Here is a 55714-nt window from a genome sequence, read left to right as displayed (position 1 = left end):
ACCTCAGGTCCGCAGCAAGGTCCACCAAGTCAGCATTGAGCTGCGCCAACTGGCCGGCGACGACACCGGCGCGCGCGGTCATCGCGTCCCACTGCTCGATGTCCACGCTCATGGGTTAATAGTACAGGTGTGCGATACCGTGGCACAAGGGTTTTGGCCACGTGGGTTATGGCCTGGGGTTTTGGCCATGTGGATCGTAACGTGGGCGGACCAGTGCCTCCGGCGGTCGAATCGCTCGTCGAACGGCAGAACTCGGCAGGGCGGGAGTGAACTCGCCATGGGCCCGAGGGGGCCGGCAAGGCAAGCTTCCTCGGGGACAAATCCGGTATGTCCAGTGCGCGCCCAGGAAGAAGATTCGCGGACACATGCAACAGTCCGATAAGCAGCATTATGTCACCTCACGGTCTGGGTCCCACGGTCTCCACATGTAGGCCCTTAAGTGTGGAGGGATGGACGAATGACCGACCTTGGGGCCACACCCAAGGCGTCGACGATCGCGCATGACGCCCATGTGACCAGGCCTCGCGTTACTCTCATGAGATCCGACTTAGGAGAGCACGAAGATGGGATCACTTCGCTACTCGATCAACGTCACACTCGATGGCTGCTGCCACCACGAGGCAGGGCTGCCCCCGGACGAGGAGTCGATGCGGTACTGGACCGATCAGATGCGACGCGACGACGCCCTGCTGTTGGGCCGGGTCACCTACGAGATGATGCAGGCAGCGTGGCGGAAGCCGACCACGGGACCGTGGCCCGAGTGGATGGAGACCTGGGACATTCCCTTCGCCGAGGCCATCGACCAGGCGAAGAAGTACGTCGTGTCGAGCACACTGGACAGTGTCGACTGGAACGCAGAACTGGTGCGGGGAGACCTCGGGTCAGCCGTCGAACGGCTCAAGACTGAGACGAGCGGGAGCCTGTCGGTTGGTGGTGTGACACTCCCCCTCGCGCTGGCGGATCTCGGTCTGATCGATGAGTACGAGTTCGTCGTGCATCCTGTTCTTGCCGGGCACGGCCCGACCTTGCTGTCAGGACTCCGTGAGCGCATCCAGCTGGAGCTTCTGGACCGCCGCGAGTTTCGCTCAGGGGCCGTGGCCATGCGGTACCGGCCCAAGCGCTGACAGGGATTGTGGCAAGATCTCGCCCCGCTGCTGCGAGCAGGTGGTAGAAAGTCCTCATGGATCATTTGTTGCACCGCAAGACCAATGCGTGCCTGCTCCTCCGCTCCGCCTCCGGGGATCCGCTCGCCGACGCACGCGTCACCGTCGAGCAGATAGACCACGCCTTCGGCTTCGGCAACATCGGATTCGAGTTCGTTGACTGGATCGCCGGCCCCCCGGCAGGCGTCGAGCGCTCCAACCATCAGCCAGCCCCGGACATGGACACGCTGAGCAAGCTCTGGCTCGAGCTGTTCAACCAAGCCACCCTTCCGTTCTACTGGCGCCAGTTCGAACCCACTCCTGGAAGCACTGACACGGAGCGACTGCTGGCTACCGCACTCTGGTTCAGGCAGCGCGGCGTTCGACCGAAGGGGCACCCACTGCTGTGGCACACGCTTGCCCCCAAATGGTTGCTCGACCTCGACGACGTCGGCGTCGAGGCGGCCATCCGTGAGCGGATCACCCGAGACGTGACGGCGTTCGCGGGCCTCGTCGACCACTGGGACGCAATCAACGAGGTGGTGATCCTCCCGGTCTTCACGGCCGAGCAGAACGCGGTCACCCGCCTCGCGCAGAAGCTCGGCCGCGTCGCGATGGTCCGGCTCGCGTTCGAAGCTGCCCGCGACGCGAACCCGAACGCCCGGCTGGTGGTCAACGACTTCGAGCTCACCCAGGACTACGTCGATCTGATCCGCGATTGTCTGCAAGCAGGCATCGAGATCGACGCCATCGGGCTGCAGACCCACATGCATCAGGGCTTCCGGGGCGCAGAAGAGATCCACGAACGCATCGAGCGGTTCGCGCAGTTCGGGATCCCCATCCAGCTCACCGAGACAACACTGGTCTCAGGAGACCTCATGCCCGCCCACATCGTCGACCTCAACGACTTCGAGGTGGACGACTGGCCCACCACGCCCGAGGGCGAGGCCCGCCAGGCCGACGACCTGGTGCAGCACTACACCACCGCGTTCGCGCACCCGGCGGTGGAATCCATCACCTACTGGGGCATCACCGATCACGGCGCCTGGCTGGGTGCCCCCTGTGGATTGCTGCGCAGAGACGGCTCCCCGAAGCCCGGCTACGACGCCCTCCGGAACCTGATCAAGGGCGACTGGTGGTACGGCTCCAGGGAACTCATCACGGACTTCGACGGCCGCGTCCGCGTCGACTCGTTCGCAGGCCGGTACCGCATCACCGCCGCCGACGGCATGGCTGAGGTGGAACTGCCGGCCGGGTTCCAGGGCGAGGTCGTCGTGCCAATCGGGACCGGACAGGTGCTGAGTCGTCGGTGAACCCCGCCTACTCGCCGGATTGACTGGGGCCGGGTTTCCCCTCGTCCTCCTCAGCCCCCGACTCGGTACCCTGGCTCGACTCACGCAGCGCCCGACCGTCGGCCTCGAACTTGTCGCGGGCCTTCTTCATCTTCTCGACCTTGGTGGTGCCCCGGGGCGGCAGCTGGATGCTCGCCTCCGCCTCGATGCCGCCCTGGAGCTCACGCGCCCGCTCGACCTCAGCGTCGACCTCCGCGCCCAGCAGCAGCACGATGTTGAACACCCACAGGGCGAACAGGAGCGCCATGACGGTGCCGATGGCCCCGTAGGAGCTGTAGCCCGCCAGGAACGTGAAGTACAGGGCGAGCAGGCCCCCTGCGATGGCGATGCCGACGATGGCGACGATCGCACCCAGGCTGATCCAGCGGAACTTGGGTTGCTTCACATTCGGGGTGAAGTAGTAGAGCACCGCGATCATCACGACCATGATCCCCAGGATCACCGGCCACTTCACCCAGGCCCAGATGGGCAGGAACGTGCGCATCATGAAGTCCAGCACCCCGCCCAGTCCCAACGGCTCGGCGATGGGCCCGAACAGCCCGCCCACCAGTTCCTCGTTGAGTGCCAAGGAAACCAGGATGAGCACGACGCCCAGCAGCATCACCAGCGTGGTGCCGAGCATCGTCAGGGTCTGCGTCACCAGTCCCCTCCCCTCCTCGCGACCATAGATGGTGTTGGTGCTGCGCGAGAAGGCCTTGACGTAGGCCGAAGACGACCAGAGCGCGGTTGCGACGCCGATGACGAGTGCGATGACGCCACCGGTGGCCGACGTCGTGGCGGTCTCCACCAGATCGACGACGAGGCCCTGGTAGTCAGGAGGGACGCTCTGGCGAACGAGGTCGTCGACGAGCGTGGTCACCATCTCGGCGTTGTTGGCCAGTACGAGCGCAACGATGGAGAAGATCGCGAGCAACGCCGGGGCCAGCGACAACACGGTGTAGTAGGTGAGCATCGCGGCCAGGTCCGTGCCGCCGTCGGCGGAGAACTCGCGCAGGGCGCGTCTGATTGCGTACTTCCAGCTGGCTCCGGTCAGCTTCGGAGGGGCTTCTGGCTTCTTCGGGCTGTCCGGAGCCGGCGCATCAGCAGCGTCGAGGGTTTCGTCTATGTGTTCCTGCGTCGACATCGGGCTGTCCTTTCATGCGCGTTTCCCGATCGGCTCAAGCTTCATTCGGTCGCGTTGTCCTCCCACTCCTTGAACGACGCGACCTCCTCCTCGGAGACGGGCTGGTCCTGCGGATCGCCGTGCACCTCGGGGTTCTCGTGCTCCGCCTCCTCCTGGGAACGGCGAAGCGGGGCATCCACCACCTGGCGCGACTCGACCTCGTGGGCTGTGCTGTCTCCGGTCTGCTCAGTACTCATCTGCAAAGCCTGTCATGAATGAGCGGCATCCGCGCCCAGTCGGATGTAGCCGCCCGGACCAGGAACGGGACAGGCCCGCGGGTTGATCCCACGGGCCTGCCTCGTCAGAAACAGTTACTCACCTGAACCGGACGATGTTGTTGAACAACCAGTTCTGGTCCCGGAAGAAGATGCGGTTGCCTGCGGAATCGATCCTCGAGGTCACGAATCCCGCCCAAACGTAGCTCCTGCAGCCATTCCTCCCGCTCACGGCGGTGTCGCACTCAGTACGCCACCGGCGACCATCCGTCGCCCTCCACTCCCCCGTGAAACCGAGCGGGTTGCTGGCCCACTGTTCCCTTTTCATCATCGGCAGGTACGTCAGGTTGTTGAAGTGCCAGCCGGTGCTCTGGACGTACTTGCTGCCGTCGAAGGCCACCTGTGTGGACCAGATGCTGGTGCGGCACCTGATCGTCTGCGAGTACGGCTCGCACTGGGTGAACCACTGCCGCCCGTTGACCCAGTGGAAACCAGGGGTGGAGTACAGGTCCCGGTGCGGGTTGTACCAGCCCGGCCTTGACGGCGTGGCGCTGGGGATCCCGGTCGGACGCTGGGTCGGCGTGGCGCTGGGGATCGGCGACGGGCGCCTGTCGACCCCGTCCACCAACAGCGCAGCCGTGCGGGCGGGGATCGTCAACTCGCCGCTGGCGGTGACCCACCTCGTCGCCTTGACGACGTCGTCGTGGCCGTCGGCCTGGACGTCGCTGAGCTCATACCCGCGGCCGGCCAACTCGGGCACCGGCACGGTGATCTGCTCGGGTGTGGCGTTGATCGCCACCAGGACGCCGTCGAGTTCGGAATCGACGTCGACGTCGTACTCGCCAGCCCGGTCATCGACTGCCAGCAGCAACAGACCTGGCACGGACTCATCGCCCGCGCCGGGGAAACTGACCCGTTCGTGGATGAGATCGGCTGTCCCCAGCGTGAGCAGTGGCGTCGACTTGCGCAGGCGCAGCAGGTCGAGCGACTGCGCAAACGCCTCCTCCATGTCGGCCTGCCCCGGCTTCAGGGCCGGGTCTGCCAGCAGCGGCTCCATGATCGGCCACTTCGCCTCGTTGTCGGCCGCCATGGGCAGTCCGGTTCCGAACACGTTGGACTCCAGCGTGAAGTCCAGCGCGTTGAAGTGGTCTCCGGAGTTGTAGGAGTTCCGGTCCAGCGACTTCGAGCGCAGGACCTCGGTGCCGGCGTGCCAGAACGACGGCGACTGTCCCAGCGCCACCGTGGCAAGGGCCACCGTGTTCATGCGGATCCTCTCGGCCATCGGGGTGTCCACGGGCAACTTGAACACGTTCGAGTCGAACAGCGTCTCGTTGTCGTGGGCGTCGACGTAGTTGACCGACTCGGTCGGCTCGGTCGCGTACGCAGCGGGCTGGCCGTTGTAGTCCAGCTGGTCGCCACGCTTGAGCGTGCCGTCGGCTGCCTCGAAGGTGAAGTCCACGAGGTTGCCGGCCATCCCGATGCGGATGAGGTCCTGGCTGTGCCGCAGCCTGGCCAACTGCTCCTCCGGAGTCCCAACGGCAACGGCGTTCGGATCCGTGTACAGACCGGATCCGAAGCCCTGGTTGATGCGGTGGTCCTCGTCGAAGGGTCCCCCGCCCCGGACGGCGTCGCGGAGCCGGTCGTTGAAGGCACCGATGCCGGTGCCGTCGAGCTGGCCCTGCGTGGCCTGGTAGAACTGGGCGTTGTTCGCGACCTCGCCGAAGTTCCAGCCCTCGCCGTAGAGGTAGATGGCCGAGCCATCCACGCCGTCCTCGGCAAGCGTCAGCTCATCGAGGGCGGCCCGCACCGCCTCCATGTTCTCGCGGGAATGGTGACCCATCAGATCGAAGCGGAAGCCGTCGACCTTGTAGTCCCTGGCCCACGTCACCACCGAGTCCACCATCAGCTTCTCGGCCACCTCGTGCTCCGTGGCGACGTTCTGGCAGCAGGTCGAGGTCTCCACCGTCCCGGAGGGTGAAAGCCGGTGGTAGTACCCGGGAACCACCTTGTCCAGCACCGACTTCTCGCCCTGTCCGGAAGCGGCTGTGTGGTTGTAGACCTCGTCGAGGACGACCTGCAGCCCGGTGGCGTGCAGCGCCCCGACCATCTCACGGAACTCGAAGCTCCGGGCACCGCCCACCTGGTTGCCCTCAGTGGCGTAGGAGCCCTCGGGAGTCGTGTAATGGAACGGGTCATAGCCCCAGTTGAAGCCGTCCTCGTCAGCGACGGCGGAGACCGCGGCCTGCTGCTCGGAGGAGGCGGGACCCGCGTCGGGAATCACCGGATCCACCTGCAGGTCATGATCCTCCTCGATCGTGGCGATGTCGAAGGTCGGCAGCAGGTGCACGGTGTCCATGCCCGCGTCGGCGAGCTGTGCCAAGTGCTGCATGCCGTTGGAGTCCGCGCGGGTGAAGGCCTTGTACGTCCCCCGTTCCGCCTCCGGCACTGACTCGTCGGCGATTGAGAAGTCCCGCACATGCAACTCCCAGATGGTGCGAGAGGCATCGTTGCGCACCTCGGGCGAGGGCACCTCGGCCCACTGGTCCGGAGCAAGGTCGGGGTCGGCCAGGTCCACCAGCACCGAACGCTCGGAGTTGAGAGTCAGTCCCAGCGAGTACGGGTCGGTCACCCGGTTGGTGACCACTGCGTCCTCGGAGGCGACGTAGACGTCGATCGCCCAGAGGTACTGCGAGTCCTGCCAGTCGGCCTCCCCGCTCACCGACCACGTGCCGTCGTCGGCCGCCGTGGCAGGCACCTCAACGGGGTCGCCGGACCCATCGGCCGGCCAACGCAACAGCGAGACGTCGTTGGCCGTCGGCGCCCAGACGCGCAGCGTCGGCACGCCCGCATTCCAGACCGGACCCAGTTCGACGTCGGCCAGGTCATCGGCGTACAGCGTGTCGAGGACCCACGGGATCTGAACCCCGGTGGCCGCACGCGGGACGTCACCCTCGCTCGCGCTGACCACGAGCTCGTGGCCGACGACCTGCTCGGCCAGCGCCGCGTCGACGGTGAGGGCCACGTAGTTGGCCAGGTGCGGGTGCTCCTGGACCAGGGCGGCAGGAAGGTCGCCCCCGAAGGTCAGGGTGACGGCCTCTCCCCCGGCGACGCCGTCGGTCACCTCCACGGCGCCGGTCGGGTCATGGTGGAGCCGCCAGGTCAGGGACGCCAGGTCCCCGGTGATGAGCGACTTCGGCCAGGCGATCACCGTGGGCGTCAGCCACTGGGCCCAGGCCTGGCCTACGCCGGCCAGCGGTGGGTTTGCGACCTCGATCGTGAGGACGTGGGTGGTCTCGTCGTAGATGACCGTGACCACCTCGCCCGCGTTGGTGCTGAAGGTGTAGTTGGCGCCGTCCCGCACGCCTCCGACGCCGTAGTTCTCCGCCCACGAACCGCCGACGGCGGCCTTGATCTCGTAGCTGCCGGCCGGGAGGTCGTCGGTGGAGAACACCCAGGTGCCGTCGCCCAAGGGGCGCATGGCGGTGGCGAGGCACTCCGGCTGCCAGTCACCCGGGCAACCCAGGGCCGCCTGCCAGGATCCGGGGAGGGTCACCATGCCGCTGGTGTGGACCACCCAGGAAAGCTTGCTTTCCGGGTCGTGGAAGAAGCGCAGCGTAGTGCCGTCGGAGGTGTAGGTCAGGTTCGGGCCGCCGGGCACGCCGTCGGCGCCGTAGTTCTCGTCCCAGCTGCCGTTGTAGGCCACCTTCCACTCGTAGGTGCCCGCAGGGACGGTGAACACCCCGGTGTAGAGCCCGGAGTTCTCATCAAGGGTCAGTGCAGCCTCCTGGCAGTCGGGCTGCCAGTCGCCGGTGCAGCCCATGGCCGCGTTGTGGCTTCCAGGAATGGTGACCAGCAGCCCGCCCGGGGGCTCCTCGCCGTCGGCGGTGGGGACCAGGGAGAGGTCCTGACCCACCCAGACGAGCGCGGAGTCGCCGCCGGCCACCCCGTCGGCGTCGGTCAGCACGCTGCGGACCTCCAGCGGGGTGCCCAGAGCATGGGCAGAGAAGTCGGCGTAGACCCGAGGGGTGTCATCCTCGGCGATCCCGATGGTGTTGAACTGCGCGCCCGACTCGTAGGTGCGGTACGCGAATGTGGTCTCCGCCCAGCGATCTGCGGGCACCGTGGCGGTGAGCGGAACGAGGTTTCCGGAGACCGGGGAACCATTGGCCAGGTCCAGTTCGACCTCACCGGTCCCGGCCGGCACCGGCGTCCCGGCCTTGAGCACGACAGCCGACAGCGCCGGGACGCCCAGGGTGACCAGGCCGTCGGCGTCGGCGGTGACAGCCGAGCCGCCGCCGTATACCGGGGTGTAGGTGGCTCCAGGCGTGAGCGTGGTGAACTCTGCACTCGCGTCGGAGGTCGCGTTGTTGAGCGCGACGAGGTACTCGGTCTTCTCACCCGCTTCGACTCTCGAGAACGCGTAGATCCCGGCGCCGTCGCTGGCGTGGAGTTCGTACTGCGCGCCGTCGGCGAGGGCAGGGTTGTCCTGGCGCAGCTGGGCGAGGGCGGCGATGGCGTCGTAGAGCACGACGTCGGTCCCGTAATGGTCCTGGGACCCGAGCGTGCTGCCGTCCAAGAGGGGCTGGTTCTGGTAGGACTCCACCTGGCTGGCGAACAGCGACTGACGCGCCGCCTTGTCCCCGCCGGTGCCCGCAAAGCCCTGCTCGTCGCCGTAGTAGACGACCGGTTGCCCGCGCGTGAGGTACATGAGTTCATGCGCAAGCACGGAGCGGTCCTGCGCCTGTCCCGAACCGCTCACGAAGAAGCCGATGCGTCCCATGTCGTGGTTGCCGAGGAACGTGGGCAGGGCTGCGGCCGAGGAGTCGTCGGTCAGGTAGAGGTCATCACCGGAGAAGAGCGCGGACAGGCCCCTGGTGGTGAAACCCTTGGCGAAGTTCGCGGCCGAGGACTGGAACGCGAAGTCCAAGGTGGCGTCCATCTCGGTCCCACGGACGTACGGTGCGAGCAACTCGGGATCGGCGTCGTAGACCTCGCCGAACATGAAGAAGTCGGGATTGGTCGCGTCGGCGTGGTCTGAAATGGCAGCCGTCCACTCCTCCCAGAACTCGAAATTGACGTGCTTGACGGTGTCGATGCGGAAGCCGTCGATGCCAAGGTCCATCCAGGTCTTGTAGATGTCGATCATGGCGGCCACGACGTCGGGGTGCTCTGTCATCAGGTCGTCGAGACCGACGAAGTCGCCGAGCGTGACGGACTCCCCCGTCCAGGTCGAGTCGCCGCGGTTGTGGTAGAGCGTCACGTCGTTCAGCGACGCCGGGGTGATGTCAGCGCCTTCCCTGCGGATCGGCGTGTACGGGAAGGACACCTCCGGGTCGAGCTCAGGCCAGTCGGAGGTGCCGGCCAACGCGGCGATGTCGATGACGTTGCCGGCGGCGTCGCGGTAGGGCGAGGTGGCAGTATCCACGTAGCTGTACTGGTTCTCGGCGTAGGCGATGGCGTCGGCGGTGTGGTTGGTGATGATGTCGAAGTACACCTTCATGCCGCGGGCGTGCGCCGCTTCGATGAGCTGTGCCAATTCCTCGTTTGTGCCAAGGTGCGGGTCGATCGTGGTGAAGTCGGTGATCCAGTAGCCGTGGTAGCCGGCGGAGGCGTTCTCACCGGTGCCCTGCACGGGACGGTTCATGAACGACGGGGTGAGCCAGATCGCCGTGGTGCCGAGCCCCTCGATGTAGTCCAGTTGCTGCATCAGTCCCGCGATGTCGCCACCGTTGTAGAAGCCCTCGTTGGTCGGGTCGAAGCCGTGGGCCAGGGCATCACCGGCGATCCCGGCGGTGTCGTTCCCAGTGTCGCCGTTGGCGAAGCGGTCGGTCATCACGAAGTAGAAGTTCTCCACCTCGGCGTTCCGGACGGCGGGCTGCGCGATCGTGGCGTCCTCGGCGACGTCGGCGCCCGAGGCAAGGGTGGCCGCCGTGACCCCGACCCGGTTGGTGCTGGAGTCGAAGGAGAAGGTGAGGTCCATCTCGACCGGAAGATTGATCACGGCGTCCTGGCCAGGGTCGTTGTTGGCGCCGAACGCCTGGTTCCAGGCCGGATCGAGGACCACCTTGAACTTCTGCTCCCCGGCCGGCACCGTGAACGTCGCGGAGAAGATGCCACTCCCGGCGGCCGTCTCCAGCAGTTCGGTGTCGCGGCAGTCCGCCTGCCAGTCCCCCGAGCAGCCGAGCTCGGACTGGAAGGTGCCCGCGACGATGGGGTCCCCCTCCGCTGCGACGGCGGGGTTGAGCGCTCCGGGCGAGGCCAAGCCCGCCACCACGAGGGGAAGGGCCGCGATCAGCGCAAGCGACCGCCGGGATCGGTTTTTGAGTGGCACTTGAAGACTCCTTCGTCCAGGACGCACGACTGTGCCCAGATAGTAAGCAGAATCTTCGGGCGCATGGGAAGTTTCCAAGAACCCGGAAAATGTTGCGGTAAAATTGCAACATTCTATCCCGGGAATAGAAGGAAGCCGGTTGGCGCTTGGTGGTCAGCTCTTCCGGTAGAGCTTCTTGGTCTGGTACTCGGGCTCGCTCGTGACGTGGACGCCAAGGTTGCGGAAGATCCCCTCGTCGACCGGGCCCAGGATCACGCTCGAGTGGACGTCGCAACCACGCAACTGCTGCAGTTCGTCCAGGGCACGACGTGCGTATTCGTCGGAATTCGCGCTCACGGACAACGCGATCAGCACCTCGTCGGTGTGCAACCGAGGGTTGTGGCTGCCCAGGTGGTCGGTCTTCAGCCGCTGGATGGGCTCGATCAACTCCGGCGCCAGCAGTGTCACGGAGTCGTCGATGCCGGCGAGGACCTTCAGCGCGTTGAGGAGCATGGCCGAGCACGCTCCGAGGAGCGCTGAGGTCTTTCCGGTGACGAGCTGTCCGTCGGGCAGTTCGATGCCGGCTGCGGGTGCCTTGGTCCGGGCCGCGAGGTCAAGGGTGGGCAGCACCACCGGCCGGTCCTCCTTGGTGATGGCCAAGGTGTTCATCAAGAGGCCGATCCGGTCCGAGACGGCTGGATCCAGTTCCTCGCGCTTCTCGTGGACCAGCGCCTTGTAGTAGCGCCGGATCACCTCCTGGGAGGATGCCGCGCGGCACACGTCGTCGTCCGAGATGCAGTGCCCGGCCATGTTGACGCCCATGTCCGTCGGCGATTTGTACGGGGAGTCACCCAGCAGCCGCTCGAACAGCATGTTGAGAACGGGGAAGACCTCGACGTCCCGGTTGTAGTTGACCACCTGCTCGCCGTAGGCCGACAGGTGGAACGGGTCGATCATGTTGACGTCGTCCAGGTCCGCCGTCGCGGCCTCATAGGCGACGTTGACCGGGTGGTCCAGAGGGAGGTTCCAGATCGGGAAAGTCTCGTACTTCGCGTACCCGGACCGGATGCCGCGGAGATGGTCGTGGTAGAGCTGCGAGAGGCAGGTGGCCATCTTGCCGCTGCCCGGGCCGGGAGCGGTGACCACCACGAGGTCGCGGCTGGTCTCGATGTAGTCGTTGCGGCCGTAGCCCTGCTCGCTGATGATGAGCGGGACGTCGTTGGGGTAGCCCTTGATCGGGTAATGCCGGTAGACCTTGATCCCGAGACGTTCAAGTTTGCGCTTGAAGGCCCTGGCGAGGCGATTGTCCTCGGTCACGTGTGAGATCACCACGGAGCCGACGTAGAGCCCGTAGGAGCGGAACACGTCGATGTGGCGCAGCACGTCTGCCTCGTAGGGAATGCCGAGGTCCCCTCGATGCTTGTTCCTGGCCAGGTCGAGCGCACTGATGACTATCAGGATCTCGACCTCGTCGGCCAACTGCTCAAGCATGAGGACCTTGTTGTCCGGGGTGAATCCAGGCAGGACCCGGGAAGCGTGGTTGTCGTCGAAGAGCTTCCCGCCGAACTCGAGGTAGAGCTTGCCACCGAACTGCCTGCGTCGCTGGTCGATGTGCTGGGACTGCAACGCCAGGTACTTGTCTCGGTCGAAGCCGGTTTTCCTCATTCGCTCCCTTTCCGCCGCTGGGATACTACCCGTGCCAGCGACGGATGCCCCGCCAGGGGCCTGGGTGGGTCAGCCGAACGCGACCATGGCCGGCCACATGGCCACGGTCAGCGTGATCAGGGCGAGGACCGGCGCCAGCACCCCGAGGACGATGCCCATGATCCCGAAGCCGCGGCCACGTCGCGTCGCGGTGGCGACGATGCTCATGATCCAACCGACGAGGCCTCCGACCACTGCCAACGACGCGATGAGCCACTGCCCGCTCGCCTGGTTCGCGAACTCCTGGAAGCGCGGGTCCCTGGCGAGTTCCTCGCTGTTGATCGCCGTTGGATCCTGGCCGATGGCTAGGAACAGGTCACTGAGCGCCTGCCCGAGGAGCCAGGAACAGATGAGCAGGGCGACGGCAGCGACGATGACGATGACCAGACCGACCACGCCCAGCGTGCCGGAACGCTCGACAGGGGCCTCGTCGTAGAGGCCGTTGGGTCCGTAGGCGCCGTAGGGCGCCTGTCCTGGGTACTGGGCCGGTTGTCCGTAGGGAGCCTGCTGGGGGTAAGTGGGCTGCTGGCCGTACTGAGTCGGCTGGCCGTAGGGACTCGGCTGCCCGTAGGGGTTCTGCTGCCCGTAGGGGGCGCCCGGCTGGTTGTGCGGGTTGTCGCTCATCTAGAAATCTCCCATTCGAAGCCTGCCAACATGGTGGCACGGCCGCTGGTCACTTGAGCGGACCGGGGTCCGTGTCGCTCTCGCTCGTCCGGTTCGCGGAAGCTTCCAGGGTGCGCCGTTTCAGGTTGCGCCGAACGCGGGCGACCACGAACCACAGCACCAGCAGAGCGATGATCACATAGATGGCATTGGACAGCAGGTCCGTGTATGGCTCGATGACGTGCCAGTTGTCACCCAGGACGTAACCGAACGAGACGAAGATGGTGTTCCAGATGGCGGAGCCGGCGGTGGTGAGGCCGGTGAACTTCCAGATCGGCATCCTGTAGACCCCGGCCGGGATCGAGATCAGCGAGCGGATCCCGGGGACCATCCGGCCGAAGAAGATTCCGGCGGTGCCGTGCTTTGCGAACCAGGCCACCGACTTGTCGAAGTCCTCGACCTCGAGCAGCGGGAGTTTGTCGCACAGCCACCGTACGCGGGCACCACCAAGTCCGTAGCCGAGCCCGTAGAGCAACCACGCCCCGGTGACCGAGCCGACGATGGTCCACGCCAGGATCACCCAGTAGTTGTGGACGCCCTGTCCCGCGGTCACTCCGGCCAGCGGCAGGATGACCTCGGACGGAATCGGCGGGAACACGTTCTCAAGGAACAGCAGCAGCGCGACGCCCGGGCCTCCGAGCAGCGCCATGACCTCCACAGCCCAGTCAACAATGTTCATCAAGTTCCTCCCGAGGGTTCCGCGCCATCCTATGGCGTGGTGCCATCCCCGCCCGCCGGCCCCGGATAGGTGAGGCGCGCGCCCTCGACGACGGCGAACTCCCGCAGGCTGGCGGGCACGAGCCTGCCATCGGGCATGATGTGCGACACGTCGTGTCCTCGGACCAGCATGGCTTCGGCCACCATCGAGCGGTGGCAGCGCCACCAGACCGCCTCCGCACACATGATGGCCACCGTGTGTTCCGACGTGCGGTGCTCCAGTTCGGCAAGCGCCTCACCGAACTCCGCACTGGCCATGTGGTCCGCGTAGCCCTGGAAGGACTTGTTGCGCCAGGCGGTGTTCACCGAGTCGGCCCGGACCTTCCGCAGCCCACCCAGGCCCTTCAGGTACTCGTGTCCGATTCCGTGCTTCGCCAGCGACTCGGGCAGGGCGTCCAGGTTGTACTGGGGATTGGTCCTCGAACGCGGCACGGTGCGGATGTCGACGAGGTGGTCGACACCGTGCATCCTCAGGAGCCCGACGAACTCGTCGAGGGGATGGGTGGAATGCCCGATGGTGAACATGGTCACGTGGCCGCTCCCGGCCAGTAGTCGTCAGGGTTCAATCGGGCCCCGAAGATCGCCTGACCGACCCGGACGCACGTGGCCCCGTGCGCGATCGCCAGCTCGAAGTCCCCCGACATGCCCATGGACAGTTCGCCCCAGCCACCCCCGTCGGCGTCCCGCAGGTTGCGCTGGACCTCGCGCATCACCTGGAAGCAGTGCGCAACCCGCACCGCGTCGTCGCTGAAGACAGCCAGCGTCATCAATCCCCTCACGTCGAGGGCGTCGAAGGCCGACAGTTGCCGCGTGAACGACAGCACTTCCTCCGGCGGCAGCCCGAACTTCTGGTCCTCCCCCGAAGAGTTGACCTGCACCAGGACCTCCAGGCGACGCCCCTCGGCGTGCAGCCGCTTGTCGAGTTCGGCAGCCTGTTTCACTGACGCCAACGCCTGGAACTCGGAGGCGAACCTGGCGACGAAACGGGCCTTGTTCGTCTGGAGATGGCCGATGATGGCCCACTCGATGTCCGCGACGTCGCGGAGTTCCTCCCACTTGGCCTGCGCCTCCTGGACCTTGTTCTCGCCGAAGCGGCGGTAGCCACAGTCATGGGCCTCCAGCACGTCGGCAGGCGACTTGGTCTTGGTGACCGGCAGCAGCCGAATGTCTGCGACGTCCCGCCCCGCAGCTGCCGCGGCCGCTGCGATCCGGGCCTGGACGGCGGCGAGATTGGCGGCGATCTGACTGGTCATGGATCATGACTACACCAATCGGCAACGCAATTCGACAAGGTGAGGAGCCCCCCAGTGCTGATCAGTCGTGTCAGGCTCCTGCCAGAACTCGCCCGGATGACCGGCGTCGACACCTCGGCAGCGCCGGGACTGGCCGACGTCGAGGTGACCCACGCCACCATCTCGGGAGTTCGCCCCAGCCACGGGCCGGGTGGGGACGTCGATGCCGAGGGCGCCACCCTTCTCCCGGGACTGTGGGACCACCACACCCACTTCGGGACCCATTCCCTGATCTCAGGATGTCTGGGCCTGTCGGGCGACGACTCCCCCGAACAGATCGCGGAGCAGTTGCGGCGCCACCTCGTCACCGCTCCTCCTGGTGATCCCGTCCTGGGCTTCGGGTTCCGTTCAGGACACTGGCCGTCGCCGCCCACGGCGGGGATGTTGGATGCGCTCTCCCCTGCCCCGATCGCACTGATCGCGGCCGACATGCACTCGGTGTGGCTGAGCAGTTCCGCCCTCGCGGCCGCGGGGCTCGGTGGGCGCACGACCGCGGGGTTCCTCGTCGAGGACGACGCCTTCACGGCGATCTCGAACCTGATGGATTCCCAATCCCAACTGCTGGACCGTGCCGTCGCGAGGGCTTCCAGGACGGCCGCCTCCCGTGGCGTAGTGGGGATCGTCGACATGGAAATGCGGTGGGCGGTCGGGTCGTGGGCCCGTCGAGCCGCTGCCGGTCCAATCGGCCTGCGCGTGGAGGCGGCGACCTATCCGCAGGATCTGGAGCGACTCATCTCCGAGGGCCTTCGCAGCGGCGACCCGCTCGGTGGCCTGGCCAGCGTTGGGCCGCTGAAGGTCATCTTCGACGGTTCCATGAACTCCCGCACGGCGTTGTCCATGGAGCCCTACGCGCATCCGCTGCCCGAGCTACCCCACGGGACGACGAACTTCACCCCCGAGGAGCTGTGCGAACTGCTCTCCCGGGCCCGCTCGAACGGCATCTCGGCTGCGGTCCACGCCATCGGTGACGAGGCCTGCCGGCTGGTCCTCGACGCGTTCGCGGCCACCGGCGCGACGGGGACGGTGGAGCACGCTCAACTGGTCGCGCCCGCCGACGTCGCACGCTTCCGGGAGCGGGGGGTCGCCGCCAGCGTGCAGCCCTCGCACCTGCTCGACGACCAGCGGCTGGTCTCACAGATCTGGCCCGGAGCAGGATCGAACCTGTTCCCCCTGCGAGCGCTGCTGGACGCGGGTGCCGAACTGCGCTTCGGTTCCGACGCGCCGGTCGCTCCGCTCGACCCCTGGCTCTCGATGGACGCGGCCGTGAACCGGACGCATCATCCCGACCAGGCCATCACCCCGCTGGAGGCGATCACGGCAAGCGTGCGGACGCGGATCGCAAAGGGGCAGCCCGCAGATCTCACTTTGGTGCCCAGCTCACCCGAGGCGCTCCTGGCTGGCGAGTTCACCGTCGCCGAGACACTCGCAACCATGGTCGCCGGGGAGTGGACCCACTCATCGATGTGAAGTCCGCATGAATCCCGGCTGTCGTAGCCAAACCGACGCAGAATGGACCCATGACCAAGCTCTCGCAGCAAGACATCTCCGAGGCGAACCTGCCGGACTGGCGCCACGCCGAGGGCGAGTTGCACGCTCGCTACCAAACCGGTGACTTCGCCAACGGACTCGCCTTCGTCAACGCCGTCGGCGAGGTGGCGGAAGAAGCCAACCACCACCCCGACGTGCTGCTCAGCTACGACCACGTCGAGCTCCACCTGATGAGCCACGACGTCGGTGCCCTCACCGAACGCGACGTCCAGCTCGCCCGGCGCATCAGCGGAATCGCCCAGACGCGTGGCATCGCTGCGGAGCCGGAGGCGGAACAGGGCCATTGAGCCACTCCGATCGTTCCCGCTGATCGCTCGCAACGGAGCGCCAGGTTCGTCGCGCTGTTGCCCATTCGAGGGCCTACGCTGGAGGGGTTGGCCAGGATCGCCTTGCCCCGCGCCCCGCGTAACTGGCACACCAGCACACAAGGAGCAGCAGTGACCGAACACGACAATCCTGGGCACAGTGGCCGCAACGACGACGCATGGGACCCCTACAAGGCCTTCGATGACGCCATGGCGGAGGGCCAGCCGTCCGACGACACCGTCGAGGAGGAGGCGGAGGAGTTGGGATTCATGTCCGACGACCATGACTCCGCCCCCAACCAGCCCTCGCTGGGTGGCGACCCGCATACCGTGGCCGCGGCAAATCCCCAGGGGCACCCTTCGGCCGACCCCTACGCTCCGCCATCAGCCGCCCAGTACGCTCCGCCTCCAGCCGACCCCTACGGCCAGCACGCCTACGGGCAGCAGTCCGGTCAGTACCTCCAGAGTGGGTACGGAGCGCCAGCCGCCTACGGTGCGGGTCAGCTGAACCCGGCCTGGACCCAGGGCCCCACCGAAGCCGGGGCCAGCACGGTGACGCTGAACTACTGGCTGAGCGTGTTCTTCTCCTGGATCCCCGCACTGATCTTCTACCTGAGCGAGAAGGACAAGAACGCGTTGGTGGCGGACCACGTGAAGGAGAACATGAACTTCCAGCTGACCCGGGTCATCGCCGGCCTGGTGGCCACGATCCCCGTCGTGGGGTGGATAGTGGGCGGCATCGCGAGCCTGGTGCTGTTCGTGTTCGCCGTGATGGGTGCCGTCCAGGGCCCGCAGGCCTACCGGTCAGGGCGGGCCTATCGCTTCCCCTTCTCTCTGCGGATCATCAACTGACCTGGTGGACGCTTACTCGAAGGGGGCCGGGTCGCCTGCGCCTACCCGCACGATCTCGGGAACCTCGCCGGTGAAGTCCACCACGGTGGTCGGTTCCACACCGCAGTCCCCGGAGTCGAGGACCGCGTCCACTTCGTGATCCAGCAACTCCTTGACCGTCCAGCCGTCCACCGGCGGATCCTCCTGCCCCGGCAGCAGCAGCGTCGAGGACATCAGCGGCGCCCCCAAGGTCTCCAGCAGTGACAAGGTGGTCCGGTGGTCCGGGATCCGCACTCCCACCGACCTCTTCTTGGGATGCTGCATCATCTTGGGCACCTCCTTGGTGGCGTGCAGGATGAAGGTGTAGCGGCCCGGGGTCGCCGCTTTGACGGCGCGGAAGACCCGGTTGTCCATGTCGACGTAGGGCCCCAGTTTCGCGAACTCGTCCACGACGAGCGTGAAATGGTGCTTGTCGTCCAGCTTGCGGATCCGACGGATTCGCTGAAGTCCCTCTGCGTTTCCGAGCAGGCAGCCCAGCGCGTAGCAGGAGTCCGTCGGATAGGCGACCAGGCCGCCGTCTTCCAGGATGCTGCTCACCTGGGCCAGCGACCTGGGCTGCGGGTTGTCAGGGTGAACGTCGTAGTACTGAGCCATTTCGAAAGCCTACGCGCCCGCGGGGCCGAACGTTGCGGCTCAGCGCTCCTCGCCTCGGATCACGGTGGTAACGCCAGCGGCGGCCTCGCCTCTGACCGGTAGGGAGTCGACGCCCAGCATCCCCAGGAACAGCGTCCGGTAGCTGCCCGTGACGCCGACGCGGATCTCGCCCCCGGCGACGACGGCCGAGCCGTCGAAGTCCGACGCCTCAACGTAGGCCGTGGCGGCGCGTACCGCACGCGGCGTGTCGGCATACGGGCTGATGCCGGGTGTGACCACCAGGTACTGTCCGGCCGCCCTGGCCGCCTCCTGTGCCACCGCCCGAGCATCCTGTTGTGCGCCTGCATGACCGGCCAGGTCCACTCCCAGTCCGACGCACGCCACGAACGCTGGCAGGGCCAGGCTGGCCCATACGGCGATGGCACCGCGCTCCCGGTCCCCGAAGGTAGGCATCATCTGCCCCGGTAGGTGTCCACCGGGGACTGGCGGGTGGCGACGATGGTTCGCGACGACGGAAAGCCCGGGAAGGACAGCTCGCCCGGCACCGTGCAAGTGATCGTCACGGCCACCGTCGATGGTTGCCCGAGCGGCGCCTGAACCCCCGCGGCGTCGACTTGGACCGATTCGTCGCCGCACTGCAGGTCGGCGTCCTCCAGTGCGCCCACGGCCGTGCTGCGGGCCGCCGATCGAGCATCCGTCACGTTGCGCTCAAGCGACGCGGCGCGCGCGGCCTGGACCGCGGCGGCGCTCACCGCCTGGTCGGCCAGCGCCACCCGAGCCATCAGGACCACCAGGCCGACGAACAGCACCAGCGCGGGAACCAGGACGGCTGCCTCCACGGCCACAGCGCCACCGCGCTCGTTCAGGCGTCGACTCATGACTGTGTGATCCTCTCCGTCGGAACCTCGACCGTCCGCGATATGCGGGGCTCCCAGCCGGGCACCACCGAATGCGCGGTGCCCGTCACCGTGACCACCGTCAGGCGCGGACCCCGGTCCACCGTGACGCTCGGTGCCTGCAGGCCGCCGTCCGCGGCTGCCCTCCCAGCCGCATGCCTGCCCTCGCCCCCGCTGCTGCGGTGGGCAGCGGCCACCCGGGCTCCATCCTGTGCGGCGGCCAATGCGGTGGCTTCCGCCCACGAGACGAGTGCCCATTGCAGGGTCAACAGCAGGACACTGATGGCCAAGGGCAGCAGGAGTGTCACCTGGATGCCGCCGCCAAGCCCCCGCTCGTCGTGCATGAACCGAATCCTGCCAGCCGGGGAGGTCAGCCGACGGCGCGCGGCGGTGGCCTGTGGACAACTTTCCACGAGGCCGGTCCTTGGCCCTGCCCAGGTGGGCTGGACGGCTTGCAATAGGCTTGGCACGAAAGACCCTCACTTGCTTTCAAGGAAAGGACCCCCATGGTCAACAAGGTAGCCATTCTCACCGCCGGCGGTTTCGCCCCGTGCCTCTCGTCCGCCATCGGTGGACTCATCGAGCGCTACACCGAAGTTGCTCCCGAGGTGGAGATCATCGCCTACCGGCACGGTTACCAGGGCCTGCTGAAGGGTGACTACCTCGAGGTGACCGATACCGTGCGCCGCAACGCCGGACTGCTGCACAAGTTCGGCGGCTCCCCCGTGGGAAACTCCCGCGTCAAGCTCACCAACGTGAAGGACCTCGTCAAGCGCGGCCTCGTCCAGGAGGGTCAGGATCCGCTGAAGGTGGCAGCTGACAGGCTTGTGGCCGACGGCGTCGACGTCCTCCACACCATTGGCGGCGACGACACCAACACCACCGCCGCGGACCTGGCGGCCTTCCTCGCGGAGAACGACTACCCCCTCACCGTCGTCGGTCTGCCGAAGACGATCGACAACGACGTGATCCCGATCAAGCAGTCGCTCGGGGCCTGGACGGCGGCTGAGCAGGGGGCGATCTTCGCCAAGAACATCGTCGCCGAGCACAACTCCGGCTCCCGCATGCTCATCATCCACGAGGTCATGGGGCGCCACTGCGGTTGGCTCACGGCCGCCACGGCCGCCGAGTACCGCAAGTGGCTCGACACCCAGGAGTGGCTGCCGGAGATCGGCCTCAGCCGCGAGGCCTGGGACGTCCACGCGGTCTACGTACCCGAGGCCGAGATCGACATCGACCGCGAGGCCGAGCGCCTCGGCAAGGTCATGGACGAGGTCGGCAACGTCACCATCTTCCTGTCCGAGGGCGCTGGCCTCGACGCCATCGTCGCGGCCATCGAGGCCTCTGGCGAGTCCGTCCCCCGTGACCCGTTCGGTCACGTCCGGCTCGACGAGGTCAACCCCGGCAAGTGGTTCGGCGACAAGTTCGCCAAGCGACTCGGCGCCGAGAAGGTCATGGTGCAGAAGTCCGGCTACTTCTCCCGCTCCGCCGCGGCCAACGACGCCGACCTTGCCCTCATCCGGCAGTGCACCGACCTGGCCGTGGACTGTGCCCTGCGCGGCGAGCCGGGCGTCATCGGCCAGGACGAGGAGAACGGCGACAAGCTCAGCGCGATCGCCTTCGACCGTATCGCGGGCGGCAAGGCGTTCGACATCACCACGGACTGGTACCTGGAGATGGTCGATGCGATCGGGCAGGACGCGCCGAAGGCTGCAGCCGCGCACTGATCTGAACGAAAAGCGCTACGCCCGCGGTCCACGATGGACCGCGGGCGTCGTGTTTTGTCACAGCCGCCGTCCCGCGCTAGCTTGAGCCCGGACGCACATCGAGGAGGATGTCTGTGACGAACCGTAACGCTCTTGGCCCGGAGTTCGCCCGCTCGTGGCTGCTGGTCAACGGCACCCACACCAACCGCTTCCGCATCGCCGAGAAGTCCCGGGCCGACTCCAACGTCCTGGACATCGAGGACGGCGTCGCCCCCACCCGCAAGGCTGAGGCGCTGGGCAACGTGGTGGAGTGGTTGTCGACCGGGCACGAGGCGTGGGTGCGTATCAACGGTTTCGGCACCGAGTTCTGGGAGCGGGACTGTCGGGAACTCGCGGGCTGTGCGGGGCTCCAGGGCGTGATGCTCGCGATGGTCGAGTCGCCCGAGGCGATCCTGCGGACTTCCGAGTTGCTGCCGGGCACGAGAATCGTGGCCCTGGTCGAGACCGCCCGGGGCGTCCAGCAGCTCCAGGCCATCGCAGAGGCCCGCCCCACCTTCCGGCTGGGATTCGGGCTGGGCGACTACCGTCGCGACACCGGCTTCGACGACGACCCGATGATCCTGGCCTACACGCGGTCCCAGTTCACCATCGCCTCGCGCGGGGCCGGACTGCCCGGTCCCATCGACGGCCCGGCCGTCGGAGCGCTCGGGGTTGCACTGGCCGACGCCGCCGGCGTCACCGCGCAGTTCGGGATGACGGGCAAGATCTGCCTCAACCCGGAGCAGGCCCCGATCGTGAACGAGATCCTGTCCCCCTCGCAGGCGGACATCTCCTGGGCGAACTCTTTCCTGCGCGAGTTCGAAGCAGAGGGCGGGGAGATCCGGGACGGCTCGGACATCCCGCGCCTGGCGAGGGCGCGCAAGATCCTGCATCTGGCAGAGCTGTACGGAATCGAGGCCGCCGAGGGCTACACCGTGTGGAACGACCCGACTGAGGTCCACCACTCCTGAGGCATCACCGGCCGGTGATCTTCGCCACCAAGGCCGCCAGCGCGGCCCCCAGCCCGATGCCGGTCGCGGCGCCGACGCCCCAGCCGACGCCCATGCCGACCTTCACGCTGCGGGCGGCGATGTCTGGTGGCACGTCCGGTGCCGGCTCCTGCTCCGGCGGGGCCTCCGGGTCATAGTTGGCCACCCGCAGTTGCTCCAGCGGCTTGCGCGCCGCCCAGCGTTCCCTGCGCCGCTTGTCCGCCCACGACTTCGGCGTGTCGGGCTCCGGGCTGGGTAGCACTTCCTCGGAGTCGTCCTCGCCCTCCACCTCGACCTCATCCCTCCGCTTTACGCCTGCCACCTTCTCGGCGTCGTGCTTGGCCTGCTCCTGTTGCCAGGTGTCGGCGGTCCCCACCCAAGCGGCCACCATCATGATGATCGTGGCGAGGATGTTGAACATCAGCATCACGACGATGACCGGGCCGAAGATGGACGCGGCGGCGTTTCCGGAGAAGATGCCGATCACCAGACTGGCGACCTGCTGGAGGGCTGTGACCAGAACAGCTCCGGAGAAGGTGCCAACGAGCCAGGTGCGGACCTTGGTGCCCTGCCCTGGCAGGACGATGAACAGGAACGAGAACAGCAGCCAGCTGGCCGCCAGGACCAGCGCGATGGTGACGATGCGGAAGAAGACCCCGATGCCGGGCACCTGCGCTAGTCCCAGCCACTCGATCACGACGTGGGAGAAGGAACTTCCCGCCGAGGTCATACCGAATGCAACGGCCATGATCACGAGCAGCGCGAGGAAGATGAAGAAGTTCTCGATGATCTCCACCAGGAGGTTCTTCCCCACCGACGCGTCGGAGAACCGGTCCCGCCACATCACACGGAAGGCCTTCTTCAGGTTTCCGACCCAGTTGGTGCCGGAGTAGGCGGCCGTGAGCAACGCCACGAGACCGATGCCCTGCCAGTTGGCGAAGGCGTGGTCGATGACCTCCTTGATGGACTTGGCCATCGAGTTGTCGCCGAGTTCGGCGGTGATCGACTCCTGTACCAGTTCCAGCCAGTCGGGTCTCAGCACGGTGAGGGTCATGCCGAGCATCGATACCCCGAACATCAGGATGGGCACCATCGACAGCACGGAGAAGTAGGTGACCGCCGCAGCGAACTGCGGGCCGAGTCGGCGGTTGTAGCGGTCGTTGGCGGCCAAAATGTGGGCGACCGCGGGTTTCCGCAGGATCTTGTCGATGCGCTCCTTCATGCCAGCGACCCTAGCCGTCAGGGTTCCAGTATCTGTCCCACCGGCTCGCGCTTCTCGGCCTGGAACCGGTCCTCGGTGCGCCCGTAGGCCCAGTAGCCGGAGATGGAGACCTGGGAGCGCTCGAGTCCATGGGTGACGAAGAACACGTCCCGCTGCGCCTTGACCGACTCCCGCTCACCGTGGGCGAACACCTGTACGCGGCCCGGCCGCCACGAGAAGTCGGCGACGGCGTCGACGAGGACCGTGGAAGTGCCCGGCTCCGCTGCTCCCCGATGCAGCCAGTGCAGGTTCAGCCCGGGCGGTGCGGTCAGGGCGAGTTCGTCGTCGGCTCCGGTGACCTCGATGAAGGCGTCCCCGACGGCGTCAGCGGGCAGCGCCTCAAGGGCGGCGCTGATGGCAGGCAGCGCGCTCTCGTCTCCGGTGAACAGGTACCAGTCAGCGTCGGGTTCCGGCGCGTAGGCTCCCCCTGGCCCCGTGAAGCAGACGCGTTCGCCCGGTTGGGCCCGCACTGCCCATGGCCCAGCGATGCCCTCGTCACCGTGGACGACGAAGTCCAGGCAGATCCAACCTTGCTCGACGTCGACCTTGCGCACCGTGTAGGTGCGGGTCACCGGCAGTTGTCCGGGCTGAAGTTGCTCGCGCAGTCTCGCCAGGTCATACGGCGGTTCCAGGCCGAGACTCGGATCGGCGAAGAGGATCTTGACGTACTTGTCGGTGAAGTCATTGTTTCGGAACTGCGCGAAACCGCTGCCGCCGAGGTAGACCCGCACCATGTGCGGGCCGAGGCGCTCGGTCCGGAGGACTTCGAGGACCGTCTGTGGTTTGGCTGGACGGGCGTTCGGCTGGCTCACTGCGCTCCTTGGACGGCTGCGGAACCGGTCGGTCCCAATTACAACCCTAGAGCATTGCCAAATTCGCTGGGATCTAGACCGCTCGGAGGCCTCGGCGAGCCGCGAGCTCGTCACCGGCGCCGTCAGGGGCTTGCCCACCTTCGACCGTGTTCTCGGCGCGCTCGGTCGGCAGGGAACTCAGGGTTCCCTCGATCTCCTTCCAGACGCTGGAGACCGAGATCAGGAACATCCCCTGACCACCCTTGGAGAGGTCGTACAGTTCATTGGCCGAGGTGCATTCATAGACGCTGAACCCATCGCTGAGGAGCGTGATCTCCGTCAGGTCCTCGACGCCGCGAGCGCGCAGATGGTCGATCGCGACCCGGATCTGCTGGAGGGAGATCCCCACGTCCAGGAAGCGCTTGACCACGCGCAGCAGCAGGATGTCGCGGAAGGAGTAGAGGCGCTGCGTGCCCGAACCGCCGGCTTGGCGGATCTCGGGGACGACGAGTCCCGTGCGCGCCCAGTAGTCGAGCTGGCGGTAGGTGATGCCTGCGACCCGGTGAGCGACCGGCCCGCGGTAGCCGGAGTCCACCGGCAGGGGTGAGAAGTCGCCCTCGATGAGCAGATCCTGCAGCGGTGGCTGCCCACTTGCACTTCCTGCGTTCTGTGACACTGCGTTTCCCTCGCTCTGCCCGTAATGACACCGACGTAACAACGTCGATGCAATGACGCTAACCCCCGGCCGCGCCGTCGGTCAACGACACGCCCAAGACACACCGCGAACGGTGGCCCTGCACCCACAACCCTCAACCTCTGCTTCAAACCCTCAACTGTCGTCGTTCTCGAAGTCATCCGGGTTGACCGAGTCGAGGAACTCGCGGAAGCGCTCGACCTCGTCGGTGCCACCCTCGTCAACCTCCACGCCCACTTGGTCCATCAGTTGCTCGGCGCACTCGACGGACCATCCGAGGCGCAGCGCCAGGTTTATCCCGTCACTGGGACGGGCATCGAAGACGTACTCCCCAACCTCGAGGACCGCATGGAACACGCCGTCACGCATCTCGGTGATGCGCACCACACCGGGCTCTTCCTTGTCATTCAGCTCCGCGACCATCGCAGCGAGCAGGTCGTGGGTCAGCGGGCGGTGGAAGGAGTCGTCGCCGTCCAGCAGGAGAGCGATGCCAGCGGCGTCCACCGATGAGATCCAGATCGGCAGCAGCCTGGAGCCGGTCCGCTCGCGCAACAGCAGAACCGGCGAATCCTCCGGACTGGTCAGCCTTATGCCGATGACGTCGAGCTTGATCATGCCCCCAAGCCTATTACTCGTGGATCTGGCTGTGGAGCAGTGCGGCATGTGCCTGCAGCACCTGCCGGTAGACGTCGGCCAGGACGTCCTTGGGGATCCCGCTGCGACGTCGGTATGGCAGCAGGGCCTGCTCCAGCAGTGCCGCCTCCATGACCGCGGCTTGCTGGACTACGCGCAACTGTCGCGGGTCCACCCCGAAGCTGCCCAGGTTCTTGGCTGCGGCGGCGATGGCCACGGCCTCCCTGCCATACAGGCTGGAGCCCCGCCGCGGGGCGATGATCTTCAGCCGCTCCAGTTCGATCAGCGATGCCTCACCCAGACCGGATTCGGACAGGAGTTGCCGCCTGGTCACAAGCCTGCTGCCGGCGGCGGCGCGCTGGCGGGGCTGCTTTGGCGCCTCTGGCGTGTCGACGGCGGCCTCGGGTGACGCAGGGGCCTCCAGTGGGACTTCCTCCCCGCGGTCCAGCGCTTCGAGCTGTTCCCTGATCACCTTCAGTGGCAGGTAACGGTCGCGCTGGGCCCGGAGGACGAACAGCAACCGGTCCACGTCCTCGGCCCGGAACCGCCTGTAGCCGGACGGCTGGTCGCGCTCGGGTGAGACCAGCCCTTCCGATTCCAGGTAGCGCAACTTCGATACGGAGATGTCCGGGAACTCGGGGCGGAGCAACTCCAGGACCTGGCCGATGGTGCGGGGGGCACTCGGCATTAGCGCAGCCCGGGCTCGCTCAGGCTGATCGTTGCCCTGTACTTGCCGATCTGGATCTCGTCGCCCTGCTTGAGCTGGGTGCGCTCCTCCACGAGTTTGCGGTTGACATAGGTGCCGTTGAGACTGCCCAGGTCCTCGATGAAGAGGTCCCCGCCCGTACGGATGAACTTCGCGTGATGCCGGGAGACCGTGATGTCGTCGAGGAACACGTCGGACTGCGGGTGTCGCCCGACCGTTGTGACGTCGGAATCGATCAGGATCCGGGAGCTCCCGGAACCACCGCGATTGATGATCAGCAGCGCGTCGCCGCCGGAGAGTCCGCGGACCGCTTCCAGGTCATCGGCGGTCAGTTCGCCGTCGTGGTCATCCGTGATCGCCCCGAGGACGGTGGTGGTGTCCCCCATGCTGTCGTAGAGCGGCGCGCCACAATTGCTGCAGAACTTGGCTCCTGCCTGGCTGACGTTTCCGCACTGACGGCACTTCATCGTGGACTTCCTCTCGCTGGCTCCGTGAAACAGGGGCTGACGAGGGCCCGCCCTCGCTGTCCCACAACACTATCCGTGGCCTGAGCATATCCAACGCACGACCCGTCAGTTGGGAAGGGCGAACTCATTCTCCTTGGGCACCACGACCGAATCGATCTCCACGTCGTCCAGCTGTTCGATCGTCACGATCCCCTCGACGCGCGGACCCTCGATCTCGCTGACCAGGCCGCCACGGAACCGGGCTCCGGCCTCCAGCGTTGCGGGGTCCCCGATGGCGTCAATGACCACTGGGTCCTCCAGGACGGTGCCGTCTGCCACGATCCTGCCCTGGCCGTCCAGACCGAGCCAGGTCGAGGCCACCACCCTGACCGAGTCGTTGAACTCGACCACTTCGGCACCCGCGTCGCGGAGTTCCTCAAGACCGTCCAGCAGCAGCTCCGGGCTCACCTTGTTGGCGGGATCATCGATGCGCAGCCGGATGCCCTGCCCGTGCACCGGCACCGTGCCGCTGATGATCTGCAACTGGTCGAGCCGGCGCTGCGCCTCGTCCTCGGCTGCCTGGGCTCCCTCCGCGCCGCTGGCCAGGTCATCCCGGGTGCCCTGAAGCTCCCTGACCTCGGTCTCCAGCCGACGCGTCTCCGCCGAGAGGTTGTCCAGCAACTGGATCAACTCCGCCCGCCGCAGATTGGAGTAGTCCGGCTGCGCGGCCTGCGATCGAAGCGTCAGCACAACGAGCATTGCTGTCAGGGCCAGGACGACGGCCAGCACCAGCTGCCCCCGGTTGGGTCTCAGGAAGTCCATCAGGTGTTCCCGGGCACCGCGGCGTACGGGGTGGACGTCGGCAGCCGACCCGCCGTCGGCCGGGCTGGAGGGCTCGGGCGGGGCGTCGTCGGCGATGCCCCGGCGTGGTCGGGTCTCCTCAGGCATGCAGGATCTTCCGCCTTATGGCCGCCGCATTGTTGAAGATGCGGATGCCGAGCACCACCACCACGCCGGTGGACAGCTGCGAGCCGACACCGATCTGGTCGCCCACGAACACGATCAGCCCGGCGATCAGTACGTTCGAGATGAACGACACCGCGAAGACCCGGTCCGAGAACACCCCGTCGAAGTGGGCGCGCGTGGCACCGAGAATGGCGTCGATGGCCGCGACGATGGCGATTGGTAGGTAGGGCTCGAGGAACGGGGGCAGGCTGGGCTCCAGGAGCAGCCCGAGGGCCACACCCACGATGAGTCCGATCACAGCCAGCATCCGTTTCCTCCCCCTCGAATCACTTCTCGGCGAACCGCAGGATCATGCCGGGGTCCGCGGGTAGCTGCAGTTCCTCCTCGGCTTCCCGGATGCTGAATCCTACGCCGTAATTGTCGCTGATGTACTTCCACCACACCATCGCCGAAGTGCGCGCGAACCGGGCCTGGAGCGTTCCCGGGTCGCCGATGGCCTCCACCACGTAGGGCGGGTTCAGGGACACGTAGTCGACGGTGATGGCGGAGCCCGCGGAGCGGATCGGGGTCAGCGGAGTGATCCGACGCCCGTTGATGGCGATGGCTTCCGCTCCCGCCTGCCGCAGGCCGTTCACCAGCCGGGACAGATCACTGTCGAAAACCACGCCCTCCGCGCCCCCGGCGGAGGCTGCGTCGTCCACCTGCACGACGATTCCCGGCCCGCTGACAGGCACGTCACCCACCAGGGGCGCCAGGAGATCCAGCTGTGCCCGGGTGGCCGGGTCGATCACCTGTTGGTCGCTCAGGGTCTGGATCTCGGCCTCAAGTTCCCGCGACTCCTGCTCGAGTTGCGAGAGCCTGGTCTCAGCATCCGCGATGTGACCCAGCAGTTCGTCGCGCTCGGAGGCGGCGTCGGCCGACGAGCGGAAGGTGTTGGCCCCAGCCAGGGCGAGGAGGGCCGCGATGATCGCGACGGTGAGGACCAGGAGCGCGGGAGAGCGCTTCTCGCCGCGTTCGGTGGCCTCCCGGTACTCCGGTTCCAGCGCGTTGTCCTGCAGGTCGGTGAGCAGGCTCATGCTCTGGTCAGGACGAGGCATCGATGGCGTCCCTGTGTTCGCGGGTCACCTCTGCGGTCTTCCTGATGTAGAGGCCACCCGCCACCCAGTACAGGACCCCACCCACCACGGCGAACGCCCAGCCGCTCCAGAAGGCGACGTCGATCCCGTAGGACTTCTCCGAGCCGATCAGCACGAGTGGGAAGGCGAACAGCAGGAAGGCCGTCGCAGCCTTGCCCACCAGGTTGACCGGAAGGGCCAGTTTTCCGGTGGAGCGTCGGATCAACGGCACGAGCAACAACAGCGCCACGTCGCGTGCGAGGAGCACGGCCAGCAGCCACCAGGGAACGATGCCGCGCACCACCAGCGCGACGAGCGCCATGAGGATGTAGAGGCGGTCCGCGATCGGGTCGAGCCGGATGCCCAGGGGCGAGCGCTGCTTCAGCTTGCGCGCGATCAGCCCGTCGAGCCAGTCCGTGCCGCCGAAGACCACCAGCGTCACGACCGCCCACAGGTCCCGGCCGTCGATGATCAGCCAGCCGAAGAGCGGAACGCCGAGCAGCCGGATGAAGGACAACACGTTGGGAATTGTCAGCACCCGGTCGGTGTCCCACTCGGGGCCCGGCAGGTCTGCGCTCATTGCCCAAGCCTAGGCCATCGGGCAACCGCGCCGTAGACGCGGAGGACCCTCGGACCCACCTCCTCCCAGCTCCATCGCGATGCTGCCCGGTGGGCGGCCAGCGGATCGATCGGGGACCCCAGCCGTGCGCGCAGGACGCGAGCCGCATCCCGGGGTTCGCCCGTTGAGAACTGCGCCCCGACGCCCGCCTCGGACAGCACCCGGCGGAACGCCGGCAGGTCGCTGGCCACGACGTCGCAACCGGCGGCGAGCGCCTCGATCAGCACCAGCCCGAAGCTCTCTCCCCCGAGGTTGGGCGCCACGAGCACGTCGATGGAGCCCAGGAACTCGGCTCGCTGACTGTTAGTCAGCGCCCCTGCCATCCGCACGTCGCCCGGTTGCGCGGCCCCGGGGCCGGCGGCGACGAACTCGGCGTCGATCCCCTCGGATGCAGCGCGGTCCGCAAGGCCACGGAAGACCTCGAAGCCCTTACGCGGCTCGTCGATGCGACCGAGGAACCCGACGCGTGGCCGGGAGCCCCCGCGAGGACCGTTCCGGGGCGGTGGCGCGGGCGGCAGGTCGATCCCGTTCGGGATGATCTCCGGCACGGAACCGGTGACACTCCGAGCGGTTCGGGCCGCCGCTTCGGAGACGGCGATGACCTCGCGGCGTCCCAGCCGACTGGCTCGGATGCGCAGCGCGGCCGCGACCGGAGGGGACACCCCGAAGCTGGCGTGATGGGTGACCACCAACGGGCCCGCCACACGAGCGGCCGCGAACGCCGCTCCGGGCGTGAGGGGCTCGTGGACGTGGACCACGTCGGCATCCGCGCACGCGCCGACGGCCCGCCGTGCCTGCCAGGGGCGCACCGCGAGGTTGGCCACCGAGCCGTTGAACGCCAGCCCCAGCGTCGGGCCCAGCAGTTCGACGGCGACGCCCCCGGGAACCTCCGGGGCGGTGGAGCCGGGGGCGACCACCGTCGGTGCATGGCCGGCGCGGGCCAGCCAGCCTGCAAGGCCGAGGACGTGGTTGCCAACTCCGCCCGGCACGTCCAGGGAGTACGGGCAGACCAGCACCACGCGCAGGTTCATCTCCGCGTGAGCGGTTGCAGCATGAGCCAGCTGGTGGGAGCGGCGTCGACGCCCTCGGCGAAGGCGGCCACGACGTCGGTCATCGTCTCCCTCGGGGACTCGACGTCGATCCGCTCCGAGACCCGCATCTCGACGCTGTCTCCCCGGAAGATCGTGACCACCGCCCGCAGGTCCGCTCCCGTCTGGGCGGCCAGTAGGGCAGGCCCGGGCGGGACGCTGACCACGAGCGGGTGGTCGTCGGTGGGCCAGGGGACCTCGATCCCGCGGCGCGAGAGATCCCGGTCGCTGAGCAGGCACACCATCCTGCCGGCGCGGACGTCCTGGGCGAGCTTGGCCATCAATCCGGGTTCTCCTGCGGGATAGATGTCCATCCCCATGCCCTCCCGCGCTTGCCGGAACTTCTCGTAGAGCCCGGCCGGCAGCCGTTCGGCCACGCTCACCACCTTGATCCCCATGCGGGCGCACCAGGCGCCGGCGAAGTCCCAGCTGCCCATGTGGGGCAGCGCGATCACCAGTCCGGGCCCGGCCAGGGACTCGCGGAGACGCTTCAGGTGGTGTTCGGAGATGATGCCCCGGGAGAGGACGTCCTCGTCGCTCCAGTGCGCCAGCGACAACGACATCAGGTTGTTGCGCAACCAGGATTCGACGAGCCCGCGACGTTCGCGCATCGTCGGTGGGCGACCCATGACGCTGCGGAAGTTCGCGTCCCACTGCCGCAGGCCACCGATGGGGAGTCGGTGCAGCAGCAGCCCGCCGACGACACTGATGGAGTCGCGCAGCCAGTGCGGCACGCGACGACCCACGGCCCAGATGACATTCACAAGGACCCGCCTCAGGCCTCCGCGCGTGGGCACTGGCTCACCTCTCCCAGGCCGCTGCCAACTGGGAGCGGGCGTCGTCCAGCAGTTGCGGCAGCGCACGCGTGCGGCCGACGACGGGCATGAAGTTCATGTCACCGCTCCAGCGCGGGACGACGTGCTGGTGCAGGTGCATGGCGATCCCGGCGCCTGCCACCTCACCCTGGTTCATGCCGAGGTTGAAGCCGTCCGGCCCACTGACCCGGCGCAGCACGCGCATCGCCTGCTGGGTGAGCTCCGCCACTTCCCTGGTCTCGTCGACGGTGAGGTCGGTGTAGTCCGAGACGTGCCGGTAGGGGCACACCAGCAGGTGACCCGGTGAGTACGGGAACAGGTTCATCACCACGTAGGCGTGTTCGCCGCGCGCCACGACCAGCCCCTCCGCGTCGCCGCGGGTCGGCGAGGAGCAGAAGGGGCAGTCACCCTCCCCCGACGGCTTGCCCTCGCCCTGTATGTAGACCATCCGGTGCGGGGTCCACAGCCGCTGGAAGGCGTCCGGGACCCCAGCGAAATTCGCGGACGACTCGGGTTCAGCCATCCTGCGGGTCCGTCTCCCCCGCGCTCGGGGCTGCGTTGGAGCGCGAGCGCACGAAGTCGACGATCTCGGCCACGGCATCAGCCGCGGGCACGCCGTTGCGCTGGGAGCCGTCACGGTAGCGGAAGGACACCGCACCGGCGTCGCGGTCCTCTCCTCCGGCGATCAGCATGAACGGCACCTTCAGCTTCTGCGCGTTGCGGATCTTCTTGCCGAAGCGGTCGTCGGAGGAGTCGAGTTCCGCCCGGATGCCCTGCGCCCTGAGCTGGTCCATGATTCCGCCGAGGTACTCGTCGAACTCGGCTGCGACCGGGATGCCCAGCACCTGGGTCGGGGCGAGCCAGGCGGGGAAGGCGCCGGCGTAGTGCTCGGTGAGAACGCCGAAGAACCGCTCGATGGAGCCGAACAGTGCCCGGTGGATCATGACGGGGCGCTGGCGCGTGCCGTCGGATGCCTGGTACTCGAGCTTGAACAGCTCAGGCAGGAAGAAGTCGAGCTGGATCGTCGAGAGCTGCCAGGTGCGGCCGATCGCGTCCTTGGCCTGGACCGAGATCTTGGGGCCGTAGAACGCCGCGCCGCCTGGGTCGGGCACGAGCGCCAGGCCTGATGCCTCCGCCACCTCCGCGAGCGTTTGGGTGGCCTCCGCCCAGGTCTCCTCGTCGCCCACCGACTTCTCCGGGTCGCGGGTGGACAGCTCAAGGTAGAACTCGTCGAGGCCGTAGTCCTTGAGCAGTTCCAGCACGAAGCTGAGCAGCGAGGTGAGCTCATCCTTCATCTGGTCGCGGGCGCAGTAGATGTGGGCGTCGTCCTGGGTGAACCCGCGGGCGCGGGTGAGGCCGTGGACCACCCCCGACTTCTCGTAGCGGTAGACGGTCCCGAACTCGAACAGGCGCAGCGGCAACTCTCGGTAGGAACGTCCCCTGCTGGCGAAGACCAGGTTGTGCATCGGGCAGTTCATCGGCTTGAGGTAGTAGTCGGCGCCCTGCTTGGTGATGTTGCCTTCGGCGTCGCGCTCCTCGTCCAGGTGCATGGGCGGGTACATGCCGTCGGCGTACCACTCCAGGTGCCTGGAGGTCTCGAACAGGTTCGCCTTGGTGATGTGTGGCGTGCTGACGAAGGAGTACCCGGCCTCGACGTGGCGGCGTCGGCTGTAGTCCTCCATCTCCATCTTCACGGTGGCGCCCTTGGGATGGAACACCGGGAGACCGGAGCCGATCTCGTCGGGGAAGCTGAACAGGTCCAGCTCCGCACCGAGCTTGCGGTGGTCGCGCAGCGCGGCCTCTGCCATCCGCGTCTGGTAGGCCTTCAGGTCCTCCTTGGTGGCCCACGCCGTGCCGTAGACGCGCTGCAGGCCGGCGTTGCGCTGGTCCCCGCGCCAGTAAGCGGCCGAGACCTTCGTGAGGGCGACGGCCTGGATGTAGCCGGTGTGCGGCACATGGGGGCCACGGCACAAGTCCTTCCAGGCGACGCTGCCGTCGCGGCGGACGTTGTCATAGATGGTCAACTCACCCGTACCGACCTCGACCGAGGAGCCGTCGTCGGCCGACGCACTTCCCTTGTCGGCGATCAACTCGAGCTTGAACGGCTCCGTCGCCAGCTCATCGCGCGCCTCGTCGTCGGAGACGGCCCGACGCACGAACCGCTGCTTCTCCCGCACGATCTGGCCCATCTGCTTCTCGATGGCCTTCAGATCTTCCGGGGTAAGCGGAGCGGTGTCGAAGTCGTAGTAGAAACCGTCGACGATCGGCGGTCCGATCCCCAGCTTCGCCTCCGAGAAAAGGTTCTGCACGGCCTGGGCGGTGACGTGGGCGGCCGAGTGGCGCAGGATGGACAGGCCCTCGGGGCTGTCCATCCCGACGGGCTCGACGACGTCGCCGTCGGAAAGCTCCCGCTGGAGGTCGAGCACCTGCTCCCCCACGCGCATTGCGACGACGGTCCTGTCGGCGCCGAAGAGGTCGAGCCCGGTGGTCGTGGTGGTCAGCTCAACCTGTTCCGCTCGGTCTGGGTGGCGGACGGTGATGACTCCACTCATCGGTACTCCTCGGGTGCGTCGTGGACGGTTACGGGTTTCATTGTGCCGCACTTGCAGCCGTGCTCGCCCCGGCCCCGTCGCCGCGCAGCCGCGCCGACCAGGTGGCGCCCATGGAGGCAGCAACGACGCAGGCCATCGCAACCCACTCCTGCCAGCCGAGCAGCTCGCCGACGATCAGCCACGCCAGCAGGGCGGCTGCCCCGGGCTCCAGACTCATGAGGATGCTGAAGGTGGACGACCTGATGCTCCGCCGGGCGTGCATCTCAAGTCCGTAAGGGATGACCGTGGCCAGCAGGGCAACCAGCGCCCCCAGTCCGAGCACCTCCCAACGGGACAACTCCGGACCTGAGAACATCAGACCCGGCCCCAGCAGCGCGACGGTGGCCAACCCGCTGGCGACCGTCACGCCACTCGCCCCGCTCCAGCGTCGTCCAACGGGACCGGCAAGCAGGATGTAGGCGGCCCAGAACCCACCGGCAGCCACCGCAAGCAGCATTCCCGCGAGATCCACGTCCGTCGGGAACGCGCCCAGAAGCGCCACTCCGACGGCGGCCAGCAGCACCCAACCGAAGTCGGCCAGCCGTCGCGCTCCCCTGAGTGCCAGGAGCAACGGACCGATGAATTCCAGCGTCACCGCCAAGCCGATGGGGATCCGCTCGATCGCGAGGTAGAACAGCAGGTTCATGGCCGCCAGGCTCAGTCCGTAGGCGGCCACGACGACCCAGTCGGCGCGTTCCCGGCCCCGGAGCCGAGGGGGCGATACCAACAGCAGCACCACCGTCGCGAACGCGGAGCGCAACAGCGTCACCCCGTAGGGGGTGGTGGCCTCGAACAGGACCTTCGCGAACGACGAACCCGTCTGCACGGAGACGATGGCGACCAGCACCAGCGCCACGGGACTGAGCCGTGGACGCTCCCTCAACACCGACGCGTCCGGCGCACGGTCAGTCAGCGGCGACGAGAGTGCCGTACTCCGGGTTGCGGTCGATGTGCTTCGCCACGAAGCCACACGTCGGGCGCACCAGAAGACCCGTGTCGCGAATGTCTGCCAGCGCGTAGTCGGCCAGCTTCTGGGCGTAGCCCTTTCCGCCGTGGGCCGGTTCCACCTCGGTGTGGACCAGGTCGATGACGTCGACGTCGCGCACGTAGTCGATGAAGCCGATGCGTTCCCCGTCGACGTGGACCTCGTAGCGGTTGTCGTCCTCGTTCTTGACCAGTTCAGTCTCTGACATGCGCCTCAGCCTACTGCGCGCGCGATCAACCAGGATGCGCGATGGGCAAGAAGCCCCTACCCGATGCTTTGCCACAACGGGTGATGGCTTACGATGAGCCAACGCAGTGCGCCAGTGGTGCCGGTGCCGTCGCTGGACCGGCTTGGGGGAACCGCACGCCTGTCGGTCCCCATCCCGGCTGTCCTCGCTTCCCCCGGCCCGTACACAACCGGAGCACCACCTTGTTGAGAAGATTCCCTGCCGTTCTGGCTGCCATGGTCATCCTCGCCGCTGGCCTCTTGGTGCCAAGCAATCCGGCTGCCGCTGCGGTGAACGTCTACACGACCCCGGGATATCACACCGTCAACGGACGTGACTGGCACACCACCTGTGCACCCTACGACGCGAACATCACCAGGTGCCGTGCAGACATCAAGTCCCGAGGGGTCTGGGTGTTCAACAACCTGACCTACCTAGCCACCGACCGGGCCAACTGGTTCGACAACAACCTGGCCAAGTCCGGGTTCTTCACGTCGGCCAACCGCAACTGGGTGACGTCCTGCAATGACTCCTGGACAGGTCCGAACGCATGCCGCTCGTTCATCTCCTCCGGGGGGAAGTGGGTCTTCAACAACCTCGTCTACTTCACTCCCGGCACCGCGAACAACCCGCCGGCGACCTTCGACCCAGCCACCGGCGTCCTTACCGTGGACGAACGCCTGTTCGCCTCGCCGGACTCCTTGAACCGCGGATACTCCACCGGGCTCCACCTCACCAACTACAACGTACAGGCGATCGCTCTCCACACGTGGACGACCTGGCCGCAGATCAAGACGATGTACGGGTGGCGGCAGGACGTCACCCCGGACCACCCAGCCGGCCGCGCCGTCGACATCATGATCCCCAACTGGAAGCTGGACGAAGGGAACCTCCTGGGATGGGAGATCGCAACCTACTACCGGGAGCACGCCGGCGAGTTCGGCATCAACTACATCATCTTCGACCAACAGATCTGGTCAGTTGGGCGTGACAAGGAGGGTTGGCGCCCAATGGCGGACCGGGGAGGCGCCACCGCCAATCACCTGGACCACGTCCACGTGAACACCTACGACGTCTGAGTCCTCCTCCGCTGTGGGTTCTTTGCTCCAGGCATGGGCCAACTTCCCCCACTGGAGCATCGGCCCCTGCGGATCAGTAGGTACCGCCGACGGCGCGCACCAGACCGTCGCGGGCGGTGATGGCGGAGTAGTGGTCGCTCACGTCGATCGGGTACTCGATGGTGATGGCCGCGCCCCTCGTGGTGGCGTTCACCCACTGCGTCATGGTCCCGCGGCAGTCGCCACCACAGTCGAGACTGCGGGAGGGCAGGCCCAGTTCCCTGACCAGGGCATCGTGGAGACCTCGGTCCTTGATCTTGTAGTTGTCGACGCCGGTGAGCGGCTGGTGGATCGAGACCATCTGCTGTGGTTGGACGGCTGCGATGAACTCGGACATCGCCTTCGACTCCGGCTCGCTGAGGGGTCCCGTGCCCGCGTAGTACCGGGTGCCCGGCTCGTTGGCCTCGTAGTTGATGGGCCAGTTGCGGTTCAGGTCAACGCCGTTGGCGTTCTGGCGCTTTCTGACAGCTGCGCCGTCGGGGTTCATGCTGGGGACCACCCACAGCTGGATGCCCTTGACTGATCGATGGTCGTTGATGATCCCCCAGGCGCTCAGCGTCCCGGCCGGCTCCTCGCCATGCATCTGGCCAAGGATCAGTGCCACCTTCGTGGCGCTCGGGTCGCCGACCTGGTAGGCCCAGATCTCGCGGCCCTGGACAGAATGGCCAATCAGCTGCCGCGACTCGTAGGGAACCGGTGCGACTCCCGGCTCCTGGATGACCCCTTCCGCGAACAGCACGATGTTGTTGAAAACCAGCTTCGTCTCCTGGACGAACCCGTGCCCCTGCCTCGCGACGACACTCGCCTCCGCCCAGGTGCGGCAACCGTTGCGCCCTGTCTCGGCGGTGTCACACTCGGTGCGCCACCGGCGGCCGTCGTCCGCCGTCCATTCCCTGTTCTCTGCCAGCGGGTTGCCGCTCCAGTTCTTGCGGGGTGACGCCAGATAGGTGAGGTTGTTGAACACGTACGCGGTGCGCTGGACGTAGCGGCCACCGGAGCGGACGACGGTGTCGGCCAGGATTTCGGTGCGGCAGCGCCACACCGTCGAGGAGTACTGCTCGCAGGCCGTCCGCCACTCCCGTCCGTTCACCGAGTGCTTGCCCGGAGTGGTGTAGACCCAGGAACCGTCGCTGGTGTCGGCCGTCGCGGGGACCGGACGCACCAGCCCCAGGGCGGCGATCACCAGCAGAGCGACCAGCAGCGCCAACGGGCGACGGGCTGCTCGACGAGATGCTCGGAGGGCATGGGCAGGAGCGGGTGGGGTGACTGTCTGTGGCACGCGCGCCAGCCTACGCAAGCTGCGGTCCACGTCGTAGGAGCGACATTCGCAGTCCTCCGACGCCGGACAGGGACCCGCACATGGGATATTGACGTCACCCACACCTCCAGGAGGATGAGTGAAGCTCAAGTCGGCCCAGACGGGACGAAGGTTCCTGATAGGACAACTCTCCGTACCCCTTCGTCGCTATGTGGCGACCGAGTCCGGGAGCGCCGCGCTGCTGGTGGGGGCGACAGTTCTGGCCCTGGGCTGGGCCAACTCGCCCTGGACCGGCCAGTACGCCCGGCTGTGGGAGACGGAGCTCGCCGTCGAGTTGGGCGAACTGGCCCTCCGCATGGACCTGTCTCACTGGATCAACGATGGCCTCATGGCAATGTTCTTCCTGGTCATCGGGCTCGAGGTCCGCCGGGACCTCGCCGTCGGGGAGCTCACCGACCGACGGCGACTCGTACTGCCTCTGGTCGCCGGGATCGGCGGCATGGTCGTGCCCGCTCTGCTGTACCTGCTCATCAACCCCGGCGGCGAGGCCGCGAACGGCTGGGGCGTGGTGATCGGCACCGACACCGCCTTCCTGCTCGGTGCCCTCGCGCTGGTGGGTCCCCGCACCTCCACGCAGTTGCGGGTGTTCCTGCTCACGCTGACCGTCGTCGATGACATCGTCGCGGTGAGCGTCATCGGGATCGTCTATTCCGACGATCTCGACGTCGGGGCACTGGTGGCGGCGGCGGTCTGTGTGCTGGTGCTGGTGGGTCTGGGCCGCGCCCGCGTCTGGCGCACCTGGCCCTACGTCGCCGCGATCCTCGCCCTTTGGCTCGCGACGTTGACCTCCGGGTTGCACGCCTCCGTCGCGGGCATGGTCGCGGGGTTGCTGGTGCCCGCCTACGAGCCACGCCGGACCGCGGTGGAGCACGCGGCCCGACGCGTCCACGCGTTCCGGCAGTCCCCGCTGGCCGACGTCGGCAGGTCTGCCCAGGAGGCCCTGATCCGCGCGGTCTCCGTGAACGAGCGGATGCAGTTGGTCCTGCACCCTTGGACAAGCTTCGTCGTGGTCCCGTTGTTCGCCCTGGCCAACGCCGGCGTGGACCTTCGGGGCGGAGTGCTGCAGGAAGCTCTGGGGTCCCCGGTCACGTGGGGCATCGTCGTGGGTCTGGTGGCCGGCAAGTTCCTCGGTATCGGAGGCTTCGCCCTGGTGGGCGCCCGCCTGGGGATCGGAAGACTGCCGCAAGGGGTGGGTCCGGGCCAGGTCCTCGGCGGTGCCGCGTTGTCAGGGATCGGGTTCACGGTGTCGTTGCTCATCGTGGGGCTGGCCTTCGGTCCGGAACTGCGCGAGGAGGCGACGGTGGGCGTCCTGCTCGCGCTCGTGTTCGCGACGGCGCTGGGCTGGCTGGTGTTCAAGCTGGCCGCAGTCCTGCACGGTGAGACGTCGGCGGGACTTCCCACCGTCCTCGATACGCCGGTGGATCCCGCGCGTGACCACATCCGGGGACGCCACGACGCACCCCTGACCCTGGTGGAGTACGCAGACTTCGAGTGTCCGTTCTGCGGCCGGGCGACCGGCGTCGTGAAAGAGGTGCGCGAGCACTTCGGCGACGAATTGCGCTACGTGATGCGCCACCTCCCCCTCCCGGACGTGCACCCGCAGGCCGAACTCGCGGCCGCGGCGGCGGAGGCCGCCGCTGCGCAGGGACGGTTCTGGGAGATGCACGACCTGCTCTTCGAGCACCAGGATCAGCTCGAGCTGGAGGACCTGGCCGGGTACGCCGGGGACCTCGGCCTGGACATCGAGGAGTTCCTGCGCGACGTCCATGAACTGGCCCACGCCGTGCGTATCCGCGACGACGTCCAGAGCGCCGAGGCCAGCGGTGCACGGGGCACACCGACGTTCTTCGTCGGCGACCAACGCCACCTCGGCCCTTACGACGCCCAGACGCTGATCGCCGAACTCGAGCAGAGCCGGACCGTCAACGAGCGCTGAGCGGCGCTCACCAACTGGGCCGCAGCGGGAATCCGTTGGAGCCTTCGTCGGAGGCCTTCACGGCGAGAACGTGGTGGAGTTGCACGTGGTTGCGCTCGAAATTGAGCCGCGAGCCGGCCATGTAGAGGCCCCACGTGCGCGCCGTCGGCTCCCCGGCAGCGGCCACGCACTCGTCCCAGTGGTCGACGAGGTTACGGCACCAGGAGGTGAGGGTGCGGGCGTAGTGCATGCGGAAGTTCTCTTCGTGCATGACCTCCAGACCCGCGTCCTGAGCCTCCTTGATGATGGTGCCGGAGCCTGTCAGTTCGCCGTCTGGGAACACGTAGCGGTCCATGAACGGCCCCATGTCGGCGCGCCCGTTGTGGGCGACGGTGATGCAGTGGTTCAGCAACCGCCCCTCGGGACGGAGTCGGCTGCGCAGGAAGGTGAAGTACGCGGGGTAGTTCCGCAAGCCGATGTGCTCTGTGAGCCCGATCGAGCTGACGGCGTCGAAGCCCGCCTCGGTGATGTCGCGGTAGTCGCCGTGGCGGACCTCGGCGAGTCCGGCCAGCCCCTCGCGGGCGATGGCCTCGGCGGCCCAGACCGCCTGCTGGCGGGACAGGGTGACCCCGAGCGCCTTGACGCCGTAGTGCGTGGCCGCGTGGCGGACCATACCACCCCAGCCGCATCCGACGTCCAGCAGCCGCATCCCGGGTTTCAGCGCCAGCTTGCGGCAGATCAGGTCGTACTTCTCGGCCTGGGCCTCTTCGAGCGTGGCCTCCTCATGCGGGTACACGGCGCAGGTGTAGGTCATCGAGGGGCCCAGGACGTGCTCGTAGAAGGTGTTGGACACGTCGTAATGGTGTGAGATCGCGGCGGCGTCGCGGGATCTCGAATGGCGCAGGCCGTGCGTGACGCGGCGCCAGGCGGGTGGGCGTTCCAGCGCCGGGGGTGGCGGTGGGCGCAGGCTGGCCAGGCCCAGACCCTGCATCAGCTCCAGAGCCTCGGAGGCTGCGGGCATTCGGAACTCCAACCGCCCTTGCACCAACTTGAGCAGTTCGTATGGGTCGCCCGGGTGGACGCCGCGCAGTTCAAGGTCACCAGACAGGTAGGCCCTGACCATGCCCAGTTCGCCGGGAGCGGTCAACAGAAACGCCAGACCCCGTCGGTTGCACAGCACGAGTTCGAGCGACGACTCGGGGGCCCCTGCCGTGCTGCCGTCATAGGCCGAGAAGCGCAGGGGCAGGCCGTCGCGCAGGAGTGAGTTGACCGCGTCGGCGACGGCGGTCCGCCTGGTCTGGATTGTGGTCATCTTCTACCCACCGCCTTTTCGTAGAGGCTGGTAAGCCGGTTGTCAGGGTCGTACCGCTGCTTCACGGCGGCCAGATTGGCGCCGCCGTAGAGCTCATCGAATGTGTCAGGGTCGTAGAACGCCTCGGAGTAGAGCGACTTGTGACCGCCCAGCTCGTGCACCTTGGCCTCGATCGCGCGGTTCCGCGGAGCACGGGAGGCCTCTGGCCCAACTGGGACGGCACCCCAGAAGCCGGCGTTTACGTAGGTGGTGCCGCTCTGCAGCGGGTAGGAGGGCCAGGGGCGCCCGCCCGACTGCTCGTCGGCCGTGGCTCTCAGCCGAAGCGGGCAGAGCCACACCGGACGCATGCCGACGGCGTCGTCGAACCAGGAGAGGAACTCCACGAGGCGATCCACCGGAACCTCGACGTCCTGGATCACGCGCTCGAGCCGCGGCCGCCCCCGCAGCGCGTCCAAGCGGTCGACCAGTCCGAGTCGCCGGTCCAGCCCGACCAAGCGGTGGTAGACGTCCGAGCGGCGCCATCGTCGCGGCCACAGCCTTCGCACGAAGGGATGTTGCACCCCGAAGGCGGCCGAACACCAGAACCAGTCGGTGTCCCAGCGCCACAGGTAGTCGTACATTCTCAGGTGGTCGATGCCGCGGGTGCGAATGGATCGGTAGTAGATCTCCTGGCCTGTGTAGTCGCTGGGCCCGGCCTGGGAACGCGCGGTCCAGGTGGCGAGGGTCAGGAAGTACTCCCCCGGTTCAAAGGCGACGCCGTCCAGGCCGTCCACCCGGATGCCTTCGTAGGCTCCCGTGGCCACGATCTGTGCGATCGTGGCCGCCAGCGCCGTCGCGTCGGTCAGGTGGAGGTGGCGGAGGTCGACGAAGGGCGGCACCTGCTCCAGCTCGATTCTGAGCCGCGTCGCGTAACCCAGCGAGCCGTAGGAGTTCGGGAAGGCGTCGAAGAGCTCGTCGCCGGGGCGCGTGGTCACCACCTCTCCTGCGCCCGTGAAAACGTCCATCTCCAGGACCGACTCGTGCGGCATACCGCTGCGGAAGCTCGTGGACTCTATGCCCAGGCCGCTGACCGCGCCACCCAGCGTGATGGTCCGAAGCTGCGGGACCACCAGCGGAATCAGACCGTGCGGCAGGGTCGCGTCGACCAGGTCCTCATAGGTGCACATGCCCTGGACCTCTGCGGTGCGCGTCTCGGGGTCGACCGCAAGCACGCCAGTGAGCCCGGAGACGTCGAGACCCGAGGCCGTCGAATGGCGGGGCCGGAAAAGATTCGACGTGGACTTCTTGAGGCGCACGGGCGCGTCGGCCGGGATCGCCTCGTAGGAGGCCCTCAGCCGTGCGATGGCCCGGTCGTGGTCGGTCCGGACACGTGACTGTGTCACCCCAACAACCTAACCCCCAATCCGTGCGCATGCGACGGGACGGACGGAAGAGGCCGGCTCGACGGCGGCAACTCAGGCCGGGGTGAGCTCCGCATCGTGGGTCTCGCCGTGGGTGGTGACCCAGAAGAAGCTGGCCACGACGAGCCCGAACAGCAGCAGCGACGACGTCAGCAGGAAGGGCCAGCTGCGGTCCATGCCCGAAAGCCAACCGCTGATCCAGCCGAAGGGTGCGGTGACCAGCATCACGCACGTGCGTTGGATGGCCATCACCCGCGACCGCTCGTTGCGGTCCACGTGCAGTGCCACCAGCGATTCGGCCAGCATGAACAGGATCCCGCCGCCGAAGGCGTCCAGCACCAGGCACACGGCGAGCAGGGCGTAGGTGGTTGCCGCGGCCGCGCCGTCGGGGGCAGGTATGCCGACCAGCAGCAACTGTCCGGCCAGGTAGACCACGAAGCCGATGAGGGTCGGCGCCTTGAGGTGGCGGGCGTGGGTGAGCAGCGGGATCAGGGTGAAGAAGAACAGCACCGACAGCAGCGAGCGCACCATTGGGAAGAACGGCAGCAACGCGTCGGGGACGCCCAGTCGCTGGCTGATGACGACCTGCCAGAACGTGCCGTTAACGAGGGCGACCGCTCCCACGACGGCGGAGATGACCAGCGCGAAGATCGTGCCCCTGGAGCGCACGATCAGGCCGAGCACGCCGCGGTACTCGGACAAGGACTTCCAGATGCTCACGCCGTGGGTTTCCGCCATCCGCACGCGACCCGTAGCGGTCTCCGTGGTGTAGCGGTAGAGCAGCCAGATCTTGACGCACATGATGAAGAAGGCGTTCAGGTAGAGGATCCTGACCGCCAGTTCCAATCCGAGGCTGGAGACGAGCAGCGCGGCGATCGGCGCGAACAGGGCGGAGAACTCGGCTGCCACCTTCACCAAGGAGTACACCTTGGGGATCTCGGCTCGGTCCACGTCCTCGACCAGCAGGCAGTCCCAGGAGTTCTGCGTCACCTGCCATGCGCCGTTGATCAAGGACGCGACGAGGAACCACCAGAAGTTCTGCGCGAAGGCCCAGATCACACACGGGATCACCCAGGCGATCACGTCGAAGACGGCCGTGGTCACGCGGCGCCCCAGCTTGTCGGTGATGACGCCGCTGAGCAGGCCGAAGACCACCTGCGAGAGCATCGAGATGGTGGCCAGCAGGCCGATCTGGGCGTCGCGAACGCCCAACGCCAGCATGAACACCGACGCGTAGGGCAGGACCAGCATCATTGAGAGCCCCCACATGGGCTCGGTGTAGATGGCCGCGCGGCCGTTCCCGCGCAGCCCGAGCAGGGTCACGATCATGGGGTTGCGTCCGCGTAGCACCGGATCAGTCAACCCCTGCCGGCACTTGTTGTCCAACCGGACAAACCCCTCCTGGCCCGGACCAGAAAGCCTCTGGACCGACGCGATGCCCGCGACTAGCGTGGGCATCGGAAGGGAGCACGACATGGGCATCCTGGCGGTGGACCTGTTCATCACGCTCGACGGTGTGTACCAAGCTCCGGGCGGTCCCGACGAGGACCCCAGCGGCGGCTTCGGGTTCGGCGGCTGGCAGGCGCCGTACTTCGACGAGGAGTCCGGGGCCATGATCGGCGCGGGCATCCAGCGGCTCGACGCCCTGCTACTCGGCCGGGTGACCTATGACATCTTCGCAAGCTACTGGCCCCACCAGAAGGACAACCCGATCGCCGAGAAGTTCAGCGCGGTGCCCAAGTTCGTCGTCTCCCGCACGATCAAGGACGCCTCGTGGGAGGGGACGAGCGTGGTCTCGGATGTCCCCGGCGAGATACCGTCCCTGAAGGAGAGGTTTGACGAGATCCACGTGATTGGCAGCGGTGCCCTGGCGAGAAGCCTTCTGGCCGCAGACCTGGTCGACAGGCTCAACCTGTACCTCTACCCCATCGCGTTCGGTGCAGGGAAGCGCCTGTTCGACGGTGCGGCACCCGCCGCGTTCCGCTTGGCCGAACCCCCCGTCGTCTTCCCGAAGGGCGCCATCTCGCTGGTCTACGAACGTGCGGGTATGCCCGTGACCGGGATCCCCATTGACGAGTGACCGACGCTCGGGCGGGTCCGCACCCACCACGGACTCGTGCAACAGTGTCGGGGTGCATGTCTCGAGAATCGGCTTCGCCACCCTGAAGGGTGTACGTCATGCGAGTCGGCAGTCCGTCGACCTGACCCTGGACGGACCGGTCGGGGACCGGATTTTCTGTCTGGTCGACCCTGCCCGCGGGCGGGTGCTGCGCACCATCGAGAACCCGACTCTCATGCAGACCGCGGCCACCTGGGACGGTGACCTCCTGACCGTGATGCTCCCGGATGCCACAGCCCAGGGCGCGCCCACCCTGACCGGCGACGTCCAGACGGTCGACTACTGGGGGCGCCCCGTGGCGCTCGAACTCGTCGACGGACCTTGGGCAGCTGCCTTTTCCGCCCACCTGGGCTACGACGTCGTGCTGGCTCGGGCCGGCAAGGGCGACGTCGTGTACGGCGCCAGCGTCAGCGTCATCACCACCGGTTCCCTCGATGAGTTGTCCCGGCGGGTGGGGACGCGCGTGCTGGAGGCACAGCTGCGCGCGACGTTCACCGTCGCCACGGATACGCCACACCTCGAGGACGACTGGGTCGGCCGTCGACTGAGTCTGGGCGAGACCGAGATCGAGGTGCGCAGCGCGATCGCCCGCTGCGCGGTGGTCGACCTGGACCCGGACAGTGGGATTCGTCGCACCGACGCGATGAAGGCGCTGGCGGAATACCGGCGGCAGCCGCACGGGCTCGTGTTCGGGGTGGACGCCGTCGTCACCAGACCCGGACGGGTCGACGTCGGTGACGCAGTGGAACTCATGGCCCCCGCGGACTGAGCCGACGACTCGTCGAAGTCGACGCCACCTCTGGCGGTTCATCGACCTCTGCCCAAGAATGGGTGCGCGAGCAAATCGTTTCGGAGCTACCAGGAGGAGTCACCATGGCACGGCTGGCAACCTACATCAGCTTTCCCGGCAACGCGCGCGAGGCGTTCACCTACTACCAGGAGGTGTTCGGCGGAGAACTCAACATCACTGGCTACGAAGGTATGGACACCTCCGGGTTTCCCTTCCAGCCTGCCCCCGACGCGGTGGGCCACGCGTCGCTCCTGTTGCCCGGTGGTGAACTCGCCGGCGGCGACGTCGTCGACGACAAGGAATACCCGATCCGGGACACCGCATACTCGCTGCTGTACACCCTTGACAATCCTGACGAGGCTCGGGCGCTCTTCGAGAGGTTGGTCGACGACGGAGGCTCCCAGGGCATGCCCTTCGACCTGGCACCTTGGGGCGATTGGTACGGTCAGGCCTTCGACCGTTTCGGCGTGATGTGGGCGTTCTCCGTCCCCTCGGGTGGCGCGAACAGCTGATCCGTGTTCGTCCACCTCGGCGTGGCCGGGGCCTCCAGCGAGCGGTTCAGGAAGTCAGACACGAGAGCTATGTATGCCGCCCTATCTGCGAAGTAGCCGCCACAGTGGTCCGCGCCGGCGAAAGATTTGAACTCAACTGGCCCCGGCACCGCAGCCTGGGCCAACTGCAGTGCGTGCTCATAGGGGATGATCCTGTCTTCGGTCCCATGCAGCAGCAGGAGTGGACGCGGCGAGATTGCGGCGACCATGTCAAGAGGGCGGACCTCGGCGAACGCATAGCCGTAGCGCAATCGGTTGACGAGATCGGCCACCGGGATGAGCGCCTCACTTGGCAGTCGGTATCGGCGATAGCCGGTGGCGACGACGTCGCTGAGCGTTGCGAAGGGTGAGTCGGCGACGAGAGCCTCGATCCGGGAGTCCTGCGCCGCAGTGAGGATGGCCGTGGAAGCTCCCATCGAGAACGAAACGACCGCGATGCGGGCATCCGGGCGGCGCTCGCAGACCAGGTCCAGAGCGGCACTGAGGTCCCGCTGCTCGTGGTGAGCCAAGGACTGCGGGCCGTCGCCGGAATCTCCATTCCCACGGAAATCGAAAAGCAGAACGCTGTAGCCGGCCCTCCAGAGACCTGAGCCGATCCCCAACATGTCCGCTTTGTTCCCCCGATGGCCATGGGCGCAGATGACTACGGTGGACGACGCAGGTCGGTCGAGCCACCAGCCAGCCAGCGGCACTCCGTCGGCTGCGGTGAATGCGACATCCTCCGACGGGACACCCACCTCGAACGGGGTGAAGGTGTAGTTCGGCCAGGGACGCCTCGGCCCGTTCAGAGTCCAGGCGGTGAACCCGGCGAGCGCGCCGACGCCGAGCGCGACGCCCATCGACACCCATCCGGCTGCACCCAACACCTTTTTCATCCGAATCCACCCTCTCGATGCCCACAAACCTAGTTCACCGCGCACCGACATGGTTGAGAGCGAGGTCAGGGCTACCTTGGTCGTCCCACATGCTGCAGGATGAATGCAAGCGAGAGGAAGCCCGGTGAAGTTACTCCTGACCTCCGGTGGCGTGACCAACGCCTCCATCCGCAGCGAATTGGTCGACCTTGTCGGCAAGCCGATCGATGAGTGCGACGCGCTCTTCATTCCCACAGCGCAGTGGGGCCACCCGATGTGTTCCCCGCAGACCGCATTGATGTCTGTGGCTGGCCGCACGCCAGGAACGCAAGACCTCGTCGAACTCGGGTGGAGGTCGGTCGGCCTCCTGGAACTCGCAGCGCTGCCGAGCATCGCCTCGGAGCGGTGGAAGCGCTGGATTCGCGATGCCGACGTGCTCCTTGTGGGTGGCGGGGAGGCGATGTACCTGGTGCACTGGATACGGGAGTCGGGTCTTGCCGACCTTCTGCCCGCGCTCGCGCAGACGGTCTGGGTCGGCGTCAGCGCAGGCAGCATGGCGCTGACGCCACGGGTAGGCACTGAGTTCGTGAGCTGGAACCCGCACGCTGGAGACGAAGCGCTCGGGCTCGTGGACTTCTCCCTGTTCCCGCACCTGGACTACCCGGGCTGGTCTTCGAACACGACGGCGAGCGCGCGACGGTGGGCGACGAAGATCGATGGGCCGGCGTATGCCATCGACGATCAGACCGCGATCGCCGTCGTGGACGGAGACGTGAGGATTGTCTCCGAAGGGAGCTGGGAGTCGTTCAACCTTGAGACTAGCTGACCAAGACGTCGCAGCTCCCCGCGGCCTCAATCCCAGGGTCATGTGGTCGCTAGACGAGCGCGGCGATAAGGGCGATGAGCGGCGGGCCGCTCTGACCGATCATGCTGCGCCAGAGCTTTCGGTTCGAGATGAACAAGACGATGCCGCATCCGGCCATGAAGGCACACCCGTAGACAACCAGAGCGCGGCCGACTTCGGTGTATCCGCCATAGTGAGCGATCAGACCCGCGGCCGGACCTGCGGCAAGGAAGAGGTTGTAGAAGCCTTGGTTGAAGGCCCACAGCCGCACGCCTTCCGACGGTTCGGGCCTCCCGAGCAAGAAGGTCTGCACGTCGGTGCGATGGAACAAGAAGCTCTCCAGGACGAAGGCCGTCACACCGAAGAGCACGGCGACAATCGCGAAGGCCTGAGTCACGATATTCATAGGCCATTCTGCATGATCCTCCAGGGCAGGTCCACCGCTCCGCGTTCAGCTGGAGGCACACACGGTCGGCGGGTATCCGCTCAAGTTGCGCGGCAATTGGCGAGGACTCAGCCGCTGGCCGAAGGGACTAACCGCCACCAGTCGCGGCGACGTAGCTGCGGTTCGACAAGTACGTAGGCGATGGGGATCCCATGCCCACAGCGATGCGCCAACAGCGGGGAACGTATCTGTCGCGGCGGCTGAATGCCGGATAGGGTCCCGAACATGGACATGCTGACCGGGAACGAGCTCGCCGAGGCAAAGCTGACCGACTGGCGCAAGCTGGCCCAGGGATTGCACGCCCGATATCTGGTAGACGACTTCAGCACGGGCGCCCGGTTCGTCGCCGCGGTGGGCGAGGCGGGCGATTCGCTCGGACACCACCCGAGCGTGTCGATGGGCAACGGGTACGTCGACCTCAAGCTGGTCAGTGCCGACGCCATCTACCGTGACGCTGAGGGCACCGAGCACGTCGTCGAATGGGTGACACAACGAGACCTCGACCTCGCGCGCAGGATCACCGAGATCGCCGCCGACCACAACCTCGACGCCGATCCAGCCTGAGTCCCAATCGACCAAGGGCTGAGGCCTCACCATCCGGGCGTGCCATGACGGATGAGGGATATCCCGGCGCGCCGAGGCCGGACAGGGTTCAGGACGGCTCCACCGCCTGCATCGCCTTGGCTATGGTGACGTTCCGGGTGATCCACTCGTGCGGCGTCCCGGCAGGTCCACCAGTAGGATCCGCTTCGCTCACTTGCCACGCCACGTTGATCATCGCGCGGACCACCACCCAGTCGCGGGCGCGACGCTCATCCAGGCCCGCGGTGTCCACGATCGTGTAGAACCGCTCACGGATCGCCTCCCCGGTGTTTCCCGTAACCTCGAGCTGGTCCCACCGGTTCCACAGCAGTGGTGCCGGCTCGTAGCACGGGTCGCCGTTGAGGCCCTTGGGGTCGATGGCGACCCACTCGCCGTCCCTGCCCATCACGTTGAGGTCGTGCAGGTCGCCATGCAGGACGTGGGTGCCGGGACCTGAGGCCAGTCGGCGTCCCGCCGTGATCGCCTGCTCGACGAGGCGGGGCGGGGCCGGGACGTCGCGGCGGAGTGCGGCGAGCGAGTCCAGCCAGCGGTTCACCAGCTGGTGGAGCTCCGGCAACTGCGGCGCGGCGGCACGGTGCAGGTGGCGGTACAGGCCGGCGACGATGCGCGTGGCCTCCTCGGCGTCGGGATGACTGCCGAGTTGCTCGTCGCACCATTCCAGCACCATCGCCCCGCGCTTCGGGTCGGCCCGCAGCAGACGGACGGTGTGGCGTCCACCCCAGAGCTGGAGGGTCGGGATCTCCCCGGCGTTGTCCGCCTCGACGAAGCCGACCTTCAGCGCCCTGCGGACTCCGTCGGCGTCGAGCACTGGCAGGACCAGCGCCGTGTGGCCCGCCAGGGCGGCGCCGTCGGGAGTGAGGTGCCATCGCTGCAGGAGGTCGGAGATCAAGCGTGGGAGTCCGTCCAGCCAAGCCGTCCAATCCGTCCCGAGCGCGCGTCGGGCGTCCAGTGCGGGCGGGATCGGGACTTGCACGCCACCACCCTACGGCGGCCCCCACGGTTCGAGTCCCCCTCGGCCCAACGGAAGTCGAGGGGCGCCGTCGGTTCATCCGCAGGACCTCGCAACATTCGACGACGCCCACGTCGGCCCGTACCGGATCGAAGCGGCCGACGGTACGCTGCTGGCCATCTCACGCTGAACGACTGCCCCCTCGCGCGAGGAAGCGGAACCGGACCCCGACGAAGGAGCCAGCATCAACAAGCACGACGACCCAGCCAGCCCTGGCGCGCAGTTGACCGGGCAGCAGGTGGCTGACCTGCTGGGTGCCACGATCCCGGATGCTGCAGGGGAAGCTACCTGGTCACCGGTCCAGTCACCGACGCCGACGGCTGACCTCTTCGAGGGTTCGGTCTGCAACCCCATCAACGGCATGGCCATCCCCTGCCTCCTGTACCGGCCCGCCAACGGGAACAGCCGGGGTGGGGTGGTGGCCATCCACCAGCACAACGACGAGTACGAGCTCGGCAAGAGCGAGCCCGCCGGCCTGTCGGGAAACCCCGACGCCGCCTATGGACGGACGATGGCCGAGAAGGGCTTCACCGTGATCATGCCGGATCTCGACTGCTTCGAGAGTCGCGCGGACCCGGCCGGCAATCACGCCAAGTACGAGCTCTCGCGCGCGCTCAACGCCGTCGCCCTCGGCCGGTCGCTCCATGCCGAGTATGTACAGGACGTGTTGGCCTGCGCCCGCTACCTGGAGGGGCTGAACGGGGTGACCGGCGTCGGCCTGATCGGGCACTCCCTCGGCGGGCAGATTGCGTTCCTGTGCCTGGCAATTGATCCCCGCATCGAGATGGGCGTGATCAGTTGCGGCTTGACGACGTTCGAGGCGTGCCGCAGCCACGACGTCGTGCACAATCCCGGCTGGTACATCCCCGGGCTCGAGGCCGAGGGCGGCTACGAGGCGATCGCGGCAGGCATACGGGGCAAACAGATCCTGGCCACCGCCGCGCAGGACGACGTGCCCTTCCCGGCCGAGGGCGCCAGACGCGTCCAACAAGCCTTCGCCGACGGTGTGCTGCACACCGTCTGGCGCGAAGGGCCCCACGACCTCACCCCGGACGCCCTGGCGCACATGACCGACTGGCTCGAAGCCGCGATCACCCGGCCACGGGTCGGTAGGCCGCCGAGAGTGGCCTCACCACGTACTGGTTGAGGCTGAGGGTTTTCGGCGGCTTCGATTGCGAGCTGCGGTCCGTGACGGCTGAAAGACCGTAGAAGCGACAAAACCCCTAGTCACCTAGGGGTTCTACGTGGGCGATGCCGGGTTTGAACCGGCGACCTCTTCCGTGTCAGGGAAGCGCGCTACCACTGCGCCAACCGCCCGAGGTGGAGACGGGATTTGAACCCGTGTACACGGATTTGCAGTCCGTTGCCTCGCCTCTCGGCCACTCCACCCGGTGGAGTTCAACTCCCCATGTGGGACTGGGAGAGGTTTCTCCGAGCGGACGACGAGATTCGAACTCGCGACCCTCACCTTGGCAAGGTGATGCTCTACCAACTGAGCCACGTCCGCATGCGCCGTTTCCGACGCGTGGAAAACCATAGCGCAGCATTCGGGAGGAAGCCAAATCATGCCTGATGGCGCGTTGCGACCGCGGTCACAGCGGCCCCCAGGACACCGGACCAGCTCTTCCGCGGCCGCACTGAGCCCCCTCGTCAACTGTTCCGGTTGGGAAACGGGCCCAAGTTGCGCTAAGCTCCCTAGCTGCACGGGCGATTGGCGCAGTGGTAGCGCGCTTCGTTCACACCGAAGAGGTCGGCGGTTCGAAACCGCCATCGCCCACCGCGCAGGAACCCCCTCAGGCCCTTGGCTTCCGAGGGGGTTTCGCGTTTCCCCTGACCGCAGCCGGGTTGCGCAATTCACCCCAACGTCCCAAAATGTGGGACAGAAGTCTTGACCAGCAGACCTGCCCGGGAGGAGATCAGCCAGTGGCTGCACCCGCGATCGTCCTAGTTGCCCTTGGCGACGAGGATCCAGCGGTCGGTGCGGCTCTCGGCTCGATCGCCCAGAAGCTGAGCGCCCTCCGGCCGGACCTCGACGTCAGCCTGGGCATGCTGGGTCCCGGCGGTCCGGGCGTAATCGAAGTGGTCCAGCGCCTCGCCGGGGAGGGCGCCGTCGAGATCGCGATCGTCCCCCTCGACCTGGTCTCGGCCGCGGACCACTCCCCCATCGTCAGCAAGGCCCGGGACGCCGTCGAGAGTCTCAACCGCAGCGTCAACGTCGTGATCTCCCGTCCCATCGGACCTGCCGCCGAATTGCTGAACGTGCTCGACGACAAGGTCCGCGAGGCCCTCCACCGAGCCAACGCCGTCGAGATCGACGCACTGGTCCTGGCAGCCCCCGAGGGCGGAGATGTGCGCGGCACGTCGCTCCTGGCCAGACGGGCCCGGCAATGGGCGGCGCACCACAAGCTACCCGTCCAGCTAGCGGTCAATGACACCACCGGCCGGGGTACCGCCACGGCCGTGGCCGCCCTCCGCGCGCAAGGGCGCCGCCACATCGCCGTCGGATCACTGTTCCTCACCCCCGGGCCGGTGTACCGGGCGCACCACCAAGCGGCTCTGCGGGCCGGTGCGCTCGCGGTGGGCGACCCGATAGGTGCGGATCCCCGGCTGGTGGAACTGACCCTGGCAAGGTACGCCTTCGCCGCCATGGACCTCCTCGACGCCGAGCCGCTCGAATCCCCTGACGAAGACGACTGAACGCGCCATTCACGATTCGGCGTCGTCCTCCGGCTTCCTCGCCCGGGACGGCTGAACCCGAATCGGTTCGCCCTCCATCTTGGGGTACTCCGGCGGATACGGCAGTTCCCCCTCGCCGTTTTCGGCGTCGCGCTCGTACCAGGCCAGAGCCACCGAGGCGTCCCCCGCAACGGTCTCGTAGTAGGGCGCCCACACGTCGCCCAGTTCTGCATACCGGGTCAGCATCGTCGGGACGGTGAACTGGTCCGGCGAGACCTCGCCGACCTCTTCCCACGCGAGGGGCGCGGAAACCCGTGCTTGGGGGACGGGGCGGATTGAGTAGGCCGAGGCCATCAGGCGGTCACGGGCCATCTGGTTGAAGTCGATGAAGATGCGCTCGCCGCGCTCCTCCTTCCACCAGTTCACCGTCACCTCGTCCGGCATCCGCCGGGCCAGCTCGCGTCCCAGCGCGATGGTGGCGTGCCTGGCGTCGATGAAGTCCAACGGCTCGATGGGGACGAACACATGCAATCCCCGACCGCCACTCGTCTTGGGAAACCCGGCCAGACCCGCCTCAGCCAGGACCTCCCGCAGCACCAGTGAGGCCTTGGCTGCGTCGGCGTAGTCGGTCCCCGGCTGCGGGTCGAGGTCGATGCGCAACTGGTCCACCGCATCGGGTGCCGACGCTCGCACAGGCCAGGCGTGGAACCGGAGAGTGCCCAGGTTCACCATCCACACGAGGGTCGCGACGTCCGCCGGCGCCACGGTCTCGGCGGTTCTGCCCGACGGGAACGTGATGGTGGCGCGCTGGACCCAGTCTGGCGCGCCCTTCGGAGTCCGCTTCTGGTAGAAGGCGTCACCGCGGTTGTCCTGACGCGTGGAGATGACCGCTCCCTCCACCACACCGCCGGGCCAGCGTTCCATCGTCGTGGGCCGGTCCTGCAGAGCCGCGATCATGCCGTCACCGACGGCGATCACGTACTCAGCAACGTCCCGCTTGGTCAGTCCCAGTTCCGGGAAGTACGGCTTGTCAGGGCTGGAGAGCCGCACCGCCCGCCCGTTGACCTCGAGTTCGATCGCATCGGATTTGGCCATGGGCGTAAGCGTAGTCAGGCCGTCGGACAACGCACCTAGACTGGAGCGAAAAGGAGGATCACATGACCACCGACGACATCTACGTCGCTCCGCTGTCCAAGCCCGACACGGCCTGGCGGGAGCAGTTGAACGATCTCGAGTACCACGTGCTCCGCCAGGGTGGCACCGAGCGCCCCTTCGTCGGCGAGTACACCGACACGGAAACAGAGGGTGTGTACGCGTGCAAAGGATGCGGCGCGGAACTGTTCCGCAGCGACCAGAAGTTCTCGTCTCACTGCGGTTGGCCAAGCTTCTTCGAGCCGCTCGCCGAGGACCGCGTCCGCTACCTGGAGGACAGGTCGCTGCCGGGTCCCCCGCGGGTCGAGGTCCGCTGCGCCACCTGCGACGGCCACCTGGGTCACGTGTTCAAGGGTGAGGGTTACGACACCCCCACGGACCTGCGCTACTGCATCAACTCGGTGAGCCTCACCCTGCAGCCGAAGGCGCATTAGCACGGGGCCCGTGCGGCGCGCCACCCGGGCATTGTCAGTGCCGCGGCCTAGGCTGCTCAGGTGGGCGAAACCAGATCCAGCAACCCTCCCGCGGGTTTCCGGCGGGCGGTTGAAGAACTGTCTGCCATGACCTGGAGGAAAGGCCTGACGGTGGAGGAGATCGGCTCCCCGCAGCGCATCGCTCCGTTCTCCGTCGCGCTGTCCGCCGAGTTCTCCGACGGTGACGAACTGGTGGCGAGCGGTCGTCTCATCCTGCTCCATGACCCACTGGGAAACGACGCCTGGCACGGGACCTTCCGGGTGGTGTCCTTCGCCCGGGCGGAGGTGGACATGGAAATGGTCACCGATCCGCTGTTGCCCGACGTCGCCTGGTCCTGGATGACCGACGCGCTCGACGCCCGCGGAGCCAGGCACACTGCGCTCGCCGGCACGGTGACGGCGTCCTACGGCAAGAGTTTCGGAGAGATGTCGGACACAGCGGACCAGGCCGACGTGGAGATTCGATCCTCCTGGACCCCCGAACTTGATGAGCACAACCCGCTGACCGGCCATCTGTACGCCTGGCAGGACCTGCTCGGTCACGTCGGAGGACGCCCACCGCTGCCACCCGGAGTGGTCCAGTTCCCGGGGCGCGCGTGACCGGTTTCGTCGAACAGTCGCGGGAGGAACTGCGCCCGGTGGTCTCCACCGGTGCCCAGCTGGAGGAGTGCCTGGCAGCGCTTTCAGCAGCGGAGGGGCCCGTCGCCTTCGACGCCGAGCGCGCCCACGGGCACCGATACTGGCCCAAGGCCTACCTGTTCCAGATCCGTCGGGAGGGCGCAGGTACCTGGTTGATCGACCCGGTCGAATTCGAGACCGACGGCGTCGCCCAGCTCAGCAGCCTCGTCGACGTCTGCGGCGACGCCACCTGGGTGGTGCACGCGGCCAGCCAGGACCTCACCTCGATGCGGGAGGCCGGCGTCGTCCCTCCGAGGCTCTTCGACACCGAGCTGGGTGCCCGGCTGCTCGGAGAACCGGGGGTGAGCCTCGGCGCACTGTTGGAGTCGAAACTGGGAATCTCGCTGCGCAAGGCCCACTCGGCCCAGAACTGGTCCACCCGGCCCCTGCCGACGGACTGGCTCATCTACGCAGCCCTGGACGTGGACTACCTGCTGGAGCTAGCAGAGGTGATCCACTCCGAGCTCGCCGCTGCAGGCCGGCTGGAGTGGGCCGAGCAGGAGTTCGCGGCCACCTTGGAGCACTTCAGGATGCCTGCCGCTCCCCGTCAGGACCCTTGGCGTCGACTCAGCGGGGTCACATCACTGCGCAGCCCGCGCCAGTTGGCGGTGGCCAGGGAACTGTGGCAGGAGCGCGACAGGATCGCGAGGGAACGTGACCGTCCCCCGGGCAGGATCCTGCATGACTCGGCCATCATCGAATTGGCGGCGCGGGCCAAGGCGGAGGCTCCCCTGCCGGGCGCTGCGGACGTCTCATCGATCCCCGGATTCCGCCATCGCGGAAGCCAGCGTTACCGCACCAACTGGCTGCAGGCGCTGGAGCGCGTGACGCAGTTGAAGCCCGGACAGTACCCGGCCCGGCGTCCGCCAGCGACCGGAATCCCGCACCCGAAGAACTGGGACCGGACCCATCCTGAGGCTGCCGAACTCTGGCCCCGGGTGCGTGCGGCAGTGGATGAGCTGGCCTGCGAACTGATGCTGCAGCCCAGCCTCATCGCGCCGCCGGCCATCCTGCAGGAAGTCGTCTACCACCACGTCCAGGAACCCGACTTCGGGGACTCACTCCGACGGCGCGGCGCCCGTGCCTGGCAGGTCGAGTTCCTCGAGCCGTTGCTCCTGGAGGTCTCCGGACGAGTCTGAGCCCGTCAGGACGCGCTCAAGCACTCTCCTGGCGATGTCCTTGCTGTTGAGTCCCACCGCTTCCAGGACCTCGTCGCGGGACCCGTGGGCCAGGTAGCTCTGCGGGATCCCGAACGCCATGACTGGAACGTCGACGCCAGCGGCAGCCAGTTCGGCCCGCAGGCGCTCACCCAGGCCGCCCTGCAGCAGGTTGTCCTCGATGCTGACCGCGAGTTCGTGCTCGGCCACCAGGGAGACGAGTTCCGGGCTGACCGGAACGCACCACAGCGGATCCGCCACCGTGCTGGCAAAGCCCTGCTTCGCCAGCCTGGAGGCCACCTCCATGCCGATCCCGGCGAACTGGCCGTAGCCGACCACCAGGACGCTCGGTGACTGGTCCAGCCGCAGGATGTCCACCTGGTCCCGCCCGCTGCCACGCTGGGTCACGGCCGGCAGCGCGTCGGGTAGGCGTTCCTTGGAGTAGCGCACCACCGTCGGCCGGTCATCGATGCTGACGGACCTCTCCAGTGCGTCCACGAGGCGGGTCTGGTCCCGCGGTGAGGCGATCTCCAGGCCGGGCACGAGTCCCAGCAGGGAGATGTCCCACATGCCGTTGTGGCTGGCCCCGTCGGTGCCCGTGATGCCGGAACGGTCCAGGGCGAACGTGACCCCGAGGCCGTGCAGTCCCGCGTCCATCAGGACCTGGTCGAAGGCGCGGTTGACGAAGGTGGCGTAGAGGGCCACCACCGGGTGCATTCCGGCGGCCGCGAGACCCGCGGCGGAGACCACCGCGTGCTGCTCGGCGATTCCGACGTCGAAGGTGCGGTCCGGGAACGCGGCGGCGAACCGGCCGAGCCCCGTGGGGTTGAGCATTGCGG

General features: G+C 67.3%; 57 protein-coding genes and 4 tRNA genes (2 of these 61 only partly in view). 20 read left to right on the top strand and 41 right to left on the bottom strand.

The genetic code is table 11. The features are described 5' to 3' along the window. Positions 1-112 carry the 5' portion of a hypothetical protein gene (locus LKO27_RS05605; protein WP_227735987.1) on the bottom strand. It extends 38 nt beyond the left edge of the window, so only the first 112 of its 150 coding nucleotides appear in the window; its start codon is at positions 110-112; the stop codon falls past the left edge of the window. A gap of 451 nt (positions 113-563) precedes the next feature. Between LKO27_RS05605 and LKO27_RS05600 the strand changes: the two genes are divergently transcribed. Together LKO27_RS05600 and LKO27_RS05595 are read left to right on the top strand one after the other, a co-directional pair. After that, the gene (locus LKO27_RS05600; RefSeq protein ID WP_227735986.1) at positions 564-1124 is read left to right on the top strand and encodes a dihydrofolate reductase family protein; all 561 of its coding nucleotides are present in this window, start codon (positions 564-566) and stop codon (positions 1122-1124) included. Between the two features lie 56 nt (positions 1125-1180). Then, positions 1181-2455 carry an endo-1,4-beta-xylanase gene (locus LKO27_RS05595; RefSeq protein ID WP_227735984.1) on the top strand — a complete coding sequence of 425 codons (1275 nt, stop codon included), beginning with the start codon at positions 1181-1183 and terminating at the stop codon, positions 2453-2455. 7 nt (positions 2456-2462) lie between these two features. Here the strand turns inward: LKO27_RS05595 and LKO27_RS05590 are convergent, their stop codons facing one another. The 8 genes from LKO27_RS05590 to LKO27_RS05555 form a co-directional block, all read right to left on the bottom strand. Continuing rightward, positions 2463-3617 (bottom strand): YihY/virulence factor BrkB family protein, encoded by a 1155-nt coding sequence (locus tag LKO27_RS05590; RefSeq protein WP_227735982.1) that lies wholly within the window; start codon positions 3615-3617, stop codon positions 2463-2465. Between the two features lie 41 nt (positions 3618-3658). Continuing rightward, positions 3659-3853: a hypothetical protein gene (locus LKO27_RS05585; RefSeq protein ID WP_227735981.1), complete on the bottom strand. Its 195-nt coding sequence runs from the start codon at positions 3851-3853 to the stop codon at positions 3659-3661. A 118-nt stretch (positions 3854-3971) separates the two neighbouring features. Next, positions 3972-10202: a pullulanase-type alpha-1,6-glucosidase gene (gene pulA / locus LKO27_RS05580; RefSeq protein WP_227735979.1), complete on the bottom strand. Its 6231-nt coding sequence runs from the start codon at positions 10200-10202 to the stop codon at positions 3972-3974. Positions 10203-10355: 153 nt separating this feature from the next. Then, complete coding sequence (locus tag LKO27_RS05575; protein ID WP_227735976.1) at positions 10356-11846, bottom strand: DUF1846 domain-containing protein; 1491 nt, start codon at positions 11844-11846, stop codon at positions 10356-10358. A 69-nt stretch (positions 11847-11915) separates the two neighbouring features. Continuing rightward, a complete protein-coding gene (locus LKO27_RS05570; protein WP_227735975.1) occupies positions 11916-12509 on the bottom strand; it encodes a hypothetical protein in 594 nt (197 codons plus the stop codon). A 49-nt stretch (positions 12510-12558) separates the two neighbouring features. Next, positions 12559-13227, bottom strand: a complete 669-nt coding sequence (locus LKO27_RS05565) for a DedA family protein (RefSeq protein ID WP_227735972.1) — start codon at positions 13225-13227, stop codon at positions 12559-12561. Positions 13228-13256: 29 nt separating this feature from the next. Next, positions 13257-13790, bottom strand: a complete 534-nt coding sequence (locus tag LKO27_RS05560; protein WP_227737223.1) for a DUF488 family protein — start codon at positions 13788-13790, stop codon at positions 13257-13259. A gap of 2 nt (positions 13791-13792) precedes the next feature. Further along, positions 13793-14518: a YggS family pyridoxal phosphate-dependent enzyme gene (locus tag LKO27_RS05555; protein ID WP_227735971.1), complete on the bottom strand. Its 726-nt coding sequence runs from the start codon at positions 14516-14518 to the stop codon at positions 13793-13795. Positions 14519-14572: 54 nt separating this feature from the next. Between LKO27_RS05555 and LKO27_RS05550 the strand changes: the two genes are divergently transcribed. From LKO27_RS05550 to LKO27_RS05540, 3 genes are all read left to right on the top strand, one after another. Beyond that, a complete protein-coding gene (locus tag LKO27_RS05550) occupies positions 14573-16024 on the top strand; it encodes an amidohydrolase family protein (protein WP_227735970.1) in 1452 nt (483 codons plus the stop codon). A gap of 50 nt (positions 16025-16074) precedes the next feature. Then, positions 16075-16392, top strand: coding sequence for a 4a-hydroxytetrahydrobiopterin dehydratase (locus LKO27_RS05545; RefSeq protein ID WP_227735968.1), 318 nt, complete (start codon positions 16075-16077; stop codon positions 16390-16392). 150 nt (positions 16393-16542) lie between these two features. Then, positions 16543-17262: a DUF4870 domain-containing protein gene (locus LKO27_RS05540; RefSeq protein WP_227735966.1), complete on the top strand. Its 720-nt coding sequence runs from the start codon at positions 16543-16545 to the stop codon at positions 17260-17262. A 12-nt stretch (positions 17263-17274) separates the two neighbouring features. Here the strand turns inward: LKO27_RS05540 and LKO27_RS05535 are convergent, their stop codons facing one another. From LKO27_RS05535 to LKO27_RS05520, 4 genes are read right to left on the bottom strand one after another with little or no spacing between them, the layout of a single operon-like run. Next, on the bottom strand, positions 17275-17895 hold the full coding sequence (locus tag LKO27_RS05535) for an L-threonylcarbamoyladenylate synthase (protein ID WP_227735964.1): 621 nt from the start codon (positions 17893-17895) through the stop codon (positions 17275-17277). A 39-nt stretch (positions 17896-17934) separates the two neighbouring features. After that, a complete protein-coding gene (locus LKO27_RS05530; RefSeq protein WP_227735962.1) occupies positions 17935-18348 on the bottom strand; it encodes a hypothetical protein in 414 nt (137 codons plus the stop codon). Beyond that, on the bottom strand, positions 18348-18773 hold the full coding sequence (locus tag LKO27_RS05525) for a TadE/TadG family type IV pilus assembly protein (protein WP_227735961.1): 426 nt from the start codon (positions 18771-18773) through the stop codon (positions 18348-18350). Before LKO27_RS05525 ends, LKO27_RS05530 begins: the two co-directional genes overlap by 1 nt. Then, complete coding sequence (locus LKO27_RS05520) at positions 18770-19135, bottom strand: hypothetical protein (protein WP_227735959.1); 366 nt, start codon at positions 19133-19135, stop codon at positions 18770-18772. The genes LKO27_RS05525 and LKO27_RS05520 overlap by 4 nt, the downstream gene beginning before the upstream one ends. Before the next feature lie 162 nt (positions 19136-19297). On the opposite strand from LKO27_RS05520, the gene LKO27_RS05515 reads away from it, so the two are divergent. Together LKO27_RS05515 and LKO27_RS05510 are read left to right on the top strand one after the other, a co-directional pair. After that, on the top strand, positions 19298-20518 hold the full coding sequence (locus tag LKO27_RS05515) for a pyrophosphate--fructose-6-phosphate 1-phosphotransferase (protein ID WP_227735957.1): 1221 nt from the start codon (positions 19298-19300) through the stop codon (positions 20516-20518). A 113-nt stretch (positions 20519-20631) separates the two neighbouring features. Then, on the top strand, positions 20632-21507 hold the full coding sequence (locus LKO27_RS05510) for a CoA ester lyase (RefSeq protein WP_227735955.1): 876 nt from the start codon (positions 20632-20634) through the stop codon (positions 21505-21507). A gap of 4 nt (positions 21508-21511) precedes the next feature. On the opposite strand, the gene LKO27_RS05505 is transcribed toward LKO27_RS05510, so the two are convergent. The 16 genes from LKO27_RS05505 to LKO27_RS05430 all read right to left on the bottom strand — a co-directional run bounded on the left by LKO27_RS05505 (position 21512) and on the right by LKO27_RS05430 (position 34443). Continuing rightward, the gene (locus LKO27_RS05505; protein WP_227735953.1) at positions 21512-22747 is read right to left on the bottom strand and encodes a YhjD/YihY/BrkB family envelope integrity protein; all 1236 of its coding nucleotides are present in this window, start codon (positions 22745-22747) and stop codon (positions 21512-21514) included. 17 nt (positions 22748-22764) lie between these two features. Beyond that, entirely contained in the window at positions 22765-23598 is an 834-nt protein-coding gene (locus tag LKO27_RS05500; protein ID WP_227735951.1) for a siderophore-interacting protein, read from the bottom strand. Positions 23599-23671: 73 nt separating this feature from the next. Further along, the gene (locus LKO27_RS05495; RefSeq protein ID WP_370629946.1) at positions 23672-24253 is read right to left on the bottom strand and encodes a MerR family transcriptional regulator; all 582 of its coding nucleotides are present in this window, start codon (positions 24251-24253) and stop codon (positions 23672-23674) included. 153 nt (positions 24254-24406) lie between these two features. Continuing rightward, positions 24407-24886 (bottom strand): bifunctional nuclease family protein, encoded by a 480-nt coding sequence (locus LKO27_RS05490; protein WP_227735948.1) that lies wholly within the window; start codon positions 24884-24886, stop codon positions 24407-24409. 13 nt (positions 24887-24899) lie between these two features. After that, positions 24900-25592, bottom strand: a complete 693-nt coding sequence (locus LKO27_RS05485) for a MerR family transcriptional regulator (RefSeq protein ID WP_227735946.1) — start codon at positions 25590-25592, stop codon at positions 24900-24902. Then, positions 25592-26077, bottom strand: a complete 486-nt coding sequence (locus LKO27_RS05480; RefSeq protein WP_227735944.1) for an FHA domain-containing protein — start codon at positions 26075-26077, stop codon at positions 25592-25594. Before LKO27_RS05480 ends, LKO27_RS05485 begins: the two co-directional genes overlap by 1 nt. Before the next feature lie 105 nt (positions 26078-26182). Then, positions 26183-27004, bottom strand: coding sequence for a DUF881 domain-containing protein (locus LKO27_RS05475; protein ID WP_227735942.1), 822 nt, complete (start codon positions 27002-27004; stop codon positions 26183-26185). Next, positions 26997-27329, bottom strand: a complete 333-nt coding sequence (locus LKO27_RS05470; RefSeq protein ID WP_227735940.1) for a small basic family protein — start codon at positions 27327-27329, stop codon at positions 26997-26999. Before LKO27_RS05470 ends, LKO27_RS05475 begins: the two co-directional genes overlap by 8 nt. Positions 27330-27348: 19 nt before the next feature. Beyond that, a complete protein-coding gene (locus LKO27_RS05465) occupies positions 27349-28119 on the bottom strand; it encodes a DUF881 domain-containing protein (RefSeq protein ID WP_227735938.1) in 771 nt (256 codons plus the stop codon). After that, positions 28106-28717, bottom strand: coding sequence for a CDP-alcohol phosphatidyltransferase family protein (locus tag LKO27_RS05460; RefSeq protein WP_227735936.1), 612 nt, complete (start codon positions 28715-28717; stop codon positions 28106-28108). The genes LKO27_RS05465 and LKO27_RS05460 overlap by 14 nt, the downstream gene beginning before the upstream one ends. Continuing rightward, positions 28714-29787: a glycosyltransferase family 4 protein gene (locus LKO27_RS05455; protein WP_227735934.1), complete on the bottom strand. Its 1074-nt coding sequence runs from the start codon at positions 29785-29787 to the stop codon at positions 28714-28716. Before LKO27_RS05455 ends, LKO27_RS05460 begins: the two co-directional genes overlap by 4 nt. Continuing rightward, on the bottom strand, positions 29784-30608 hold the full coding sequence (locus tag LKO27_RS05450; protein WP_227735933.1) for a hypothetical protein: 825 nt from the start codon (positions 30606-30608) through the stop codon (positions 29784-29786). The genes LKO27_RS05455 and LKO27_RS05450 overlap by 4 nt, the downstream gene beginning before the upstream one ends. A gap of 37 nt (positions 30609-30645) precedes the next feature. Further along, positions 30646-31182, bottom strand: a complete 537-nt coding sequence (locus LKO27_RS05445; RefSeq protein WP_227735930.1) for an HIT domain-containing protein — start codon at positions 31180-31182, stop codon at positions 30646-30648. Continuing rightward, complete coding sequence (thrS, locus tag LKO27_RS05440) at positions 31175-33211, bottom strand: threonine--tRNA ligase (protein ID WP_227735928.1); 2037 nt, start codon at positions 33209-33211, stop codon at positions 31175-31177. The genes LKO27_RS05445 and thrS overlap by 8 nt, the downstream gene beginning before the upstream one ends. 37 nt (positions 33212-33248) lie before the next feature. Further along, positions 33249-34106 carry an EamA family transporter gene (locus tag LKO27_RS05435; protein ID WP_227735926.1) on the bottom strand — a complete coding sequence of 286 codons (858 nt, stop codon included), beginning with the start codon at positions 34104-34106 and terminating at the stop codon, positions 33249-33251. Between the two features lie 49 nt (positions 34107-34155). After that, on the bottom strand, positions 34156-34443 hold the full coding sequence (locus LKO27_RS05430) for a GNAT family N-acetyltransferase (RefSeq protein WP_227735924.1): 288 nt from the start codon (positions 34441-34443) through the stop codon (positions 34156-34158). Positions 34444-34697: 254 nt separating this feature from the next. On the opposite strand from LKO27_RS05430, the gene LKO27_RS05425 reads away from it, so the two are divergent. Beyond that, positions 34698-35540, top strand: a complete 843-nt coding sequence (locus LKO27_RS05425; RefSeq protein WP_227735921.1) for a hypothetical protein — start codon at positions 34698-34700, stop codon at positions 35538-35540. A gap of 73 nt (positions 35541-35613) precedes the next feature. Here LKO27_RS05425 and LKO27_RS05420 read toward each other — a convergent pair whose 3' ends face one another. Then, positions 35614-36858: a M14 family zinc carboxypeptidase gene (locus tag LKO27_RS05420; protein WP_227735920.1), complete on the bottom strand. Its 1245-nt coding sequence runs from the start codon at positions 36856-36858 to the stop codon at positions 35614-35616. A gap of 118 nt (positions 36859-36976) precedes the next feature. Between LKO27_RS05420 and nhaA the strand changes: the two genes are divergently transcribed. After that, on the top strand, positions 36977-38833 hold the full coding sequence (nhaA, locus tag LKO27_RS05415) for a Na+/H+ antiporter NhaA (RefSeq protein WP_227735918.1): 1857 nt from the start codon (positions 36977-36979) through the stop codon (positions 38831-38833). A 7-nt stretch (positions 38834-38840) separates the two neighbouring features. Here the strand turns inward: nhaA and LKO27_RS05410 are convergent, their stop codons facing one another. The 3 genes from LKO27_RS05410 to LKO27_RS05400 all read right to left on the bottom strand — a co-directional run bounded on the left by LKO27_RS05410 (position 38841) and on the right by LKO27_RS05400 (position 42853). Next, positions 38841-40124 carry a class I SAM-dependent methyltransferase gene (locus tag LKO27_RS05410; protein ID WP_227735916.1) on the bottom strand — a complete coding sequence of 428 codons (1284 nt, stop codon included), beginning with the start codon at positions 40122-40124 and terminating at the stop codon, positions 38841-38843. Then, entirely contained in the window at positions 40121-41506 is a 1386-nt protein-coding gene (locus LKO27_RS05405; protein ID WP_227735914.1) for an FAD-binding oxidoreductase, read from the bottom strand. Before LKO27_RS05405 ends, LKO27_RS05410 begins: the two co-directional genes overlap by 4 nt. A 72-nt stretch (positions 41507-41578) precedes the next feature. Next, entirely contained in the window at positions 41579-42853 is a 1275-nt protein-coding gene (locus LKO27_RS05400) for an MFS transporter (protein ID WP_227735912.1), read from the bottom strand. Between the two features lie 106 nt (positions 42854-42959). On the opposite strand from LKO27_RS05400, the gene LKO27_RS05395 reads away from it, so the two are divergent. The 3 genes from LKO27_RS05395 to LKO27_RS05385 all read left to right on the top strand — a co-directional run bounded on the left by LKO27_RS05395 (position 42960) and on the right by LKO27_RS05385 (position 44945). Then, the gene (locus LKO27_RS05395; protein ID WP_227735910.1) at positions 42960-43604 is read left to right on the top strand and encodes a dihydrofolate reductase family protein; all 645 of its coding nucleotides are present in this window, start codon (positions 42960-42962) and stop codon (positions 43602-43604) included. Positions 43605-43656: 52 nt separating this feature from the next. Next, complete coding sequence (locus LKO27_RS05390; RefSeq protein WP_227735908.1) at positions 43657-44412, top strand: MOSC N-terminal beta barrel domain-containing protein; 756 nt, start codon at positions 43657-43659, stop codon at positions 44410-44412. Positions 44413-44516: 104 nt separating this feature from the next. Continuing rightward, the gene (locus LKO27_RS05385; protein ID WP_227735906.1) at positions 44517-44945 is read left to right on the top strand and encodes a VOC family protein; all 429 of its coding nucleotides are present in this window, start codon (positions 44517-44519) and stop codon (positions 44943-44945) included. Here the strand turns inward: LKO27_RS05385 and LKO27_RS05380 are convergent. Then, entirely contained in the window at positions 44879-45859 is a 981-nt protein-coding gene (locus LKO27_RS05380) for an alpha/beta hydrolase (protein WP_227735904.1), read from the bottom strand. The genes LKO27_RS05385 and LKO27_RS05380 overlap by 67 nt on opposite strands. 124 nt (positions 45860-45983) lie before the next feature. Here LKO27_RS05380 and LKO27_RS05375 point away from each other — a divergent pair, with 124 nt between their 5' ends. Further along, a complete protein-coding gene (locus LKO27_RS05375; protein ID WP_227735902.1) occupies positions 45984-46664 on the top strand; it encodes a Type 1 glutamine amidotransferase-like domain-containing protein in 681 nt (226 codons plus the stop codon). 49 nt (positions 46665-46713) lie between these two features. Here the strand turns inward: LKO27_RS05375 and LKO27_RS05370 are convergent, their stop codons facing one another. Continuing rightward, positions 46714-47088 carry a DUF1304 domain-containing protein gene (locus LKO27_RS05370; RefSeq protein ID WP_227735901.1) on the bottom strand — a complete coding sequence of 125 codons (375 nt, stop codon included), beginning with the start codon at positions 47086-47088 and terminating at the stop codon, positions 46714-46716. 264 nt (positions 47089-47352) lie between these two features. Between LKO27_RS05370 and LKO27_RS05365 the strand changes: the two genes are divergently transcribed. Beyond that, entirely contained in the window at positions 47353-47691 is a 339-nt protein-coding gene (locus LKO27_RS05365) for a 4a-hydroxytetrahydrobiopterin dehydratase (protein ID WP_227735899.1), read from the top strand. 88 nt (positions 47692-47779) lie between these two features. Here the strand turns inward: LKO27_RS05365 and LKO27_RS05360 are convergent, their stop codons facing one another. After that, positions 47780-48703 (bottom strand): aminoglycoside phosphotransferase family protein, encoded by a 924-nt coding sequence (locus LKO27_RS05360; RefSeq protein ID WP_227735898.1) that lies wholly within the window; start codon positions 48701-48703, stop codon positions 47780-47782. Positions 48704-48962: 259 nt separating this feature from the next. On the opposite strand from LKO27_RS05360, the gene LKO27_RS05355 reads away from it, so the two are divergent. Then, on the top strand, positions 48963-49886 hold the full coding sequence (locus LKO27_RS05355) for a S9 family peptidase (protein ID WP_227735896.1): 924 nt from the start codon (positions 48963-48965) through the stop codon (positions 49884-49886). 98 nt (positions 49887-49984) lie between these two features. On the opposite strand, the gene LKO27_RS05350 is transcribed toward LKO27_RS05355, so the two are convergent. The 3 genes from LKO27_RS05350 to LKO27_RS05340 all read right to left on the bottom strand — a co-directional run bounded on the left by LKO27_RS05350 (position 49985) and on the right by LKO27_RS05340 (position 50246). Beyond that, positions 49985-50056 (bottom strand) — tRNA-Val (locus LKO27_RS05350). Between the two features lies 1 nt (position 50057). Further along, positions 50058-50128 (bottom strand) — tRNA-Cys (locus LKO27_RS05345). A 45-nt stretch (positions 50129-50173) separates the two neighbouring features. Beyond that, positions 50174-50246 (bottom strand) — tRNA-Gly (locus tag LKO27_RS05340). 198 nt (positions 50247-50444) lie between these two features. Between LKO27_RS05340 and LKO27_RS05335 the strand changes: the two genes are divergently transcribed. After that, a tRNA-Val gene (locus LKO27_RS05335) sits at positions 50445-50516 on the top strand. 146 nt (positions 50517-50662) lie between these two features. After that, positions 50663-51436: a CbiX/SirB N-terminal domain-containing protein gene (locus tag LKO27_RS05330; protein WP_227735893.1), complete on the top strand. Its 774-nt coding sequence runs from the start codon at positions 50663-50665 to the stop codon at positions 51434-51436. 9 nt (positions 51437-51445) lie between these two features. Here the strand turns inward: LKO27_RS05330 and LKO27_RS05325 are convergent, their stop codons facing one another. Beyond that, entirely contained in the window at positions 51446-52510 is a 1065-nt protein-coding gene (locus LKO27_RS05325; RefSeq protein WP_227735891.1) for a DNA polymerase domain-containing protein, read from the bottom strand. Positions 52511-52572: 62 nt separating this feature from the next. Between LKO27_RS05325 and msrB the strand changes: the two genes are divergently transcribed. The 3 genes from msrB to LKO27_RS05310 are packed head-to-tail and all read left to right on the top strand — an operon-like array spanning position 52573 to position 54857. Further along, complete coding sequence (gene msrB / locus LKO27_RS05320; RefSeq protein ID WP_227735889.1) at positions 52573-53001, top strand: peptide-methionine (R)-S-oxide reductase MsrB; 429 nt, start codon at positions 52573-52575, stop codon at positions 52999-53001. Positions 53002-53061: 60 nt separating this feature from the next. Beyond that, a complete protein-coding gene (locus LKO27_RS05315; RefSeq protein ID WP_227735887.1) occupies positions 53062-53640 on the top strand; it encodes a DUF3000 domain-containing protein in 579 nt (192 codons plus the stop codon). After that, positions 53637-54857 carry an HRDC domain-containing protein gene (locus LKO27_RS05310; RefSeq protein WP_227735885.1) on the top strand — a complete coding sequence of 407 codons (1221 nt, stop codon included), beginning with the start codon at positions 53637-53639 and terminating at the stop codon, positions 54855-54857. The genes LKO27_RS05315 and LKO27_RS05310 overlap by 4 nt, the downstream gene beginning before the upstream one ends. On the opposite strand, the gene dxs is transcribed toward LKO27_RS05310, so the two are convergent. Then, a protein-coding gene (gene dxs / locus LKO27_RS05305) for a 1-deoxy-D-xylulose-5-phosphate synthase (protein WP_227735882.1) crosses the window boundary here: on the bottom strand, positions 54777-55714 show its final stretch. Its footprint extends 1024 nt past the window's final position; only the last 938 of its 1962 coding nucleotides appear in the window; its start codon lies off the right edge, out of view — the gene reads right to left on this strand; the stop codon is at positions 54777-54779. The genes LKO27_RS05310 and dxs overlap by 81 nt on opposite strands.

This window comes from Tessaracoccus sp. OS52 (assembly GCF_020687685.1).
GTDB lineage: Bacteria > Actinomycetota > Actinomycetes > Propionibacteriales > Propionibacteriaceae > Arachnia.
Note: the sequence above shows the minus strand (reverse complement) of the source record. Positions and strands in the feature narration are given on the sequence as shown.

Bases quoted from the DNA above. Each gene is read 5' to 3' on its own strand.
- LKO27_RS05600 (WP_227735986.1), top strand. From the start codon at position 564: ATGGGATCACTTCGCTACTCGATCAACGTCACACTCGATGGCTGCTGC.
- LKO27_RS05595 (WP_227735984.1), top strand. From the start codon at position 1,181: ATGGATCATTTGTTGCACCGCAAGACCAATGCGTGCCTGCTCCTCCGC.
- LKO27_RS05590 (WP_227735982.1), bottom strand. From the start codon at position 3,617: ATGTCGACGCAGGAACACATAGACGAAACCCTCGACGCTGCTGATGCG.
- LKO27_RS05585 (WP_227735981.1), bottom strand. From the start codon at position 3,853: ATGAGTACTGAGCAGACCGGAGACAGCACAGCCCACGAGGTCGAGTCG.
- LKO27_RS05575 (WP_227735976.1), bottom strand. From the start codon at position 11,846: ATGAGGAAAACCGGCTTCGACCGAGACAAGTACCTGGCGTTGCAGTCC.
- LKO27_RS05570 (WP_227735975.1), bottom strand. From the start codon at position 12,509: ATGAGCGACAACCCGCACAACCAGCCGGGCGCCCCCTACGGGCAGCAG.
- LKO27_RS05565 (WP_227735972.1), bottom strand. From the start codon at position 13,227: ATGAACATTGTTGACTGGGCTGTGGAGGTCATGGCGCTGCTCGGAGGC.
- LKO27_RS05560 (WP_227737223.1), bottom strand. From the start codon at position 13,790: ATGTTCACCATCGGGCATTCCACCCATCCCCTCGACGAGTTCGTCGGG.
- LKO27_RS05555 (WP_227735971.1), bottom strand. From the start codon at position 14,518: ATGACCAGTCAGATCGCCGCCAATCTCGCCGCCGTCCAGGCCCGGATC.
- LKO27_RS05545 (WP_227735968.1), top strand. From the start codon at position 16,075: ATGACCAAGCTCTCGCAGCAAGACATCTCCGAGGCGAACCTGCCGGAC.
- LKO27_RS05535 (WP_227735964.1), bottom strand. From the start codon at position 17,895: ATGGCTCAGTACTACGACGTTCACCCTGACAACCCGCAGCCCAGGTCG.
- LKO27_RS05530 (WP_227735962.1), bottom strand. From the start codon at position 18,348: ATGCCTACCTTCGGGGACCGGGAGCGCGGTGCCATCGCCGTATGGGCC.
- LKO27_RS05525 (WP_227735961.1), bottom strand. From the start codon at position 18,773: ATGAGTCGACGCCTGAACGAGCGCGGTGGCGCTGTGGCCGTGGAGGCA.
- LKO27_RS05520 (WP_227735959.1), bottom strand. From the start codon at position 19,135: ATGCACGACGAGCGGGGGCTTGGCGGCGGCATCCAGGTGACACTCCTG.
- LKO27_RS05515 (WP_227735957.1), top strand. From the start codon at position 19,298: ATGGTCAACAAGGTAGCCATTCTCACCGCCGGCGGTTTCGCCCCGTGC.
- LKO27_RS05505 (WP_227735953.1), bottom strand. From the start codon at position 22,747: ATGAAGGAGCGCATCGACAAGATCCTGCGGAAACCCGCGGTCGCCCAC.
- LKO27_RS05490 (WP_227735948.1), bottom strand. From the start codon at position 24,886: ATGATCAAGCTCGACGTCATCGGCATAAGGCTGACCAGTCCGGAGGAT.
- LKO27_RS05485 (WP_227735946.1), bottom strand. From the start codon at position 25,592: ATGCCGAGTGCCCCCCGCACCATCGGCCAGGTCCTGGAGTTGCTCCGC.
- LKO27_RS05480 (WP_227735944.1), bottom strand. From the start codon at position 26,077: ATGAAGTGCCGTCAGTGCGGAAACGTCAGCCAGGCAGGAGCCAAGTTC.
- LKO27_RS05475 (WP_227735942.1), bottom strand. From the start codon at position 27,004: ATGCCTGAGGAGACCCGACCACGCCGGGGCATCGCCGACGACGCCCCG.
- LKO27_RS05470 (WP_227735940.1), bottom strand. From the start codon at position 27,329: ATGCTGGCTGTGATCGGACTCATCGTGGGTGTGGCCCTCGGGCTGCTC.
- LKO27_RS05465 (WP_227735938.1), bottom strand. From the start codon at position 28,119: ATGCCTCGTCCTGACCAGAGCATGAGCCTGCTCACCGACCTGCAGGAC.
- LKO27_RS05460 (WP_227735936.1), bottom strand. From the start codon at position 28,717: ATGAGCGCAGACCTGCCGGGCCCCGAGTGGGACACCGACCGGGTGCTG.
- LKO27_RS05455 (WP_227735934.1), bottom strand. From the start codon at position 29,787: ATGAACCTGCGCGTGGTGCTGGTCTGCCCGTACTCCCTGGACGTGCCG.
- LKO27_RS05445 (WP_227735930.1), bottom strand. From the start codon at position 31,182: ATGGCTGAACCCGAGTCGTCCGCGAATTTCGCTGGGGTCCCGGACGCC.
- thrS (WP_227735928.1), bottom strand. From the start codon at position 33,211: ATGAGTGGAGTCATCACCGTCCGCCACCCAGACCGAGCGGAACAGGTT.
- LKO27_RS05430 (WP_227735924.1), bottom strand. From the start codon at position 34,443: ATGTCAGAGACTGAACTGGTCAAGAACGAGGACGACAACCGCTACGAG.
- LKO27_RS05425 (WP_227735921.1), top strand. From the start codon at position 34,698: ATGGTCATCCTCGCCGCTGGCCTCTTGGTGCCAAGCAATCCGGCTGCC.
- LKO27_RS05410 (WP_227735916.1), bottom strand. From the start codon at position 40,124: ATGACCACAATCCAGACCAGGCGGACCGCCGTCGCCGACGCGGTCAAC.
- LKO27_RS05400 (WP_227735912.1), bottom strand. From the start codon at position 42,853: ATGATCGTGACCCTGCTCGGGCTGCGCGGGAACGGCCGCGCGGCCATC.
- LKO27_RS05395 (WP_227735910.1), top strand. From the start codon at position 42,960: ATGCCCGCGACTAGCGTGGGCATCGGAAGGGAGCACGACATGGGCATC.
- LKO27_RS05385 (WP_227735906.1), top strand. From the start codon at position 44,517: ATGGCACGGCTGGCAACCTACATCAGCTTTCCCGGCAACGCGCGCGAG.
- LKO27_RS05380 (WP_227735904.1), bottom strand. From the start codon at position 45,859: ATGAAAAAGGTGTTGGGTGCAGCCGGATGGGTGTCGATGGGCGTCGCG.
- LKO27_RS05370 (WP_227735901.1), bottom strand. From the start codon at position 47,088: ATGAATATCGTGACTCAGGCCTTCGCGATTGTCGCCGTGCTCTTCGGT.
- LKO27_RS05365 (WP_227735899.1), top strand. From the start codon at position 47,353: ATGGACATGCTGACCGGGAACGAGCTCGCCGAGGCAAAGCTGACCGAC.
- LKO27_RS05325 (WP_227735891.1), bottom strand. From the start codon at position 52,510: ATGGCCAAATCCGATGCGATCGAACTCGAGGTCAACGGGCGGGCGGTG.
- msrB (WP_227735889.1), top strand. From the start codon at position 52,573: ATGACCACCGACGACATCTACGTCGCTCCGCTGTCCAAGCCCGACACG.